Raw genomic sequence first — 52,417 nt, forward strand, 5'->3', positions numbered from 1 at the left:
CTCGACACCAAGCTCGACGGCATCCCGTCGTCGGTGCTCACCGCCGCACTGCAGCAGGCACACGAGGCGCGTCTGACGATCCTCGGCGTGCTGAACGCCGCGATCGACGGTCCCGACGAGATGGCGCCGACCGCTCCGCGCGTGATCAGCGTCCAGATCCCGGTCGACAAGATCGGCGAGCTGATCGGACCCAAGGGCAAGACGATCAACGCCATCCAGGACGAGACCGGCGCGCAGATCTCCATCGAGGAGGACGGCACCGTCTACATCGGCGCGACCGATGGTCCCTCGGCGGAGGCCGCGCGCGCCCAGGTGAACGCGATCGCCAACCCGACGAACCCGGAGGTCGGCGAGCAGTTCCTCGGCACCGTCGTGAAGATCGCGACCTTCGGCGCGTTCGTGTCGCTGCTGCCGGGCAAGGACGGGCTCCTGCACGTGACCGAGGTCCGCAAGCTCGCGGGCGGCAAGCGCGTCGAGAATGTCGACGACGTCCTGTCGGTCGGTCAGAAGCTCCTCGTCAAGATCACCAAGATCGATGACCGCGGCAAGCTGTCTCTCGAGCCGGTGCTCGAAGAGCCCGCCGACCAGGAGGGTCGCGACGCGGCCAACCCGGGTCCGGAGGCTCCCGCAGAGGGCTGAGTCACATCGCGGCCTGATCGCCTGTCCGGATGCCCGTCCTGCTCCCTCGCGGAGTGGGGCGGGCATCCGCCGTCTGGGCAGAGGGCCTGCTGTCGTCCGCCGAACGGAGGACAACCCGCTGCGCGACTCCCTGTCGTGATGAAACCGTTATGTAATGTTTATCGACAGTTCGCCCCGGTGCGCGGCCGGGTGTCCGGACTGCCCTACCCTCGAAGTACGCGCCGGGGGGTGCGGACACAGTGACCACGAAGACTCCCACCGGGCTTCGTGAGGGGGTGGCACATGGCGTACTTCGGCGTTGACTCGACGCTCCCGCCGACGAGCCCGGATGCCATCGGCCCGGCCGCACCCGGGGTGCACCCCTCGGCACCCATCCCCGTGCAGGGTCCGTCCGTCGGCAGCAATGTGCGCGTGCCGCTCGGCGAGAGCGGCGTCGAGGTCTTCCCGCTGATCCTCGGCGGAGCGGAATTCGGCTGGAACGTCGACCTCGAGTCGAGCCATGCGATCCTCGACGCGTACGCCGAGCTGGGCGGGAACGCCGTCCACACCTCCGACAGCTTCTCGGGCGGCCGCAGCGAGCACATCATCGGTCAATGGCTGCACTCACGTGGCCTGCGTGACGATGTGGTGCTCGCGGTGCGGGTCGGCGGGCATGCCGACAACCCCGGACTCGGCCCGGTCAACCTGATCCGCTCGGTCGAGGCCTCGCTCGCACGGCTGCGCACCGATCGCATCGACGTCCTGTCGCTGGACGCGTCGACCGACTCGACGACCGCGCTCGAGGACACCCTGGCGACCGCGGAGTGGCTGGTCGAGTCGGGAAAGGTCGCCGCCATCGGCGCAATGGGCTACACGGCCGCGCAGCTGGTCGAGGCCCGCATCCTCGCCTCCGCGGGGTATCCGCGCATCACGGTCCTGGATGTCCCGTTCAACGTGCTGCGGCGTCACGAGTTCGACGCTGACCTGCGCCTGGTCGCCGGAGCGCAGGGCATGGCAGTGACGCCCTCTCACGCGCTCGAGCACGGATTCCTCGCCGGCAGGCAGCGCACGCGCCTCCGCGGATCGCTGTCGGTGCGGGGTGCCCAGCTGGCCGCGAATCTCAACCGTCGCGGCAGCCGGACGCTGCGCGCTCTCGACACCGTGGGCACCGAGCTGGGTGTGCCCGACGCAGCCGTCGCCGTCGCGTGGCTGCTGTCGCAGAAGCTCGTGACGGCCCCGATCGTCAACGCCTATGCCCCCCAGCACGTCGAGGAGCTCGTGCAGGGGGTGGGGGTCCGGCTCAGCCGCGCCCAGCTGTCGGACATCGCCCGCGCGTCGGAATAGGCTGCGACGCGCCGACCTCTCCACAAGCCCCGGGAGCGGCATCCGTCGGTGACGTAGGGTGGAAAGCGGTGCCCCGTCCGGGCACGCGACCCCGACGGAGTGAGCTGCGTGACGCACTACATCTACCTCGTGCGACATGGCGAGCATCAGAACGCCGAGCATGGACTGGTCGACGGACCACTCTCGCCGCGTGGCCGTCGTCAGGCCGCACTCCTGGCGGACCGACTGTCCGGGGTGCCGTTCGATGCGGTGTGGCACTCTCCCCTCGAGAGGGCGAGCGAGACGGCGCGAGCGGTGTCGGAGCGGATGCCGTCGCTTGCGCCGGAACCGTCAGCCCTGCTGTTCGACTGCGTGCCGACGGGGATGACCGACGAGACTCCGTCGGTGTTCGAGCCGTTCTTCGGGTCAGTGACCGAGGCCGAGGTCGAGGCCGGGCGGGCGCAGATGTCCGATGCGGTGAGCGAGTTCCTGGTGCGCAAGCGCGGCGAGGTGCACGAGCTGGTCATCACGCACAACTTCGTGATCGCATGGTTCGTGCGCGAGGTGCTGCAGGCCCCCGAATGGCGCTGGATGACCCTCAACCAGGCGCACTGCGGCCTGACGGTGATCGCGCAGAAGCAAGGACGCCCGTGGACGATGCTGTCCCACAACGACATGTCTCACCTGCCCGTCGAGATGCGCACCGGGCTTCCCGAGGTCTATCCCGTCTGACGCGGCCCGCCGGCCGGATGTAACGGTTGTGCAACGGTCGCCTCGGGCGCTGTCAGGACGTCGGGAGGTTCCGACATAAACGAGTGACGGGGCTGCGCCGCCGCACCCCACTCAGCAGCTCGACCTCCCCCTATGGAGCCGCCATGCGCACACGCACGCCCCTCGCCCTCGTCCTCGCCACCGGCCTGGTGGTGACGCTAGCCGCCTGTTCCGGCCCGTCGGGCTCCGGCGCCCCGAAGCCCGAGGACTCGCCGCTGAACGAGTACATGTCGGCGGTGTGGGGCGGTGATCTCTCCGAGGACGAGCAGCGCGAGCGCTTCGAGAAGGAGAACGCGGAGCGCGAGGAGCTCGTGGCGGAGTGCATGTCGGACGAGGGCTTCGAGTACATCCCCAACACCGGGGGCTCGTCGATGTCGTTCGGTACCGACGACGCGTGGAAGCCCGACGACCGCGAGTGGGTGGCCCAGTACGGCTACGGGATGATCAATTCGCCGATGAGCGAGGAGCCGCCGACCGACCAGGAGGAGTGGGTGGATCCCAACCAGGACTACGTCATGAGCCTTCCTGAGTCCGAGCAGACGGCGTTCTACGAGACTCTCCACGGCCCGCCCATGCCCGAGGACCAGATGAACGAGGACGGCTCGTACGAATACGACTGGGAGCAGGCCGGATGCTACGGCTGGGCCCAGCACGAGGTCGAGCAGAAGAATCCCGCCATGGCCGACGAGTTCGAGCCCCTCATGAAGGCGATGGAGGAGTTCTGGACCAAGACCCAGGAATCCAACGCGTTCGACGAGATCAACGCCGCGTGGAGCTCCTGCATGGCCGATGCCGGCCATCCCGGCTATGACGCGCAGGTGGATGCGCAGATGGAGTTCAACGAGGAGCTGAACGCCTATTACGAGAACCAGACCGAGTGGGTCGAGGACGATCCGGAGCTCGCCGAGATCGGGGAGCGCGAGATCGAGGTCGCGCTCGCCGATCTCGACTGCCGCGAGGAGACGGACTACCGCAAGGTGCAGCTCGACATCCAGTTCGCGCTCGAGGAGGAGTTCATCGCCGACCACAAGGCCGACCTCGACGCCCTGAAAGCCGCGGCGGAGCAGGGCCGCTAGCGTGGCGGGATCGCAAGAGCAGCACGACGCGAGCTTCGACGAGATCCTCGGGACGGCGACGACCACTGCTGAGGGCGAGGCCGGCGGCGAAGCCGCCCCTGCGCCGCCGCGTGCAGGCCTGCTCACGCGCTGGCGTCGCGTGTTCGACGGGAACCGCGCACTGTGGATCGTGGCGACGGTGGCCGTGGCCAGCCTCGTGGTCGGGCTTCTGGTCGGACGCTTCGTGGTCTCGCCCGCCGAGGCATCGGCGCGGGCGGAGCCGCCCGAGCCCGGCCTGATCACGGTGCCGGTCGAGTTCGGCGAGCTGAGCAACGACGTCACCATCCGCGGTGAGGTGGGCTACGCCGACGCCGCCGAGATCACCCTCGACACCTCCTCGCTCACGGGGCCGGCGATCGTGACCGGCCGGGTTCCCGAGGCCGGCGCCGAGTTCGGCCCTCTGGCGGTGGCCCTCGAGATCGCCGGCAGGCCGGTCATCGTTCTGCCGGGAGACCTTCCCGCGTACCGCACGCTGCGGTTCGGGATGTCGGGGCCGGACGTGGTGCAGTTCAAGCAGGCGATGGCCGCGGTCGGCATCAACGCCGGGGATCCGGCATCCGACGTCTTCGACGCCGCGGCCGCCGCCGCGGTGCCCGCGCTCTACGACCTCGTGGGGTACGCCCCGCCGCCTCCGCCAGAGGGCGGCGAGGAGGCTGTCCGGGCAGCCTCGGAAGGAGTCACCGCCGCGCAGCAGTCCCTGGCCGCGGCCAATGACGAGCTGAACCGTGCGGGCAGCGGCGCGTCTGCGGTGGCCCTGCGCGAGGCCGACAACCAGGTGGCCAGCGCGCAGCGGCAGCTCGACGCCGCACGGATGGCGGTGCCGCTGGACCCGCTCGTGGTCGCGGATCTCGAGGACGCCCTCGCTCTGGCGAAGCTCCGCCGGGACGAAGTCGCCGCCGCGCCGGACACGCGGGCACAGCGTGCCGCCGTCGATGCCGCGCGCTCGCAGGTAGCTCAGGCGCAGGAGGCGCTCACGCGTGCGCGTGAAGAGGCGCTGCCCTTCCTGCCCTCGAGCGAGGTGCTCTACCTCGCTGCGTTGCCGCGACGCGTGGATGCGGTGACCGCGGCCCGTGGCTCGGTCCTGCAGGGCGTCGCGATGACGGTGTCGGGTGCCACCCTCGAGTTGACCGGCTCGGCCGCCGAAGCGGACGCGACGCTGCTGCAGGTCGGCGGCGAGGCGTCGTTCGAGCTGCCGGACGGCTCGAGCCACCGCGCCGTGGTCGCCGAGGTGACCCCGGGCGAGGAGTCCAGCGGGCGCTGGACGATCGGCTTCACCCCTGACCCGCTCACACCCGAGCAGATCCAGCAGCTGCAGGGCGCGAACGTGCGGGTGTCGATCCCTGTCGGCGCGACCGAGGGCGATGTGCTGTTCGTGCCCCTCGCCGCGGTCACCGCCGGCCCCGGCGGAGAGAGCCGAGTCGAAGTGGTCGACGGCGATCCGCGCGACGGAGACCAGGCGGAGACACGACTGGTCGACGTCGAGACCGGGCTCGCCGCGGACGGCTCGGTCGAGGTGCGCCCGGTCGAGTCGGGCGAGCTCGAGGAGGGTGACCTCGTCGTGGTGGGCCGATGACTTCGCCGCTGATCGAACTGCGCGACGTCACACGGTCGTTTCCCGGACCGCCCGAGGTGCAGGCGCTCAAGGGCGCGTCTCTGCGTGTGGACGCCGGGGAATACGTCTCGATCGTGGGGCCGAGCGGATCGGGCAAATCCACGATGTTGAACATCCTCGGGCTGCTCGACCGGCCGAGTGTCGGCGAGTACCGGATCGAGGGGCATCTGACCGGCGCGCTCGGAGAGGACGAGCGCGCCGCCGTCCGTGCTCGCAGGATCGGATTCGTGTTCCAGTCCTTCCACCTGCTGGCGCGCCGGAGCGTGCTGGACAACGTGATGATGCCGATGCTCTACAGCGGCGTGGCGCGCGCCGAGCGCGAGCCCCGCGCGCGCGAGGTGCTCGAGCGCGTGGGCCTCGGGCACCGGATCGACTTCCTTCCCGGCACGCTGTCGGGCGGTGAGCGGCAGCGTGTCGCGGTCGCCCGTGCGGTGGTGAGCCGTCCGAGCCTGGTGCTCGCAGACGAGCCGACCGGCAACCTCGACGGTGACACGACGGGAGGAGTCCTCGACCTGTTCGAGGAGCTGAACGCCAATGGACTGACGCTCGTCGTGATCACGCACGACCCTGCCGTCGCCGCCCGCGCGGGCCGCAGCATCCGGATCGCCGACGGCCGTCTGCAGGAGGTCGCATGACCACCGCGATCGGCGAGGAGAACGCGACCGTCCCCACGGACTCCCCGGATGCCGCAGACCCTGTGCCCGGCGAAGCTGCCCCGGGGTCACCGCTGGTGACGAAGGTGCCGCGCGCCGATCGCTTCACGATGGGCGATCTCCTGGCAGAGGCGACCGCCGATATCGGGACGCGACCGGCGCGACTGGTGATGACGGTGCTCGGAACTGTCCTGGGCATCGGCGCGCTCGTGGCGACCCTCGGATTCGCCCAGACGACGGCCGGACAGATCGCCCGCCAGTTCGACGCGGTCGCCGCGACGCAGGTCGTGATCGAGCCGTCGTCTGCGCAGACGGCGAGCGGCGCGAGCGTCGCGACCTCGCGCCTGCCGTGGGACGCGGCAGACCGTGTGGCGCTCCTGGTCGGTGTCGAGTCGGCCGCGCTGATCGGCGAGGCCGACCTCGGCACCGAGACGATCACCGCCGTCCCGGTCAACGACCCGTCGGCGCCGGCGGTGGCGCCGCCGCCGCTGTTCGGATCGACGGCCGACCTGCTGGAGGTCACCGGTGCGCGGCTGGCGACCGGCCGCATGTTCGACACTGGGCACGACGCGCGCGCCGACCGGGTGGCCGTGCTCGGCGAGCGAGCGGCCGAACGGCTCGGCATCAACCGCGTCGACAGTCAGCCCTCGATCTTCATCGCGGGGCTGGCGTATGCCGTCATCGGAATCTTCGATGAGGCCGAGCGACGGGCCGAACTGCTGGACGCCGTGGTCGTGCCGATGTCGACCGCCCGCGCGGACATCGCGCTGGGTGCGGCCGAAGAGCTGCTCATCCGGATCACCCCGGGCGCCGGGCAGCAGGTGGCAGAGCAGGCCGTCGTGGCCCTCGCTCCCGACGCGCCGGACTCATTCGACGTGTCGGCCCCGTCGTCGCGTTCGGAACTCGGCGACAGCGTGCAGGCCGACGTGAACGTCGTGTTCCTGATCCTCGGGGGCATCGTCCTGCTCGCCGGCGGTCTGGGCATCGCGAACGTCACGATGCTCACCGTGATGGAGCGCACGCCCGAGATCGGCCTGCGCCGCGCCCTGGGCTCGACCGGTCGCCAGATCGCCGGGCAGTTCGTCGTCGAATCCGTCGTGATCGGACTCCTCGGCGGACTGATCGGGGCATCCATCGGCGTCATCGCCGTGGTGGGCGTCTCGCTCGCGCAGCAATGGACGCCGATCGTCGATCCGCTGGTCGCGATCGGCGGCGCGCTCCTGGGCGCCGTCGTCGGCCTGGTCGCCGGTGGGATCCCGGCGCGGCGGGCAGCCCGCATCGAGCCGGTCAGCGCCCTTCGGGCCGGCTGACCACGGTTACGGCAGAGCCGGCTCCACTCCGCCCTCGCCGAGCACCTTGCTGTACCAGCGCGACGCGTTGGGGTTGTCGTTGTAGCGGGGGATCGTCACGAACCCCGTTCGGGCGTACAGGGCGGCGGCCGCCTCGAGGGAGTGGTGTGTGTCGAGCACGAGTTCGCGCGCGCCGAGCTCCCGCGCGCGGGACTCGAGTTCGTCCATGACCAGCCGTCCCCAGCCCCGCCCGCGTGTCTGCGGGCGCAGATAGAGGTGCTTGACCTCATAGCGCGTTCCGTGCGGTCCGGGTGGCAGTCGACGGATGCCTCCGCAGCCGACCGCCGTGCCTTCGTCGTCGTCCAGCACGATGAACACGCCGCGCGGCGGCTCGAACGCGCTGGGATCGGGGAACGTCGTCGTGTATGAGACGTCGATCTCGGCGAAGCCCTGGGTCCTCGAGCGGAAGTACTCCGCGAGGAGCTCGTGGGCATCGGCGGCGTCGACGGGGGAGGGGCGCAGGGTCACCACACGACCAGCGTAGACGCGGCCGCCCTCCGGGCCGGTCGTCGGTGCCCGCCTAGGATGGAGGCCATGACGACGCGCGTGGCCATCGTGGGCGGCACCGGCAAGCTCGGCGGTATCATCCGCGACGTGGTGGAGGCCGAGCCAGGGTACGAGATCGGGGCCGTGCTGTCGTCCCGTTCCGAGCTGTCCGAGCTGGCGGGGGCGGACCTGGTGGTCGACGCTTCGACTCCGGCGGTCTCGATCGACGTCGTGCGCGCCGCCATCGAGCGGGGGATCAATGTGCTGGTGGGCACTTCCGGTTGGTCCTCCGAGCGCATCGCGCTCATCCGGCCGCTCGTCGAGGCCGCCGGCACCGGCGCCGTCTTCATCCCGAACTTCTCGCTGGGCTCGGTGCTCGGCTCGGCGCTCGCGGCCGCGGCCGCGCCCTTCTTCCCGTCGATCGAGATCGTCGAAGCGCATCGCGAGACGAAGATCGACTCGCCCAGCGGCACGGCCGTCCGCACCGCGGAGCTGATCGCCGCGGCGCGCGAAGCCGTCGGTCCGGTCGAGTCTCCCCACGTGGATCAGCGTGCCCGGGGCCAGCAGGTGGCCAGTGTGCCCGTCCACTCGCTGCGCAGACCGGGTGTCGTGGCGCGGCAGGAGACGATCCTGTCCGGTGCGGGGGAGTCGCTCACGATCGTCCACGACACCGTGGAGCCCGCACTCGCCTATGCCCCCGGCATCCGTCTCGCCCTCGGCGCCGCCCGCGGTGCGCGCGGGGTCGTCGTCGGCCTCGACAGCCTGATCGACATCGGCATCGGCCGCGGTGCGCGGACGCCGGCCCCTCAGCCGCCGGTCGATGAGGGAGGCGTGCCGGGTCAGGTCGCCCGGACCACGAGCGCATGAGCGCACGCATCGGCGTCGCCGTCATGGCGGTGCTGCTCGCGCTGTACATCGCACTGGTCGGTCAGCGGGCGTGGCTGCTGCTGGTGAGCGGCGATCCGGTGGGCGTCGGCCTCGGTATCGCGCTGGTGGTGCTGCCGGTCATCGCCGTGTGGGCACTGGGGCGCGAACTGTGGTTCGGCGTGAGGGCGCAGCAGCTGGGCCGCCGGCTGGAGGCGGACGGTGCGCTGCCGCAGGACGAGGTGACGCTGCTGCCGAGCGGCCGTGTCGCGCGCGCCGACGGGGATGCGGTGTTCCCGGCATACCGGGCCGATGTCGAATCGCATCCGGACGACTGGCGTGCCTGGTATCGACTGGGTCTCGCGTACGACGCGGCAGGCGACCGGCGACGTGCCCGCGAGGCCGTGCGCACCGCGATCCGGCTCGAACGCGCCGACCCCGAACGCTGACGCGGGCGAGGATCAGGATGCCGCGGGCACCGCGGCGGCGACGGCAGCCTCGATCGTGGCATGGTGGAAGGCGAAGCCGCTGCCTTCGAGCACGTCGGGCGCGACGTGCATGTCGGCGGTGAGGATCGCCTCGGTCGCGTCGCGGCCGAGCACCAGCCTCATGCCCCACTCCGGCGCCCTCACGAGGAACGGCCGGTTCATCCGCACCGCGAGAGCGAACCCGAGGTCGTTCGCCGTGGCGCGCGTGGGTCCGCTGAGATTGACCGGGCCGTCCAGCCCTGCGTCGATGACGTGGCGGATCGCACGCACCTCGTCCTCGAGCGAGATCCATGGCCACGCCTGCGTGCCTCGGCCGATGGGGCCGCTGAGCCCCGTCTTCGTCAGGAGGAGCAGGGGAGCCAGCACGCCGTCGCGATGGACCACCGGCGCCGTGCGCAGCAGTGCGACGCGCGCGTGATCGCCGGCGGCTCGCGCCGCCCCTTCCCACTCACCGCACAGATCGGCGAGGAAGGTCTCGCCGCGCTCCGACCGTTCGGTGAGCCGTATGCCCGGCGCCGACCCGTAGTAGCCCACAGCCGACGCGGACAGGAAGGCCGGGGCATCCGTCGCCATCTGCCGGACGGCGCGCGCGAGAGCCTGCGTCGGTGTGATGCGCGACCACAGCAGGGTGTTCTTGTAGGCGGGCGTCCACGGGAAGCGCCCGATGCTCGCCCCGCTCAGCCCCACGACGGCCTCGGCCCCGGCGAGAACGCCCGGGTCCAGCGGACGGTCGTCGGTGAGCCACTCGACCTCGTCCGGGGATTCCGCGGGACGGCGCACGAGCCTCGTGACCTGCACGCCGTCCGCGCGGAGGCTGTCGACCAGGGCGCGCCCGATCAGACCGGATGCCCCCGCCACGACGATGCGGCGGACGGCATCCGCTCCGGGTTCAGGCAAGCGTCGCCTCGAGCGTGATCTCGATGCCCGCGAGGGCCTGCGAGACGGGGCATCCGGTCTTGGCGCCCTGGGCGATGCGCTCGAAGTCCTCGGGCTCGAGTCCCGGCACGACGGCGTTGACGTTGAGGTGGCTGCCGGTGATGCCGGTGCCGGGCTTGAAGGTCACCGACGCGGTCGTGTCGATGGACTCCGGGGGCGTGCCGTTCTCGGCGAGCGCGAGCGAAAGCGCCATGCTGAAGCACGACGAGTGCGCGGCGGCGATGAGCTCTTCGGGCGTCGTGACCGTGGTCGACCCCTCGCTGCGAGCCTTCCAGTTGACGTCGAAGGTGCCCAGCCCCGACGACACGAACGTCACCTCGCCCGATCCGTCGACAAGGCCGCCCTTCCAGGCGGTAGTGGCTTCGCTCGTGACGGTCATGGGGGCCTCCTCGATCGTGGTGCGCCCGACCACCGGGCGCTTCGCGGTCAGCCTAACGGCGACGGATGCCGCGGCGCGACGGGTTGACAGTGCTCGAGACGTCGATCACGCCGAGCGCGGGCGCGCCCGGCCGACGGTGCCGGCTCGCTGCAGGAGCAGATAGAGCTGGCACCCCAGGCACAATCCGAAGACGGCGTTGAGGAAGGCCGCCACGAACGCGGCGGCCGCGGCGATGGTCAGCGCCCAGGGGACCCCTGCCAGGTGGAGGACAAGGCCCACGACGGCGACGAAGAGGCCCACGCCCTGGGCGAAGCGGGGCGGACGCGGATCCTCGAGCTCGGTCGGAGGAGCCAGGCGTGGTGCGACGGCCTTGCGGTACAGCACGCCCCACGGCGCGGTGCGCGGGGAGAGGACGCCCCACAGGAACAGCAGCGCAGCCACGAGCAGGAGCAGGAATGCGGGGTCGAGGAAGCGCTGGAGCGGGCTGGCGAACGTGATCAGCCAGGGCGTCCCGCCCGCGACGAACGCGAAATCGACCTCACCGAACCACCCGAATGGCACGGTGTAGAGGTGCGCCGTCGAGAGCCCGGTGAGTCCGAGGAACACCACGATCAGCAGCAGCACCGACGTGATGGCCGCGGCGAAGCGGGGTCCGCGCGGGTCGATGCCGCGCCGCGCGGATCCGGCGGAGTCAGACATTCGCGTTCTCGGCGGTGAGGCGATTGAGCTCCAGCTCCAGCACATCGCGGCTCGGGATCCCCCCGAATCGGGTCTGGACGACACCGTGGCGATCGAGCACGAGGGTGGTCGGCGTCTGCAGCACATGGAAGTGCTTCGCGATGTCGGGGCGGTGCGTCAGGTCGATGTCGAGGTGGCGCACACCCGGGTGGTCGTCGGCGATCGCCGACAGCGTGCGGTGCACCCCCGGGCAGCGGGCGCACATCTCGGTGCTGAACTGCAGGAGCGTCGCGGACTCGCCCAGTGCGTCCGCACCGAGCCGGTGCGGTTCGACCACTTCGTGCGCGATGTCGCGGCGCGGCCGGGACTGGCTCCAGTTGAGCAGGACGCCGAGGGCCACCGTCGCCGCGAGCAGCGCGGCGAGGGCGATCAGAGCACCGACCAGGGTCACAGCAGATCAGGCTAACCCCTTTCGGACGCGAGCTGGGCGCAATGGCGGAAGATGACATCCCGTCACGGCTGACCCGCACCTGCTCCGGCGCGGGTATCGTGGCAGCCGTGACGACGCCGATCCCGACCCCGTACGAGGACCTTTTGCGCGATGTGCTCGAGCACGGCACGCACAAATCGGACCGCACGGGAACCGGCACCACGAGCTCGTTCGGGCGTCAGATCCGCTTCGACCTGTCACAGGGCTTCCCCCTCATCACGACCAAGCGCGTGCACTTCAAGTCGATCGCCTACGAGCTGCTGTGGTTCCTCCGCGGCGAGTCGAACGTCCGGTGGCTGCAGGAGAACGGCGTCACCATCTGGGACGAGTGGGCGGATGCCGAGGGAGAGCTGGGGCCCGTCTACGGAGTGCAGTGGCGCTCGTGGCCGACCCCGTCGGGCGAGCAGATCGACCAGATCTCGCAGGTGCTCGACCAGATCCGCTCGAACCCCGACTCCCGCCGCCTGATCGTGTCGGCGTGGAACCCCGCCGACATCCCCGATATGGCGCTGGCACCCTGCCATGCGCTGTTCCAGTTCTACGTCGCCGACGGCAAGCTCTCGTGCCAGCTGTATCAGCGCAGCGCCGACCTCTTCCTCGGGGTGCCCTTCAACATCGCCTCGTACGCGCTGCTCACGCTCATGATCGCGCAGCAGGCAGGTCTCGAGCCCGGTGACTTCGTGTGGACGGGCGGCGACTGCCACATCTACGACAACCACCTCGACCAGGTTCGCGAGCAGCTCACCCGCGAGCCGTACCCGTATCCTGCACTGCGCATCACCCGCAAGCCCGAGTCGATCTTCGACTACACGTACGAGGACTTCGTCCTCGAGGACTATCAGCACCATCCCGCGATCCGCGGCGCCGTCGCGGTATGACCGCACCGGTCGGGATGATCTGGGCCGAGGCGGCCGACGGCGTGATCGGCGCCGACGGCGGCATGCCGTGGCACGTGCCCGAAGACATGGCCCACTTCAAGGCCGTCACGATGGGCGCCCCCGTCGTGATGGGACGCCGCACGTGGGAGTCGTTCCCGGACCGCTTCCGTCCGCTGCCCGGGCGACGCAACATCGTCGTGACCCGCCAGGAGGACTGGACGGATGCCGGAGCCGAGCGCGCCGGCTCGCTCGAGGCGGCGCTCGCCGCTGCCGGCTCCGACGATCCGGAGCGCATCTGGATCATCGGCGGAGGGCAGCTCTACCGCGAGGCGATCTCGGCGGCGGATCGCCTGGAGGTGACCGAACTCGACGTCGAGGTGGACGGCGACACCCGTGCGCCGGACCGCGCCGGATGGCAGGCGGTGCGAGAGGACCCGGCGAAGGGCTGGCACACCTCGCGCTCCGGCATCCGGTATCGCTTCCTGACCCTGGAACGCCCCGCCTAGGCTGACGCTCATGGCGAAGACGGCACTCATCACCGGCGCGAGTTCGGGACTCGGAGCCGAGTACGCGCGGCAGCTCGCGGCCAAGGGCGCCCATCTCGTGCTGGTCGCACGCGACCGGGATGCGTTGGACCGCCTGGCCAAGGGGCTGCGGGCGACCTACGGCGTCGAGGTCGAGGTGCTGGCGGCCGACCTGCTCAACGCGCGGCAGCGGGTGCGGGTCGAGGAGCGCCTTGCGGATGGGGCGCGACCGATCGAGGTGCTGGTCAACAACGCCGGCTTCGGCCTGCCCCTGTCGTTCGAGGCCAACGACATCGACGACGAGGTGGCCCACCTTCGCCTGCACGTCGAGGTGCCGATGCGGCTGACGCATGCGGCACTCGGTGCGATGCTCGCCCGCGGGCACGGCCGCATCCTCAACGTCGCCTCGGTCGCGGCGTTCATCCCACGCTCGACATACGGCGCAAGCAAGGGCTGGCTCGTGAGCTTCAGCCGCTGGGCGCACGGCCGCTACGCCCCGCGAGGGGTCACCGTGACCGCTGTCTGTCCCGGCTATACCCACACCCGCTTCCACGAGCGGATGGGCCTGCCGCCCGGCAAGGAGGGCATCCCCGACTCGCTCTGGCTCGACGCGCGAGACGTCGTCGCCGCCTCCCTGCGCGACGCCGCTCGTGGCGTCGCGGTGTCGGTCCCGTCGCTGCGCTACAAGATCCTCGTCGCCCTCGCGCGGTTCGCGCCGCCGTCGGTCGCCGCCCGCGTGGGCGAGCGCGGCCGCTGAGCAGCGGGCGGCGAGGGGCGCGGCATCCCGATACCCTGAAGGCATGACGCACACGGGCAATCCCTTCGGACAGGTGCTCGTCGCCCTCATCACCCCGATGACGGCCGACGGCGAGGTCGACTGGCCCGCCGTCGAGAAGCACATCGACGATGTCGTGACCGCGGGCGCGGACGGCATCGTCGTCACCGGCACCACCGGCGAGACCTCGACCCTGACGGATGCCGAGAAGATCCGCCTCGTGGAAGTCGGCAAGGACGCCGCCGCCGGCCGCGCGAAGATCATCACGGGGGGCGGCTCGAACGAGACCGCGCACGCGATCGAGCTTTACAAGGCCAGTGAGAAGGTCGGCGCCGACGGCATCATGATCGTCACGCCGTACTACAACAAGCCGACGCAGGCCGGCATCCTCACCCACTTCCGTCTCGTGGCGGACGCCACGGATCTGCCGGTGATCCTCTACGACATCCCCGGCCGCACCGGCGTGCCGATCCAATACGAGACGATCCTGCGCCTGGCCAAGCACCCCAACATCCTCGCGATCAAGGACGCCAAGGGCGACTTCAGCGAGGTGAGCCGCGTGCTCAATCAGACCGATCTGATGTACTTCTCCGGCGACGACGCCAACGTCCTGCCGCACCTCGCGATCGGCGCCACCGGCCTCATCGGCGTCACGGCGAACATCGCCGCGCAGCCGTACCGGGTGATCATCGACGCCGTCAACCGCGGCGACCTGAAGGCGGCCACGGCCGCGCACATGCAGCTCGAGCCGCTCGTGCGCGCCGTGATGACCCACGTGCCCGGCACGGTGTCGGCGAAGTACATCCTGCACGGCCTGGGGCGGATCTCCAGTCCTCGCGTGCGCCTGCCGCTGGTCGGGCCGGAGGAGTGGGAAGCCGCCAAGATCGAGGACGAGATCGCCCTGGTCAGCGATGTGCCGGGGGCAGACTTCTCGAACTTCCGCCCCGACCGCAACGCCGCCGCCGGCGGAGCGCTGCCGAAGGTGTCGGGCACCACCAGATGACACAGCGCGTCGCCCTCCCCGACCGGGAGGACGGCGCGGATGAATGAAGACGGATGCTTCGGCGTCCGAGGGAGGCTGACAATGCCCACGACCCCATACGACCCGCCCGAGCTCGAAGCGGGGACCCTTCGGGTCGTCCCGCTCGGCGGCCTCGGCGAAGTCGGTCGCAACATGACCGTGTTCGAGTACGGAGGCAAGCTGCTGGTCGTCGACTGCGGCGTGCTGTTCCCCGAGGAGCACCAGCCCGGCGTCGACCTCATCCTGCCCGACTTCGAGCCCATCAAGGGCCGCCTCGACGACATCGTCGGGGTGGTGCTGACCCACGGCCACGAAGACCACATCGGCGCCGTGCCCTACCTGCTCAAGCTCAAGAGCGACATCCCGATCATCGGCTCCGGGCTGACGCTCGCGCTCACCGAGGCCAAGCTCAAAGAGCACCGCATCAAGCCGTACAGCCTGACCGTGGCCGAAGGCCAGCGCGAGAACCTCGGCCCGTTCGAGCTCGAGTTCGTCGCCGTCAACCACTCGATCCCCGACGCGCTCGCCGTCGCGATCCGCACGCCCGCGGGCCTCGTGCTCGCCACCGGCGACTTCAAGATGGACCAGCTGCCCCTCGACGGCCGGCTGACGGATCTGCGCGCCTTCTCCCGCCTCGGCGAGGAGGGCGTGGACCTGTTCCTCGTCGACTCGACGAACGCTGACGTGCCCGGCTTCACGCCGCTCGAGCGCTCGATCGGACCGGTGCTCGACCAGGTGATCGGCAAGGCTCCGCGCCGCGTGATCGTCGCGAGCTTCTCGAGCCACGTGCACCGCGTCCAGCAGGTGCTGGACGCCGCGGCCGCGCACGGCCGCCGCGTCGCCCTTCTCGGTCGCAGCATGCTGCGCAACATGACCATCGCGGAGGATCTGGGGTATCTGCACGTGCCCGAGGGCGTGCTGATCGACTACAAGAAGGCGCGAGACCTGCCCGACGACCGGATCGTCTACATGTCGACCGGTTCCCAGGGTGAGCCGATGGCCGTGCTCAGCCGCATGGCAAACCTCGACCACGCCATCGAACCTGGTCCCGGCGACACCGTGATCCTCGCCTCGAGCCTCATCCCGGGCAACGAGAACGCGGTGTACCGCGTGATCGACGGGCTCACCAAGCTCGGTGCGAACGTCGTGCACAAGGGCAACGCGAAGGTGCACGTGTCGGGTCACGCGGCCGCCGGCGAACTGCTGTACTGCTACAACATCCTGAAACCTCGCAACGTCCTGCCGGTGCACGGCGAGTACCGCCACCTCATGGCGAACGCGCGCCTCGCGCAGGACACGGGCATCGACGCGGAACGCACCATCCTCGCCGACAACGGCACCGTCATCGACCTGCGTGACGGCGATGCGCGTGTGGTGGGTCAGCTCGACCTGGGATTCGTGTACGTGGACGGCTCGACCGTCGGAGAGATCACGGATGCCGACCTCAAGGACCGCCGGATCCTCGGCGAGGAGGGCTTCATCTCGGTCATCGTGGTGGTCGATGCCTCGACCGGCAAGATCATCTCGGGACCCGAGATCCACGCGCGCGGATTCGCCGAGGACGATGCGGTGTTCGAAGCCGTCAAGCCCAAGATCGCCGCGGCCCTCACGGAAGCCGCCCAGTCCGGCGTGCGCGACGCGCACGCTCTCTCACAGGTCGTGCGCCGCACGATCGGCCGCTGGGTGAACCAGTCGCTGAGGCGCCGGCCGATGATCGTCCCGCTCGTGATCGAGGCGTAGCCGAGATCCATCGGCGGAGTATCGAGGCGTAGCGCCCGAAGCGCCGCGCGCTTGCGGGCGAATGTCGCCTCCGCGGCATAACGTGGAGGAATGGCCAGGAGCACCAGCCCGACCAAGGGATCGCGCGCGTCTTCGGGCGCGTCCTCCGCCGCGTCGAAAACTCCGTCGTCGCGGGCCCGCAAGCCCGCCCCCGCGCCCAAGCGCTACGTCGGCGATACCGACAAGCCGCCCGTCGCCGCACGGGCATGGCTCGGGCTTGCGCACGCGACCGGCGGGCTCTTCCGCGCCTTCGGCCCCGAGACGCTCGAGAAGGAGCAGCGTCGCGACGGCTTCCCGTTCCTCCTGGTCCTGCTCGCGATCGCGGGTGCCGTCAACGAGTGGTTCTTCATCGGCAACGAGGTCGCGAAGACGATCAGCGCGTATTCGGTCGGGATGCTGCTGGGCCGCGAGGCGTTCGTGCTTCCGGTGCTGCTGCTCCTTCTCGCCGGGTGGATGTTCCGTCATCCGTCATCGGTGCACGACAACGGGCGGGTCGGCATCGGCTTCGGCCTGCTGATCATCACGATCGCGGGCTTCTGCCATGTGGCGGGCGGGCGGCCCCAGCCGAACGACGGGTTGCCGGCGCTGAGCGAGGCGGGCGGACTGTTCGGCTGGATGCTGGGCGAGCCGCTCGCGATGCTGCTCACCGATGTGGGCGCATACATCGTGCTCTCGCTGCTGGCCGTGCTCAGCATCCTGATCCTCACCAAGACTCCGCCCAACCGCATCGGCAGCCGTCTCGGCGACCTGTATGCCTGGATGTTCGACGCCGAGCCGCGCGACGAGAAGTCGACGGCCGACAAGGCGGATGCCTCCGGCTCTGACGACGACGAGGACTCCGATCCGTCGCTGCCGTGGTGGCGTCGCAACAAGACCGGGCGTGAGAAGGACCCCGAGGACGGCATCGGGTCCCAGGACCTGACCACTCTGCTTCCTCCCGGCCCGCCGCAGGGCGGCTTCGATCAGGCGATCGCACCGGTCGTGCCGCCGCCGGCCGATGCGATGACCGAGGTCATCGATCCGTCCGTCCTGTCCGCGGCGAAGGCGGCGACCTCCTCGTCCCGCACGTCGCTGCGCGACGACTCCGACACCGGGCCGGTCGACGACGGCGTCCTGCCCGGGCTCGACGGCATCGGGTCGCAGGAGTCGTACGACTCGCCGTCCGCCCCGTACCGCCTCCCCTCCGTGAACGCGCTGGCAGCCGGCACGCCTCACGTCGCGCGCTCCCAGGCGAACGACGACACCGTCCGCGCCATCACGAGCGTGCTCGACCAGTTCTCGGTCGACGCGCGTGTCACCGGCTTCTCGCGTGGTCCGACTGTGACGCAGTACGAGATCTCTCTCGGGCCCGGGGTGAAGGTCGAGCGCATCACCGCGCTGACCAACAACATCGCCTACGCCGTCGCGTCGAACGAAGTGCGCATCCTCGCGCCCATCCCCGGCAAGAGCGCGATCGGTGTCGAGATCCCCAACGCCGACCGCGAGATCGTGACGCTCGGCGACGTGCTGCGTTCGGCGAACGCGACGAACTCCACGCACCCGATGACGATCGGCGTCGGCAAGGACGTCGGCGGCGGATATGTCGTGGCCAACCTCGCGAAGATGCCCCACCTTCTCGTGGCCGGCTCGACCGGCTCCGGAAAGTCCAGCTTCGTCAATTCGATGATCACGAGCCTGCTGATGAAGGCGAAGCCGGCCGACGTGCGCATGGTGCTCATCGACCCCAAGCGCGTCGAGCTGACGTCGTACGCGGGCGTGCCGCACCTGATCACCCCCATCATCACGAATCCCAAGAAGGCGGCAGAGGCGCTGCAGTGGGTCGTGAAGGAGATGGACATGAGGTACGACGACCTCGCGTCCTTCGGCTTCCGCCACATCGATGACTTCAACAAGGCGGTCGTCGCCGGCGAGATCACCCTTCCGCCCGGCAGTGAGCGGGTGCTCAAGCCGTATCCGTATCTCCTCGTCGTCGTCGACGAGCTCGCCGACCTCATGATGGTCGCCCCGCGCGACGTCGAGGACTCGATCGTGCGCATCACGCAGCTCGCCCGGGCCAGTGGCATCCATCTGGTCCTTGCGACGCAGCGTCCGTCTGTCGACGTGGTCACGGGCCTCATCAAGGCGAATGTGCCGTCGCGGCTCGCGTTCGCCGTGACCAGCGTCACCGATTCCCGCGTCATCCTGGATCAGCCCGGCGCCGACCGCCTGATCGGGCAGGGTGACGGACTGTTCCTGCCGATGGGCGCGTCCAAGGCGATCCGCGTGCAGGGCGCATGGGTGAGCGAGCAGGAGATCGAGACCGTCGTCAAGCACGTCACCGCGCAGGCGCGGCCGGAGTACCGCTCCGACGTGCAGGCGGCCGTGGAGAAGAAGGAGGTCGACGCCGACATCGGAGACGACCTCGAACTGCTCCTGGCCGCGGCGGAGCAGATCGTCTCGACGCAGTTCGGCTCGACCTCGATGCTCCAGCGCAAGCTGCGTGTCGGGTTCGCCAAGGCGGGCCGCCTCATGGATCTGCTCGAGTCGCGCGAGATCGTCGGACCGTCCGAGGGCTCTAAGGCCCGTGACGTGATGGTGCGCCCCGATCAGCTTCCCGAGGTGCTGGCACGGCTGCGCGGCGAGGACCCGCCTGCCGCTGCCCCGGCGGCCGCAGGCGCCGACGGGGATCGGTACGGGGCCGATGCCGTCGCGTCGCAGTTCGACGGCATCCCGACGGTCGAGGGCGACGAGGGCTCGGAGGATGCGTGGGGCCTGACCGGCCGGGACTGACTCCGCTGCGCCGGTAGGGTCGACGCATGGCGATTCCGCGGCAGCTCCCGAACGCGATCACGATCGTGCGCATCCTGTGCGCGCCGGTCTTCCTGTGGATGCTGCTGGCGGACGGCGGCGCAGACGGCGCGCTGCGCTGGTGGGCGGCGGTGCTTTTCATCGTCGCGATCGCCACGGACGGGCTGGACGGCTACCTGGCCCGCCGCCACGACATCGTCACGGATCTCGGCAAGCTCCTCGATCCGATCGCCGACAAGGTGCTGACGGGGTTCGCATTCGTCGGGCTGTCGATCCTCGCCGAACTGCCCTGGTGGGTCACGATCATCGTGCTCGTGCGCGAGATCGGGATCACGGTCTACCGCTTCGCCGTGGTCAGTGACCATGTTCTCGCGGCCGCGTGGATGGGCAAGCTCAAGACGGTCGCGCAGGCCGTCGCGCTCTCACTCGCTCTTCTGCCGCTGTGGACGATCGTCGGCGAGTGGATCTGGTGGCTCAACGGCGTGACCATGACGATCGCAGTCGTGCTGACCGTGGCGAGCGGCATCGACTACATCGTCAGCGAGGTGCGCGGCGCCCGGAGGAAGGCCTCGGAGTGACGGCCGACGCGGGGGAGCGGCATCCGTCTGCGACATATGAGGTGGCCGCCCAGGTCCTCGGTGCGCTCGCTCGCCGGGACTGGACGATCGCCGTGGCGGAGTCGCTCACCGGAGGACTGGCGACGTCCGCGCTCGTGGATGTGCCCGGCGCATCCGCGGTGGTGCGCGGGGGAGTCGTGGCGTACTCGACCGAGATCAAGCGCGACGTGCTCGGCGTGGATGCGGGGCTGCTCGATGCGGTGGGTGCCGTCGACGCGGCCGTGGCACGGCAGATGGCCGGCGGCGTGCGCCGCGTGCTCGGAGCCGATGTCGGCGTGTCGACGACCGGCGTCGCGGGCCCGGAGGCGCAGGACGGCCAGCCGGTGGGCACCGTCTGGATCGCGGTCGTGACGCCCTTGGGCGAGTCGACGACGCGGCACGCCTTCGCGGGTGATCGCCCCGCGATCCGCCGTCAGGCTGTGGCCGCAGCTCTGGCCGAGACGATCCGGCAGTTGTGACCGACACATTCGCTCGGGCGGAATACGCCGTGTTGCGTGTCGGTTACATTCGGCGATTCCCACCCATCGCACAGCCGGCAGGGTTAGATTGGCTTCATCCGGTGCGGTACTGTTGTCCACCCGGACAGCGGCGGAATCAGAAGTGAGGAGGGGGCCCCGATGATCCTGGTACGTCAAGAGATCGGCGAAGTTCTTCGTGATTTCCGCCAGCAGAAGGGTCGTACCCTCCGCCAGGTGGCGAGCCGCGCGAGTGTCGCGCTGGGCTACCTGAGCGAGGTGGAACGCGGTCAGAAAGAAGCCTCGAGCGAGATTCTCGCGTCGGTGGCCGAGGCACTGGACGTGCCCATCTCGACGATCATGCGAGAGGTCGGCGACCGCATCTCCGTCATGGAGGGTCTGCAGCCGTTCCCCGACGTCGTTCCCGACGATCTGGTCGCGTCGGTCGACGCCGAGCTGTCGCTGCGCTGAGCACACGAGCACCCTTCGGCAGAAGTCAGGAGACGGGCACCGCATTGCGTCGCAGTGAGTTCGACCGAGCCGTCGCAGATGAGTTCCACGGCCGCGCGACCGCGGTCGTGACGGACCTCGTGCTCACGCAGGTCGGCGGCCGCACCGCCGCCGAGGCGATCGACGCCGGCGTCCCCCCGCGCGAAGTCTGGCTTGCCCTGTGCGACGAGCTGGACGTGCCGGCCGAACGCCGATACGGCGTCGGTCGGATCGAACCGCGCCGTCGCTGACACGCATCCCCCGACGTGCCGCTTCGCGGCGTGTCGAGTCGAACGGGTGTTCGAGTTCCGCATAGGCTCCTCCACAGCAGGAGTCGAGGACGTGTCTGTCCACGGATGGAGAGGAACACCGCCGGATGTCGGAGCCCTTCCCTAACGTGAACAGCGTCGAACGACACCTCACGCCTTGTCGCAGCATCCGTCCCGTCCGGGGTGGAGCGCGACAGCCTACAGGCGACGGAACACGAGTAGAAGGAGCACGTCATGCCCTCAGCAGTTGACCGCGAGAAGGCCCTCGAATCGGCCCTCGCCCAGATCGACCGGCAGTTCGGAAAGGGCTCGGTCATGCGGCTGGGCAGCGACGACCGCGCTCCGGTCGAGGTCGTCCCGACCGGGTCCATCGCCCTCGACGTCGCCCTCGGCATCGGCGGGCTGCCCCGCGGACGCATCATCGAGATCTACGGTCCGGAATCGTCGGGTAAGACCACACTCACGCTGCACGCGATCGCGAACGCGCAGCGCGCCGGCGGCATCGCCGCCTTCATCGATGCCGAGCATGCTCTCGACCCCGACTACGCGCAGAAGCTCGGCGTCGACATCGACGCTCTGCTGGTCTCGCAGCCCGACACCGGTGAGCAGGCGCTCGAGATCGCCGACATGCTCGTGCGGTCCGGGGCGATCGACCTCGTCGTGATCGACTCCGTCGCCGCCCTCGTGCCGAAGGCTGAGATCGAGGGAGAGATGGGCGACTCGCACGTGGGTCTGCAGGCGCGCCTGATGTCGCAGGCGCTGCGCAAGCTCACGGGTGGGCTCAACCAGACCAACACCACCATGATCTTCATCAACCAGCTGCGCGAGAAGATCGGCGTGTTCTTCGGATCGCCCGAGACCACCGCGGGCGGCAAGGCGCTCAAGTTCTACGCGTCGGTCCGCCTCGACATCCGTCGTATCGAGACGCTCAAGGACGGCACCGACGCGGTCGGCAACCGGACGCGCGTCAAGGTTGTCAAGAACAAGATGGCCCCGCCGTTCAAGCAGGCCGAGTTCGACATCCTCTACGGCGTCGGCATCTCCCGCGAGGGCAGTCTCATCGACTTCGGTGTCGAGCACGGCATCGTGAAGAAGTCGGGCGCGTGGTACACCTACGACGGCGAGCAGCTCGGTCAGGGCAAGGAGAACGCGCGCAACTTCCTGATCAAGAACACGGATGTCGCGGCCGACATCGAGTCGAAGATCAAGGTGAAGCTGGGCATCGGCGTGCCGAAGGGCGAGGTCGCGGCTCCCGTCGACGACGAGCTCGCAGCGCGTCGCCCGGCGTGACGACGCGACTGACCCGGACATTGTGGACAGCATGAACGGGGGCGGGTCTGACGACGGACTCGCCCCCGTCATCCCGCTCTTCGGCGACCGCACGGCGACTGCCGCGGCCGCGCCCGATCGGCGCGACGAGAACACCGGACCTGAGGGGAGTCGTCGGGTCGACCCCGCGCCCACCGGATCCGAAGCCTCGCCCGTCTGGCACCCCAGCTGGATCGGTGGCGACGACGCGGCGGGCGCGGCGGATGAGAAGGACGCGTACGACGAGGGCGCCGTGATCGAACGCGACATCGCCGAGAAGAACCTGCTGAAAAAGCTCCGCGTCCGATCGCTGTCGGTGCGCGAAGCGCGCGCGGTCGTCGCGGAGCGCGACCTCGACGACGAAGCGGTCGAGACGGTGCTCGACGGCTTCCTCCGTCGGGGCTATCTCGACGATGCGGCGCTGGCCGAGCAGCTCATCCACGCGGGCGTCGACCGCAAGGGGCAAGGGCGGCAGGTGATCGCGCGGACGCTCGCCAAGCGCGGCATCCCGCGAGACGTCGCGGATGCCGCCCTCGCGGCGCTCCCCGACGACGATCTCGACCGGGCCCTCGAATTCGCGCGCGCCAAGGCCCGCTCACTGCGTGACGTCGACCGTGACACCGCGCTGCGCCGGCTCACCGGTCAGCTCGCCCGCCGCGGCTATCCCGGTTCGGTGGCGATGACCGCCGCCCGTCAGGCTCTGGACGAGCAGGGCGGCTCGGGCCGCAGTGGCGTGCGATTCCGCTGACCACCGACCGCAGGCACAGCGCCGGCCCGGCTCGACCGGCTCGTACAATGGCTGACATCATGACTTCGCCCTCTGCCACCCCGACTCTCATCGCACCATCCGCGGCTGCACTCGGAGTCGACGGCCGCGCGCGCACCTACGAAGTGCGCACGTTCGGCTGCCAGATGAATGTGCACGACTCCGAGCGGCTGTCCGGCTCTCTCGAGAGCGCCGGCTACCTGCGCGCCGAGGCCGGCGAAGAGGCCGACGTCGTCGTGATCAACACGTGTGCGGTGCGCGACAACGCCGCGGGCAAGCTCTATGGCACGCTCGGGCACCTCAAGTCGCGCAAAGACAAGCGCGAAGGCATGCAGATCGCCGTCGGCGGCTGTCTCGCCCAGATGGACAAGCAGGCCGTGCTCGAGAAGGCGCCGTGGGTGGATGTCGTGTTCGGCACGCACAACATGGGGTCGCTTCCGAGCCTGCTCGAGCGGGCACGGCACAACGGCGAGGCCGAGCTCGAGATCCTCGAGTCACTCGAGATCTTCCCCTCGACGCTGCCGACCAAGCGCGACAGCATCTACAGCGGCTGGGTTTCGATCTCGGTCGGCTGTAACAACACGTGCACCTTCTGCATCGTGCCGAGCCTGCGGGGCAAGGAGAAGGACCGCCGTCCCGGCGACATCCTGAACGAGATCCGCCTGCTCGTCGACGACGGCGCGATGGAGGTCACGCTGCTCGGTCAGAACGTGAACTCGTACGGCGTCGAGTTCGGCGACGGGCAGGCCTTCGGCAAGCTCTTGCGCGCAGCCGGCGAGATACCCGGCCTCGAGCGGATCCGCTTCACCAGCCCTCACCCCGCGGCCTTCACCGACGACGTGATCGACGCGATGGCCGAGACGCCCGCCGTCATGCCCCAGCTGCACATGCCGCTGCAGTCGGGAAGCGACCGCATCCTCAAGGCGATGCGCCGTTCGTACCGCAGTGAGAAGTTCCTCGGCATCCTGGACCGCGTCCGTGCGAAGATGCCGAACGCCGCGATCTCGACCGACATCATCGTCGGATTCCCCGGAGAGACCGACGAGGACTTCGAAGACACCATGCGTGTGGTGGAGCAGGCTCGCTTCGCGACGGCCTTCACGTTCCAGTACTCGATCCGTGAAGGCACGCCGGCGGCCACGATGCCCGACCAGGTGCCGAAAGAAGTCGTGCAGCGTCGCTACGAGCGGCTGATCGCCCTTCAGGAGCGCATCTCACTCGAAGAGAACCAGAAGCAGGTGGGTCGCGAGCTCCAGGTGCTGGTCTCGACGGGCGAGGGAAAGAAGGATGCCGCGACGCATCGCCTCACCGGACGCGCCGAAGACAACCGGCTCGTGCATTTCGAGGTGCCGGAGGGATCGCCCATCCCGCGCCCAGGTGATGTCGTGTCGGTCGTCGTCACTCACGCCGCTCCCTTCCACCTCCTCGCCGACGCTCCCGATGCGGCGCCACTGCGCATCCGTCGCACCCGCTCGGGCGACGCCTGGGATCGCTCGCAGGCGGAGTCGTGCGCGGTGCCGGCACCGCCGGAGCCGGGCGCGCCCCGCGCGGTCTCGCTGGGACTGCCCACGCTGCGCGTCGGCGTGTGAAGGCAATCGGTCGTTGAGCGAGGAGCACAGCGACGAGACGGGACGGCTCGAGCCGCGCGAGGAGCCGCCCCTCGTCTCACCTCACCCGGGCAGCAGCCTGGGAGGATCCGGCACGCAGTCGCGGCTGTGGGCCATCGTCGGTGCCACCGGCACAGGCAAGACCGGATTGTCGCTCGATCTCGCCGAAGCCCTCGCTCGGCGCGGCCGTGCCGCCGAGATCGTCAACGCCGATGCGATGCAGCTGTACCGCGGCATGGACATCGGCACGGCCAAGCTTCCCGAGGCCGAGCGCCGCGGCATCCGTCATCATCTTCTCGACGTGCTCGAGGTCACCGAAGAGGCGGCGGTTGCGTGGTACCAGAGTGCCGCGCGCACCGCGATCGCACAGATCCATGCTCGCGGCGCCGACGCGATCCTCGTGGGAGGCTCGGGCCTGTACATCTCGAGCGTGCTGTTCGATTTCCGCTTCCCGCCGCGCGACGAAGAAGTGCGTGCGCGCCTGGAGGCCGAGCTGGACGGCGACGGGCCGGGCGCTTTGTTCGCCCGGCTGCGGGAACTCGATCCGGCGACGGCGAGCAGGATCGATCCGCGCAACGGGCGGCGGATCGTGCGCGCGCTCGAGGTGCTGGAGCTGGGGGAAGCCACGCACGGGGCGACTCTGCCCGCGCAGCCGACCCTGTGGCGAGAGCCGACGACGATCGTGGGCGTCGGAGTTCCTCGTGACCAGCTCGTCGTCCGGCTGGACCAGCGTGTCGAGAGGATGTGGCGCGAAGGGCTCGTCGATGAGGTCCGAGCGCTGCGCGAGCGAGGTCTCGAACGCGGTGTGACGGCTCGCCGGGCGATCGGCTATGCGCAGGCGCTGGCTCAGCTGGACGGCGATCTGACCGAGGCCGACGCGATCGCCGAGACGCAGGCCCTGACTCGCCGCTATGCCCGGCGGCAGGTGTCGTGGTTCAAGCGGTATGACGCTGTCCACTGGATCGAGCCGGGAGAGGACGCGGCGACCCTGGCAGACTCGAGGGCATGACCGTCGACATCCGTTCCTTCGCCGTGTCCGACACCGACGCCGTCGTCTCGCTCTGGCAGGAGACCGGCCTGACCCGTCCGTGGAACAACCCGTACCAGGACATCAACCGCAAGCTGTCCGTGCAGCCCGAGCTGTTCCTCGTCGCCGTCGCCGGCGAGACCGTGGTCGGCTCCGTGATGGCGGGCTACGACGGTCACCGGGGGTGGCTCTACTATCTCGCGAGTGACCCCGCCCGCCGCGGCGAGGGGATCGGGCGCCGGCTCGTCGAGGCCGCGGAGGAGCGACTGCTGGCGATGGGATGCCCCAAGGTCCAGCTCATGGTGCGACCCGAGAACAACGTGGCACAGGGGTTCTACGACGCGCTGGGCTACGACACGTTCGAGACCTGGGCCACCGGCAAGCGCCTGATCGCGGACTGATCGGCTCCTCCGTCGCGGCATCACGGCGCCGTCAGCCGACGTCTCCCTGCGGGTCGGGCACCGCGCGTGCCTCGACCTCGTCCGTCAGGCCGAGCTCCAGAAGGAGCGCGCGCAGGACCAGCGTGGTCTCGTCGACCGCTGCCCGTCCCGCACGGGCGATCAGCGCATCGAGAAGCTGACGACGGGCGTTGCGCGCGGTGGCGATCGCGGCGTGCGCGCGATGGGTGAGCGCCAGCGTGCGACGGCGCCCGTCGTCCGCGTCGGCGGTGATGTCGAGGTATCCGTTCCCTGTAAGCTCGGCCACCGTCTTCGACATCGCCTGCTGACTGACGCCGAGCGAGCGTGCCAGCGCGGTCACGCTCTGTGGCGAGGTGAGGAGGCGCTGGAAGACGTAGCCGTGGCGGGTCGTCAGCCCCTCGAAGCCGGACGCGCGCAGTGCTGCAAGAACGTGCTGATCGAGGGCGCCGCCGGTGATCGAGAGGAGGTCGATGATGGTCGGCGCGGGGAGGGACTCGTTCACACAACCATGGTTGTGTAATATCTCGCGCATGGCAACCATCACCCGTGACGACACGGAACGACTCGTCCGTCGCTACTTCGGCATCGTGGCCGACCTGGGCTCGTCTGTCGCCGATCTCGATTCCGTGGTCGCGCTGGACGCCGTGTTCCAGGAGCTGCCCAACCCGATCACGCCCGGCGGGGCCACACGCGACGTCGAGGCGACGCGTGCCGGGTTCGCCGCCGGAAAGAAGCGGCTGACGGCACAGCGGATCGACATCGAAGAGATCCTCGTGATGGATGATCGCGCAGTGGTGCGATCGCGGTGGGAGGGGGAGATCGGAACCACTCGCATCGTGGCTCACATGGCCGGCTTCGTGCGCGTGCGCGACGGCCTCATCGTCGAGCACATCACGTACGACTGCTACGAGCCCTTCTCGCTCTGAGGCCCACGTGCCGTCGGCGCCGTGACCGCGCGAGCGGCACCCCCCGCCACTCCCGGATGCGTCCTCGCGATCCCGCGAGCGCGGCGAGGAGTCCGGTCAGGCAACGCCAGACGGGCCCGCTGCGTCTCGTCGAGCGGCTGGTGGACCTCGACGTACTCGCCGCCGGGAAGGCGGACGATGCGGCCGGTCTCGAAGCCGTGCTCGAGCAGGTCGCGGTCTTTGCGCTGGAGCCCCAGGCACACCCGCTGGGCGATCGTGAATCCGATCAGCGGGCCGATGGCGAGCGCCGCCTGCAGCGTTCCGATGACGCCCTCGATGCTGAGCGAGAAGGCGGTGGCGATGACGTCGGCCCCGCCCGCGGCCCACAGCACGCCGGCGAAGGTCAGACCAGCCACGCCGATGCCGGTGCGCGTCGCCGCGGTGCGTGGCCGGTCGAGAAGGTGGTGGTCCCGGCGGTCACCGGTCGCCCATTCCTCGAGGAACGGGTAGGTCGCCACGACGGCGAAGAACAGTCCGATCACCGCCAAGGGCGCCAGGATCGCCAGCGTCCACGTGCGACCGAGCCACTCGATCTCCCATCCCGGCGGCACGAGGCGCAGCGCGCCGTCGAGGAATCCGGTGTACCAGTCCGGCTGGCTGCCCGCGCCGGCGTTGCCGGGATCGCCGGGTCCGTACAGCCACACCGGACTGACCACGACGGTCGCCGAGATGAGCACGAGCAGCGCGGTGACGAGGAGGAACAGCCCGCCGCCGCGGACCGCTGCGGTCGGCAGGAGCGGGATCCCCACGATGTTCTGCTCCGTGCGTCCGCGCCCCGGGAACTGTGGCGGCCCGTGGCGCCACGCCATGGCGGCCCGCACGGCGACGAGGACGAGCAGCGCGCCCGTGAAGACCACGATATGCAGGGGGTACAGGTTCTCGATGATCCGTCCGGGGAACGAGCCTCCGAAGAGCAGAGAGGCCATCCACGTTCCGACGACGGGGATGCCGAGCACGATGCCCTCGACGATGCGCAGCCCCGTTCCCGAGAGCATGTCGTCGGGGAGCGCGTAGCCGCTCCACCCGCCGGCGAGGGCCGCGAAGAACACCAGGACCAGAAGCATCCACATCCCGCGCCGCGGACGGCGGAACGCTCCCGTGAAGAACGTCGTCACCAGTTGCAGGACGATCGCGGCGGGAAGGAGCAATGCCGCCCAGTGGTGCGCCTGACGGATGAGCCGGCCGCCCGGGACGTCGAACGTGATCAGCATCGTCGAGGCGTACGCCTTGGAGACCGTGGCGCCGTGGAGCGGCACATAGGATCCGGTGTAGGTCGTGGGCTCGCTCGACGGTACGTAGAAGACCATGAGCCAGATCCCGGTCACCACGATCACCGCGATGCAGGCGACGGTGACGACGCCGAACAGGTTGGTCCAGTGACTCGGCACCCGCCGCTGCCGCAGTCGGTCCCAGGCGTCGGCGACCCGATGACCGAAGAACCGCGCATTGCCGATCCGTTCGGCAAGGCGATCGGTGATCGAGCGGCGACGTTCGTCAGCCGTCGGTCTGGCGGGGTGTGCGATGCTGCGCATGACAGCCTCCTCGTGAGGGTTCACACATACGACACCGCTACCAGGCCGAATGTGACAGACGTCGCATCGCGGGCGCGCTTCGCGGCCCGCCTCTAGACTGGAGGCATGCCGCAGACCGTCTCGTTCACGAAAGGTCACGGCACGGGCAACGACTTCGTGATCGTGCCCGACCCCGACGGCTCGCTCGAGCTCTCCGACGATCAGGTCGCCGTGCTGTGCGACCGTCGATTCGGCATCGGGGCGGACGGCATCCTGCGCGTGGTGCGCACGAACGCGATCGACGAAGGCGTCGAGCTGACGGCATCCGAGTCTTCATCAGGCCCCGCGGAATGGTTCATGGACTATCGCAACGCCGACGGTTCGGCGGCCGAGATGTGCGGCAACGGGATCCGCGTGTTCGCGCGCTATCTCGCCGAGGTCGGCTGGGCTTCGCTCGACGACGGGCCGCTCGCGATCGGCACCCGCGCGGGAGTGAAGACGGTCACCCGCAGCGAGCTCGGACTCGAGGTCGACCTCGGACCGTGGCGCGTGGAAGACGCCGACGTGCTCGTGCGGGCGCGGGGGATCGGTGCGCCGCGTCCGGGCCTGGGGATCGACGTCGGCAATCCGCACGTCGTCGTCGCGCTGCCCGACACGCGAGAGCTCGACGGCCTCGACCTGACGGCGCAGCCGCAGCTGCATCCTGAGCCGGCGCAGGGCGCCAACGTGGAGTTCGTCGTACCTGCCGATCCGCTGGTGCGAGACGGCGTCGGCGCGATCCGCATGCGGGTCTTCGAGCGGGGCGTCGGCGAGACGCTCAGCTGTGGCACCGGTGTCGCCGCGGCCGCGCTGGCGGTGCGGCACTGGGCCGGCCCGGCCGCTCCCGATCACTGGACGGTCGACGTTCCCGGCGGGACGCTGGGCGTGCGGATGCCGGAGGTCGACGGTGAGCGCCACGTGCTGCTGTCGGGACCAGCGACGCTGGTCTACTCGGGCGAGGTCACGCTCGCCTGAGCGCATCGGCGCGAAGGCGGCGCCGATCTGAAGCGGCGCGAGCCGGTCAGACCTCGGGCAGAGCGATCGGCTCGCTCGGAGGAGACCCGTGACGCCGCACCCGCAGCACCCGGAACCCCCTGCCGGTCGCGGCACGATGCACGCTGTACCCCCGGTCGAACGTCGCCGCCAGCCAGCGCTGCAGCGAGTCGGAGCCGAGATTGCGCTGCACCACGAGCCACGCGTCCGAGCGCTCGTCGAGGCGGGGAATCCAGCGCTCCAGCAGGCCGTGCAGTTCGTGCTTGCCGACGCGGATCGGCGGGTTCGAGCGGATCGTGCGGAACCGCACGCCCTCGGGAACATCGTCGGGCAGCGACGCGTTGACATTGTGGAGTCCGAGTGCCTCGGCGTTGCGACGCACGAGGTCGAGGGCACGCTCGTTGACATCGACCGCCCAGACCGTGGCGTGCGGGGAATCGAGCGCGAGGCTGAGGGCGATCGGGCCCCAGCCGCAACCCAGATCGAGCAGATCGCCGCCCGGCGGAGGCGGGGGTGTGTTCGAGAGCAGCACCTGGGTGCCCGTGTCGAGGTGGTCTGGACTGAACACCCCGCCGGCAGTCGTCAGTTCGAGTTCGCGACCGGCGAGCGTGACCCGGATGCGTCGCAGATTCTCGGGACTGGCGGGGGAAGCACTGAAGTAGTGTTCGCTCCCCATGGCTGACGAGCCTAGCGGAGGACGTTGCCGAGGGGGAGCGTGTCTCTCCGCTCTGAGGCCGGCTCCACCCAGCAGGACTAGAATTCACGGATGCTCCACCGGCCGATCGGGCGGACGGAGCATCCCGGAAGGAACACATGACGGATACGACGACACCTCGAAGCACGGAAGAGACGCTGGAGGACCCGGTGGATCGAGTGCTGGCGCGTGCTGAGGCGCGCTCGGGGGTCCATGTCTTCGGCGCCGCGCAGGCGCTGCAGGACGAGGAGACCATCGGTCGCACCGACACGGACGGTGAGCAGTGGGACCGCGAGGAGCGGGCCGCGCTGCGCCGGGTGCCTGGGCTGTCGACCGAACTCGAGGACGTCACCGAGGTCGAGTACCGGCAGCTGCGGCTCGAAAACGTCGTGCTCGTCGGCGTGCACGCCCAGGGCGAGACCGAGGACGCCGAGAACTCCCTTCGTGAGCTCGCGGCACTCGCAGAGACGGCAGGCGCCGTCGTGCTGGACGGCGTGCTGCAGCGGCGTCCGCACCCGGATCCGGCGACGTACGTCGGGCGCGGCAAGGCCGAAGAGCTGCGCGACATCGTCGCCGCCGTCGGCGCCGACACCGTGATCGCCGACACCGAGCTCGCGCCCAGTCAGCGGCGCGCGCTCGAGGACGTCGTGAAGGTGAAGGTCATCGACCGCACCACCGTCATCCTCGACATCTTCAGCCAGCACGCCAAGAGCCGCGAGGGCAAGGCCCAGGTCGAGCTCGCGCAGCTCGAGTACCTCCTCCCTCGCCTGCGCGGCTGGGGCGAGTCGATGAGCCGCCAGGCCGGTGGCCAGGTCGGCGCGGGCGGCGCCGGTATGGGCTCGCGTGGTCCCGGTGAGACCAAGATCGAGCTCGATCGTCGCCGGATCCGCACGAAGATGGCGCAGCTGCGTCGTCAGATCCGTGACTATGCACCCGCGCGCGAGGCCAAGCGGGCCGAGCGCAAGCGCAACACGATCCCCTCGGTCGCGATCGCCGGATATACCAACGCGGGTAAGTCCAGTCTGCTCAACCGGCTCACCAGTGCCGGCGTGCTCGTCGAGAACGCGCTGTTCGCGACGCTGGATGCCACGGTACGGCGCTCTGAGACGACCGACGGTCGCGTGTACACGCTGACCGACACGGTGGGATTCGTGCGCAACCTTCCTCACCAGCTCGTCGAGGCATTCCGCTCGACGCTCGAGGAAGTTGCCGACTCGGACGTCATCCTGCACGTCGTGGACGCCTCGCACCCGGATCCGGCCGCCCAGCTGGCGACGGTGCGCGACGTGATCGGCGACGTGGGCGCGCGCGACATCCCCGAGCTGGTGGTCTTCAACAAGGCCGATCTCGTCGACGACGACACGCGGATGGTGCTGCGGGGACTCGAGCCCAAGGCCGTCTTCGCCTCGTCGCGCTCCGGTGAGGGCATCGACGAGCTGCGTGCGGCCGTCGAGGCGGCGCTGCCGCTGCCGGCTGTCGAGATCGAAGCGCTCGTGCCCTACGACCGCGGCGACCTCGTGTCGGCGATCCATGAGCAGGGCATCATCCTGTCTCAGCAGCACGAGGAGGGCGGCACCGCGGTCCATGCGCGCGTGGGGGAGCACCTCGCGTCGCGTCTGGCCCCGTTCGTTCGCTGACGCGCCGCTATTTGAGCTCGAGCGCCGGAACCCCCGGCGTCTCGAACCCGAAGATCTGGCCCAGGAACGCCAGTTCCGCCTCGAGCGTGCGGATCACGGTCTCGGCACGCCGGAAGCCGTGCCCCTCGCCTTCGAACGCGAGGTAGGCGTGGGGCACGCCGTTGGCGGCGAGGGCGTCGCGCACGGCCTCGGACTGCGAAGGCGGGACGACGCGGTCGTCGAGCCCCTGCTCGATGAGCAGCGGCGTGCGCAGCCGATCCAGGTGTGACAGCGGCGACCGCTCGATGTACACCGCTTCGGCCTCGGGCAGCGGTCCGACCAGACGGTCGAGGTAGTTCGCCTCGAAGTCGTGGGTGTCGGCTGCCAGGCGCCGCAGGTCGGCGACGCCGTAGCGGCTGATGCCCGCCGCGAAGGCTCCCGGCCGGGTGACCGCGCACAGCACTGTCCAGCCGCCTGCGGACCCCCCGGCGATCGCGAGCCGCGAGGCGTCGGCGAGCCCGGCGTCGGCCAGCCCGTCGGCTGCGGCGATCACGTCGTCGACGTCGACGATGCCCCACTGCGCGAGGAGGCGCTCGCGGTAGGCACGGCCGTAACCGCTGGAACCGCCGTAGTTCACATCGAGCACACCGATCCCTCGGCTCGTGAAGTAGGCGATGCGCCCGGATGCCGCGCCCCCGACATGGTCGGTGGGCCCGCCGTGCACGAACACCACATACGGAGGCCGTTCGCCCTCCGGCGGCTGCGTGAGCGGATTGGTCGGCGGGTAGTCGAATGCGTGCACGGGACCGTGCGGCCCTGTGACCGTGATGGGCCGGGCACGCGGCATCCATTCCACACCCCATGGGAACGAGCCGCCCACGTGCATCCGCGCGTCGCCGGGGGAATCGACGTCGACTTCCCACAGACCGGCGCCGGTGCGGCCGGCCCCCGAGAGCAGGATCCGCGAACCCCGCACATCCTCGATCGACATGCGCGTCACCGGATCGACCGCGACGATCCGCTCGGAGCCGTCCGGATCGATCACGACCAGTTCGTCGGCACCGTCGGTGCGGACGGCGACGATGCGTCCGTCATCGAGAACGCCGAACCATCGCGTGCCGAGCACCCACAACGGCCCGCCGGTGTCGGCATCGGCGCGGGCTATCGGCTGCGCATGCCCGCTCGAAGTCCGGCGCCACAGGTTCCAGCGGCCGGTGGGGTCGTCGCTGTAGAGGAGTTCGTCATCGTCGAGCCACTCCGGCTGCAGGGGAGAGCTCGCGCCGCCTGCCACCGTCGACCACTCGGTGACGATGCCGTCGGCAAGCTGCCCGACGCGCAGCTCGGCGCGGTCCCACGCCATATCGGGGTGATCCCACGCGATCCACGCCAGCCGCGTGCCGTCCGGTGAGAGCGCGGGGTGGGCGACGAAGTCGCTGCCGGACACGACCGAGCGCAGGGCTGCGGCATCCGTCGACCCTCGTCCGTCCGTGGGGATCTCGACGATGTCCCGGCTCGGGGCGCCGGCGAGCGGGTGGGCTTCGCGCACGGCGAGCAGGCGCCCCCGCTGCCACGTCAGCCCGCCGAATCGTACGTCGCCGTCCGCAGCCGTCAGCGGCTGCGGACGACCGGATGGATCGAGCCGCCAGACCCGCTGGTCGGTCTTCTCCACGAAGAACAGCACGCCCTCCGCCGTCGCGGTCCACGAGCCGCCGCCGTATTCGTGGACGCGGGAACGGGCACTCCACGGTGCATCGATGACGTCTTCGACGATTCCGGATGCCGTCCTCCGGCGCACCGCGGTGCGCCCTGCGTCTTCGGGCACCGTCTCGCCCCACCACACCTCATCGCCCACGAAGCGCGCGCCCTCGAGACGCGGCGAGGCGGCTGCGACGTCGGCGGCGGTGATCGGAGACGGCCAGGAGCCGTACGGGAGCGGATGGCCGGAAGGCGTCGTCATGCCTCCACGCTACGGCGGAATGCCGGCGCCATCGAGCAGTCGTGGTGCCCCGTCGCGCACGACGTCGCGAAACAGTACGACACAGGAGCGGAGCCGGCGGTGGCGCGCCGCTACCGTGGACCAATCGTCGCCCGGCCGTCCGCAAGGACGCCCCGTTCATCGGGAACCGGGCAGGAGCGACAGCCGAGCCCGGCACCCGCCCGTGTGACACCGATCCGCCGATCCGCCGACCCGACGGATGCCCGGTGCCACGGCCGCCCGGCCGCCGTCCGCCCCCGATCCCGAGAAGCACGATATGCCGATCGATCTGCGCACTCCGCCCGTGCCGGTCTCGTTCGAGGTGTACCCGCCCCGATCCGAGGCCGGCTTCCCCGCACTGCACGAGACCATCCGCCATCTGGCGGCCGTGGACCCCCGGTTCATCTCGGTGACGTACGGCGCCGGCGGTTCGACCGGCGGGCGATCGCTCGCCCTGCTCACGCACATCCTTCGCGAGACCCACGTCGAGCCGCTCGCCCACCTGACCTGCGTCGGCAACACCTACGCCGGCGCCGGAGCGCTGATCAGGGAGTTCCTGGATGCCGGCATCACGAGCTTCCTCGCGCTCCGAGGCGATCCGCCGGCCGGCCTCTCGGAAGACGACGCGTTCCTAGGGGATCTCGAGAGCGCGGCGCAGCTGGTGCAGCTCATCGACCGGGTACAGGCCGAGCGCGCGCCGTACACCGAGGCGCCCATCCCCGGCGTCCCCGGCGCGGCACGCGTCGAGCGGCGCCGCCGCGTCGACATCGCCGTCGCCGCCTTCCCCAACGGGCATCCTCGTTCGCGCCACGCGTCCGAGCACCTCGACGCCCTCCTCGCGAAACAGGCCGCCGGAGCGACGCTGGCCGTCTCGCAGCTCTTCTTCCACGCCGACGACTACCTGTCGTTCGTGCAGCGTGCGCGCGACGCGGGCGTGACCATCCCGATCCTGCCCGGCATCATGCCGGTCACCGCGCCGGGCCGGCTGCGCAGAGTGCTCGAGCTCACCGGCGAGCCGTTCCCCGCGCAGCTCGCGATCGGGCTCGAGGTCGAGCCGACGGCCGAGGGTCAGCGCGAGGTCGGCATCTCCTATGCCGCACAGCTCGCCCGCGAGGTCGTCGCCGGCGGCGCGCCCGGCGTGCACCTCTACGCCTTCAACAACCACGACACGGTGCTCGCGGTGCTGCGCGACGCCGGGATCCTCTCCCACCCCCGCCAGAAGGAGGCTGCACGATGACCGACACCCGCCCGAACCCCGAGCCCCGACCCTCGTTCCCGCAGGGCACCATCCTCGGCTACCCGCGCATCGGCCGGCGTCGCGAGCTCAAGCGCGCCCTCGAAGCGCACTGGTCGGGAGCGCTCGAGGCGGACTCCCTCGAGCAGGCCGCGGCCGCGCTGCGCCAAGCCACCCGGGCGCGCCTGGGGGAGCTCGGGCTCGGGCGACGCGACTCGTCGATCCCCGAGTCGTTCTCGTTCTACGACCAGGTGCTCGACGCCGCTGTCACGGTCGGGGCTCTCCCGGAGCGCTTCGCCGGATTGCGCGCCGCGGACGGCACGATCGGGCTGGAGGCGTACTTCGCGGCGGCGCGCGGCACCGGCGCGCACGCTCCGCTCGAGATGACGAAGTGGTTCGACACGAACTACCACTACCTCGTCCCCGAGATCGGACCCGAGACACGGTTCGCGCTGTCGAGCGACCGTCTCGTCCGTCAGGTCGTCGAAGCACGTGCCGACGGCTACACGGTCCGTCCTGTCGTGGTCGGCCCCGTCACGCTGCTCGCCCTCGCGAAGCCCACGGATGCTGCCGGTGAGCGCTTCGATCCGCTCGCCCGCCTCGATGACGTGCTGCCGGTATACGCCGAGCTGCTCGCGTCGCTGCGGGCAGCGGGGGCGGACTGGGTCCAGCTCGACGAGCCTGCATTGGTCAGTGAGAGTTTGCCCGCGACCCCGAGCGCGCTGGCCGCGGCCGCGGAGCGCGCGTACGCGGTGCTGGGCGCGGCAGTGGACCGCCCGTCCATCCTCGTGGCCGCGCCCTACGCTCAGCTGTCAGAGCAGGCGTGGGCGGCGCTCGCCGCGGCCCCCGTCGAAGCGCTCGCGCTCGACCTCGTGCGCGGGCCGGTTCCCGTGGCCGCAGCCGGCCTGCAGTCCAAGACGCTCGTCGGAGGCGTGATCGACGGACGCAACGTGTGGCGCGGCGACCTGGCATCCGCGTGGGACGCGCTGGCATCATTGCAGACGCTCGGTGCCGCGGCGGTCGCGGCGGGCACGTCGGCATCGCTCCAGCACGTCCCGCACGACGTCGACGACGAGCCCGACCTGGATCCGAGGCTGGCGTCGTGGCTCGCGTTCGCCGACCAGAAGACCGCCCAGATCGCAACGCTCGCCACGGGCCTGACCGAGGGTCGCCCGGCCATCGAGCAGCCGCTGGCGGAGGCATCCGCCGCCCTCGCCGACCGGCGGAGCGCGCCGGGGGTGCGTGACGGGCTCGTTCGGGGACGGATCGAGCGCCTGACGCCGGCCGACGCGCAACGGGGCGACCACGAGGCGCGCGTCGCGGCGCAGGAGTCGGCACTCGGGCTGCCCGTCCTGCCGACGACGACGATCGGGTCGTTCCCGCAGACCGACGAGATCCGCCGTGCGCGGGCGCGTCACGTCGCGGGTCAGTCCTCGACCGAGGACTACGAGCAGTTCCTGCGGGACGAGATCGCCCGCGTCGTGGCGCTGCAGGAGGACCTCGGCCTCGACGTGCTCGTGCACGGCGAACCGGAGCGCAACGACATGGTGCAGTACTTCGCGGAGCATCTCGAGGGGTTCGCCGTCACGCGCAACGGCTGGGTGCAGTCGTACGGCTCACGCGCGACGCGACCGTCGATCCTGTGGGGCGACGTCTCCCGGCCCGCGCCGATCACCGTCGGCTGGTCGACGTTCGCGCAGTCGCTCACCGACAAGCCGATGAAGGGGATGCTCACCGGACCGGTGACGATCCTGGCCTGGTCGTACGTGCGCGACGACCAGCCCCTGGGCGAGACGGCTGACCAGGTCGCCCTCGCCCTGCGTGACGAGATCTCCGATCTGGAGGGCGCCGGCATCCGCGTGATCCAGGTCGATGAGCCCGCGCTGCGCGAGCTGCTGCCGCTCAAGCGCGGCGATCAGGCCGGCTACCTGGAGTGGTCGGTGCGTTCCTTCCGTCTCGCGACGGCCGGAGCGGCGACGGCCACGCAGGTGCACACGCACCTGTGCTACTCCGAGTTCGACGTCGTCATCGACGCGATCGCCGCCCTCGACGCCGACGTCACCTCGATCGAGGCCGCCCGCAGTCGTGGCGAGGTCATCGACGACATCGCGGCGTCCCGCTTCGCGCTGGCCGTCGGACCCGGCGTGTGGGACATCCACTCGCCGCGCGTGCCGTCCGTCCAAGAGGTGACCGAGCTGCTCGAACGCGCCGTCGCCGAACTGCCCGTTCGTCGCGTGTGGGTCAACCCGGACTGCGGTCTGAAGACTCGCGACTACCCCGAGACGGTCGCGTCGCTGCGGCACCTCGTCGAGGCGACGCAGGCCGCGCGCGTCGCGGTCGCGGCGCGCGCCTAGGCCTGCGCTCCGGGCGACGGAGCGGGGGAGGATGCCGCGGCCACATCGGCCACGGCATCCTCCGCCCGTGAGTCGGCGGTCTGCGGGGCGACCTGCTCGCCGTCGCGGCGCTGGAGGAGCTCCAGGAGCCAGGCCACCAGGAAGGCGACGACGAGCACCAGGACGATGTCGCCGACCGACAGTGGCCGCAGAGCGAAGAGCCACAGCACGGCCAGCACGGCGATGAGGGTGCGTACGAGGATCTTCTGGCGGGCGAGCCAGCTTCCGAAGCCGCCGGTGTCGAGGCCCCGGGCGGCGAGTTGCCGGCGCGCCGACGAGTTGAGCCCGCTGACGGCGCGGCGCAGGCCGCGCGCGGCGCCCCAGCCTCCCATCACCCAGCCCAGCACGGCGACGAAGACTCCCAACAGCGCCAGGACCAGCGCGGTCTGCGTCATCCCGTCCACGAGGCGCCCATAGATCACGTCGAGCGCGGACGGCGACAGGCCGAGATCGCCGGCGACGATCCCCATCGTCGTCGACCCGATCCCGAGGCTCGCCGCCAGGGCGCCGCCGCCGATCGCCAGTCCCAGGCCTGTGCCGAGGATCGCGGTGCTGCGGCGTCGCGCGATGAGGATGCCGAGCGCGAACAGCCCGAGGGTGAGGAAGGGGAGCCACCAGCCGAGGGTCGCCGCGATCGCATAGCCGGCGCGGACCATCGCGAGGTTGTTCCCTTCGCCGATGATCACGACACGGTCGATCTCGGGGATGAGCTGGGCCACCCCGAGCCCTCGGTCCACGAGGTTCTGCTTGACGCGCTCGACGATCGCGCCGAGCTGGATGCCCACGCCGTCGTCCGTGCGCACGACCAGGCCGCCGCCGTCGGATGTGGCAGCGAGGGTCAGCGCGCGATGCGCGGCGCGTGTCGTGGTGGCCCACACGTCGGCGAAGGCCTCTGATTCCACGACCCGGGTGACCGTCGTGGCGACGAGGCTCTCGAGACCGCTCGCGGCCGGAGCCTGCAGCAGCTCGAGTGCGTCGGCCGCACGCGGCGGCAGACCGAGCTCGGCGATGCCGTCGAAGACGCGGGCGGTGACCTCGTCGAAGTCGACCTGGGCGCTGATCGCCTCCATCGCCTCGTCGATGATCATCGCCTGAACGGCCGGGTCGTCGACGAGCGGCGCGAGGGTCGCGACGAACGCCTCTTCTTCGACCAGCTGCACCCGTGCCCACGCTCCGACGATGGACACCGGAACCAGGATCGCCGCGACGACGATGCAGATCGCCGACACCACGGATCGCCACCGGCCACCGGCCGGCCGCTCACGGGCAGCGGATGCCGTCGCCAAGCGGGCGTTCTCGGCTTCGAGCGCGCGTACGCGCTCGGCGAGGATCTGCGTGGCTGACGTGGCGGTGCCGCTGTCGGTCATGGCGTCATTCTGTCGGAAAGGCGCCTCCCACGACATCACCCGACATAGATGACCGCGATCAGCGGCCCGTGTCAGACGGCGCGCAGGACCGCGACGACCTTGCCCAGCACGGTGGCCTGATCGCCGAGGATCGGCTCGAACGCCGAGTTGCGCGGGAGCAGCCACGTGTGGCCGTCGCGCTGGCGGAACGTCTTCACCGTGGCTTCGCCGTCGAGCATCGCCGCGACGATGTCGCCGTTCTCGGCGGTGGCCTGGGCACGAGCCACCACCCAGTCACCGTCGCAGATCGCGGCGTCGATCATCGACTCGCCCGACACGCGCAGCATGAACAGGTCGCCCTTGCCGACGAGCTGACGGGGGAGGGGGAAGATCTCCTCGACCTGCTGCTCGGCGGTGATCGGCACGCCCGCGGCGATGCGCCCCACCAGGGGCACCAGCGCTGCGTCGCCGACGGCGGGGCCGCTGTCGGCGGGGTTCTCGGTCGCGGTCCCCGGGAGATCGATGAGGACCTCCATGGCGCGGGTCTTGCCGGCGTCGCGTCGGAGGTAGCCGCTCAGCTCGAGTTGATTCAGCTGGTGCGTGACGCTGGAGAGCGACTTGAGCCCGACCGCATCGCCGATCTCTCGCATGCTCGGCGGGTAGCCGTGCCGCGCGATCGAGCGCTGGATGACCTCGAGGATCGCCATCTGCTTCTCGCTGAGGCTCTTGCGCCGCCGCGTCTGAGGTTTGTCGCGTCCGGTCGCGTCGCTCATGTTCCGGCTCCCGTCTCGCGCTCGCCGCCGAGCGCAGTTTCTTCGAATGTCGGAGGCCCGTGGTGGGGTTCTCGTATCGAAACCGTATCCGCAATCCGCCCGCTGCCGCAGCACCTGTGCCGCGTGTCGCGTTCGAGAGAGCATGGACGATTTCGTCACTTGACATCGTACAACCTCGAAGATAGGTTCGGAAGAGAGCTTCGCATCCGCCGCCCCCGGCCGGGTGGCGGATGCGAATCTCTCGCCACAGGAGGAGCAGACATGACCGCGATCGGCATCTCGTCGCCCGTTCTCCCGTCGCCGGCTCGTGCGGCGGACCAGGCCGTGCGCCACGCCACCCGTATGCGGCTGACCGTGCGCGGACGGCGCGTGCTGGCCGTGCTGGCCGCCCTTCCCGCGGTCGTGGCGCTGAGCTTCGCCGTCATCGGCGGCGGCGCCGCTCTGGCCACCCGTGACTCCGGCGCCCCCGCCGGGTCGTTCACCACGGTGACCGTCGGCTCCGGCGAATCGCTCTGGTCGATCGCCGAGGAAGTCGCGCCCGGCCACGACCCCCGCGACGTCGTGGACGGCATCGTCCGCCTGAACGCGCTGGACGATGTCACGGTCGCCGTGGGGCAGAGTCTGTCGATCCCTGCGGAGTACGCGCCTTCGCGGTAAGTCCGCACCGTCGTCACGCGGGCGCCGTCCTCCAAGCGGCGGCCGTAGGATGGGAGGGGTGAGTGCACGTCTCGAAGACCTCCCTCTGCGCGCCGATCTCGTCGGACAGACGCCCTACGGCGCTCCGCAGGCGCCCCTCCCCGTGGCCCTGAACGTCAACGAGAACACGCATCCGGTGCCGCCGGAAGTCGCAGACGACATCCTCGACTCGATCGCACTCGCGCTTCGTGACGTCAACCGGTATCCCGACCGTGAGTTCACCGCCCTGCGTGAAGGCTTCGCCGACTACCTCGGTCACGGGCTCACTCGTGATCAGATCTGGGCCGCCAACGGTTCGAACGAAGTGCTGCAGCACCTGCTGCAGGCGTTCGCGGGCCCGGGCCGGACCGCTTTCGGATTCGGTCCCACCTACTCGATGTACCCGTTGCTCACCCGCGGCACGGGGGCGAGCTGGGTCGCGGGCACTCGCGCCGCTGACTTCTCTCTCACTCCTGAGGACGCGGCCTCCCAGGTGAACGATGTGGCGCCGGATGTCGTCTTCCTGTGCTCCCCGAACAACCCCACGGGCACGCCGCTCGGACTCGACGTCGTCGAAGCGGTGTACGAGGCCTCGCACGGCATCGTCATCGTCGACGAGGCCTACCACGAGTTCGCTCCGCACGATGAGCGCTCCGCGCTGACGCTGCTGCCGGGGCGAGAGCGCCTGGTCGTCTCGCGCACCATGAGCAAGGCTTTCGCCTTCGCGGGGGCCCGCGTGGGCTACCTCGCCGCGGACCCCGCGCTGATCGACGCCTTGCGCCTCGTGCGACTGCCGTATCACCTGAGCGCCCTCACGCAGGCGGCGGCGACGGCTGCCCTTCGCCACGCACCGATCATGCTGCGGATGGTCGACGAGATCGTGGCGCAACGCGACCGCATCTCGGCGACCATCGAGGCGCTGGGCTACACGCCGCACGAGTCCTGGTCCAACTTCGTCCTGTTCGGCGGGGTCACCGATCCTGCGCAGACGTGGCGTGCGCTGTACGACGCCGGCGTCCTCATCCGGGACGTGGGAATCCCTCACCACCTCCGCGTGACCGCGGGCACCGAGGACGAGACGACAGCGTTCCTCGACGCCCTCGCCTCGGTAGGATCGGCCCCATGAGCGCAGCACACCGGACGGCGTCCCTGCGGCGTGCCACGAGCGAGTCCACGGTCGAGCTCGAACTCGACCTCGACGGCACCGGCCGCAGTCGCATCGACACGACCGTGCCGTTCTTCGACCACATGCTCACGGCGTTCGCGAAGCACTCGCTCACCGATCTGACGGTGCGGGCGTCGGGCGACACCGACATCGACGCGCACCACACGGTCGAAGACATCTCCATCGTGCTCGGGCAGGCCATCCGCGAGGCTCTCGGCGACAAGGCGGGCATCGGGCGCTACGGCGATGCGCTCGTGCCGCTGGACGAGGCGCTCGCTCAGGCGGTCGTCGACATCAGCGGGCGCCCGTACCTGGTGCACGAGGGCGAGCCCGCCGGTTTCGAGCACCACCTCATCGGCGGGCACTTCACTGGATCACTGGTGCGCCACACCTTCGAGGCCATCTCGTTCAACGCCGCACTCACGGTGCACGTCCGCGTGCTGTCCGGTCGCGATCCCCACCACATCGCCGAGGCGGAGTACAAGGCCTTCGCGCGGGCATTCCGCCAGGCCAAGGCACTGGACCCCCTCGTGGAGGGTATTCCGAGCACGAAGGGCGCATTGTGACCGGTGAGGCCGGACGGCCGCTGGTCGCGGTTCTCGACTACGGCTCGGGCAACGTTCATTCCGCGGTCAAGGCGCTCGTTGCGGCGGGCGCCGACGCGCGCCTCACCAGCGATCGGGTTCTCGTCCAGGAGGCCGACGGCCTCGTGGTCCCGGGCGTCGGGGCGTTCCGCGCTGTCGCCGAGGCATTGCGCGCGAGCCGCGGAGGCGAGCTCATCGAGCGGCGCCTGGCAGGCGGTCGCCCCGTCCTCGGCATCTGCGTCGGCATGCAGGTGTTCTTCGAGCGCGGTGTCGAGCGCGGCGTCGACAGCGAGGGGCTCGGTGAGTGGCCGGGCGTCGTGACCGAACTCGATGCACCCGTGCTGCCGCACATGGGCTGGAACACCGTGGAGGCCGGCGAGGGCTCCCGGCTCTTCCGCGGCCTGGAGCAGGAGCGGTTCTACTTCGTGCACTCCTTCGCGGCGCAGAAGTGGCTGCTCGAGGTGCAGCCGCCCTTCCCACAGCCCGTGCTGACGTGGTGCACCTACGGTGCCCCATTCCTCGCCGCCGTCGAGAACGGGCCGTTGTCGGCCACGCAGTTCCACCCCGAGAAATCAGGGGCTGCCGGCATCCGTCTGCTCTCCAATTGGATCGAAGGGCTCGGCGGGGCTACTCTCTGAGATCGTGCCGTCCGCGGGAGCGCATGCTCTCGTGACTGTCCCGCACGAGGAGCCATGAACGATTTCGCGTCCACCCCCAAGCTCGTCCTCCTGCCCGCCGTCGACGTCGCCGACGGCAAGGCAGTACGCCTGACCCAGGGGGAGGCCGGCACCGAGACGAACTACGGCGACCCCGTCGACGCCGCGCTCGACTTCGCGCGCCAGGGTGCCGAGTGGATCCACCTCGTCGACCTCGACGCCGCCTTCGGCCGGGGCAGCAACGCCGGCACGCTCCGCAAGGTGATCAAGCAGGTGCGCGGCGTCCAGGTCGAGCTGTCGGGCGGAATCCGCGACGACCGCACGCTCGAGGCGGCGCTCGAGAGTGGTGCGGCCCGCATCAATCTCGGTACCGCGGCCCTGGAGAACCCGGAGTGGGCTGCCGACGTGATCGGCCGCTACGGCGACGTCATCGCCGTCGGGCTCGATGTGCGGGGGACGACTCTGGCCGCCCGGGGCTGGACTCGCGAAGGCGGAGACCTGTGGACGGTCCTCGACCGCCTCGAAGAGGCCGGCTGCAGCCGGTACGTCGTGACCGACGTCACGAAGGACGGCACGCTCAAGGGTCCGAACCTCGATCTGCTGCGCGAACTGACCACACGCACGCCGAAGCCGATCGTGGCGTCGGGCGGTGTGTCGAACCTCGACGACATCATCGCACTGCGGGACCTCGTGCCGCTGGGCGTGGAGGGGGCGATCGTGGGCAAGGCCCTCTACGCCGGCGCGTTCACGCTCGCCGAGGCGCTGGATGTCGCCGGATACTGACCCCCACGCCGACCATTCCGCCGATTCGGCAGGAGTGCCCTGGGCGGGGCGCAGCTTCCACGCCAACCCGCACACCGCGGACGACGGCTCGGCCGATCCTGCGCTGCTCGCGGCGCTGACGGCGTTCCGGGACGGTGCGGGGAGTCAGCAGCAGGTCGTCGACGCCTACCGCGCAGCGCGCCTGCTCATCCCGCTCATGGCGGCGAAGGGCGACGAGGGCACCGGCGCGCACGGGCTCACGGTCGACAAGACCCAGGAGCTGTCGATCGTCACCGTTGCCGCTCCCGACGGCCGTCGCGTGCTGCCGGTGTTCACCTCCGTCGAGGCGATGGGACGGTGGGATGCCGCCGCCCGGCCGGTCCCCGCGGACGGCGTCCGCACGGCGCTGGCCGCGGCCGCGGACGACACCGACTTGATCGTGGTCGACCCGGGCTCACCCACGGAGTTCGTCATCCGCCGCCCGGCCCTGTGGGCGATCGGCCAGCAGCTGCCGTGGGGGCCCAGCTACGTCTCGGCGGAGGTCGTCGCGGCGCTTCATGAGAGCATCGGGGGCGAGCTGGCCGTCATCGACCTGGCGGTCGAGGCAGGGGACCCCGACGCGCGTCTGCGCGGTCCGGAGCTCGTCGTCCGGCTGCACCTCATGCAGGGGCTCGATCAGTCCGAACTCGACGCAGTCCTCTCGCGGCTGGCCAAGCGCTGGTCTGCCGATGACCGCATCGCCGTGCTGGTGGACTCGCTGACGGTCAAGCTCGTCCGCGCCTGATGCAGCCGCACGGCGGCTGAGCCCCGCGGATCGTTGCAGATGCGGCATCGCTCGGTGTTGCTGGGCGGCAGATGGCACATTTTTGGAAAGGTGCAGTGATGGGCCGGAGCTTCGAGGCGGCGCGCGAAGCAGCCGACATTCCCATCAGCCCTCCGGGACGCTTCGGCGCCTGACGCCACTGAGCACGGCGTAACCCGGCGCGGCGGCCTGGGCACTGACGCCGCCGGTGTGAGCCGGCCTAGGAGATCCTCTTGCGGCGGCAGGGCCCCCGGTGGATGATCGGCACGGCGGAGAGGGGGCCTCATGGACGACGGCTCGACGACAGACCAGTACCGGCGGGCCCTGGAGGTCGCGCATCGACGAGCGATGAGCTGGCTCGATTCGCTCGAGGATCGTCCGATCCGTCCTGACATCGACGTCGACGGCGTGCTCGACCGGCTGGATCGCACGCTCCCCGCGCGGGGGACGGATGCCGCGGCCGTCGTCGAAGAGCTCGCCGAGGCATCCGAGCCGGGACTCATGGCGATGGGGTCGCCGCGCTTCTACGGGTTCGTGATCGGCGCGGCGTATCCGGCCGCCCTGGCTGCGGACTGGCTCGTCTCCGCGTGGGATCAGAACACCGGCTCGCGCCAGCCGACGCCGGCCACCGCGGCCGTGGAGGAAGTCGCCGCCGACTGGCTCGTCGATTTGCTGGGGCTGCCTGCCGGGAGCGGTGTGGGGTTCACGACGGGTGCGACGAGCGCCAATCTGTCATGCCTCGTCGTGGGCCGCGATGCGGTGCTGCGGAGACGTGGCTTCGACCCGGCCGCGGGCTTGTCGCGAGCTTCCGGCGTACGATTCCTCGCGGGCGACTCGGTGCACACCTCCGTGATGCTCGCCGGGCGGATCTGCGGTCTCGGCGTCCCGCGGACGGTCGGAGCCGACGAGGAGGGACGCATCGACGTCGACGGCCTTGCGCGAACGCTCGCGGAGGAAGACGTCCCGACCGTCGTCGCGCTGCAGGCGGGCGATGTGCACTCGGGCACGTTCGATGACTTCGTCGCGGCGATCGACGTGGCGCACACGGCGGGGGCGTGGGTGCATGTCGACGGCGCGTTCGGGCTGTGGGCGACTGTGAGCCCTCGGCTGCAGCACCTCGTCGCCGGGCTCGCCGACGCCGATTCGTGGGCTACCGATGCCCACAAGACGCTCAACGTGCCGTACGACTGCGGTGTCGCGATCGTGCGTGACGAGGCCGCGATGACGGCATCGCTCGCCGCGCACGCCGCCTACCTGCCGACCGTCGCGAGCATCGCCGAGCCGTACGATCACGTGCCCGAGCTGTCACGTCGCGCGCGCGGCGTGACGGTGTGGGCGGCGCTGCGCTCGCTGGGCCGCGAGGGAGTCGTCGCGCTGGTGGACGGTCTGGTGGATGCCGCTGCCGGGCTCGCAGCGGGATTCCGCGAGATCCCTGGGCTCGAGGTGCTCAACGACGTCGTGTTCACGCAGGTGTGTCTCGCCGCTCGGGACGACGCCGAGACCGCGGCGCTGGGGGACTGGCTGCGTCAGGAGGGCACCGTGTGGGCCTCCTCGTCGACGTGGCGGGGGCGCACGGTGGTCCGCTTCGCGGTGAGCAACTTCCGCACCGACGACGATGCGGTGCGGCGCACGGTCGACGCCGTGGCGCGCGGTGCGTCCGCCGTCGGCATCACGTCACGGCGCTGAAGAGTCGACAGCTGATCAGCGGACGCTCGTGATCAGCTGACGGTCCTGATCAGTTGACCGGGCCGGTCCACTTCTCGCCGGGGCCCTTGCCGATCGGGTCGGGGATGACGGATGCCTCGCGGAACGCCAGCTGCACCGACCGCAGGCCGTCGCGCAGCGAGCGGGCGTGCATGTCGCTGATCTCCGGGGCTCCCGCGGCGATGAGCCCGGCGAGGGCGTTGATGAGCTTGCGGGCCTCATCGAGATCCGTCTGCGTCGCGGGGTCGTCGGCGAGGCCGACCTTCACGGCGGCGGCGCTGAGCAGGTGGACGGCGGTGGTCGTGATCACCTCCACGGCGGGCACGTCGGCGATGTCGCGAGAAGCGGATGCCGCAGCCTCCTCCTGCTCCTCCCAACGGGCCTGACGCGCGGCATCCGCACCCGTCGTCGCGCTCGTCCCGGTGCCGTCCTGGTCTCGAATCGTGTCCACGCCGTACTCTCTGCTAAACTTCTCTGGTCTCCGGTGCGTCATGCGCCGGATCGGAAAGTGGATCACATCCCACCCGCGCTTGCCGTTCCAGGCTACCGGGTCATGCACTCCGCCCCGACCGCTTGCGGCCGGGGTAGTCGCCTGAGTCTCGGGCGGGAACCAGGGTGCCAGAAGTCGGGTCTCGAAGCGTCCTGACGGGTGGAGTGGATCTTCCTCCGCCCGCGACGCAAAACGTGTCGCGGTGTCATCACCCGCACGAAGGAGTTCCGCATCAGCGATCCCCGCACCAACGACCGCATCCGGGTGCCCGAGGTACGCCTCGTCGGCCCGAACGGAGAGCAGGTCGGCGTCGTCCGCATCGAGGTGGCGCTGCGCCTGGCTCAGGAAGCCGACCTCGATCTCGTCGAGGTGGCCCCGAACTCGAAGCCCCCCGTGGTCAAGATCATGGACTACGGCAAGTTCAAGTACGAGGCTGCGCAGAAGGCCAAGGAAGCGCGTCGCAATCAGGCGAACACCGTCCTCAAGGAGGTCCGGTTCCGTCTGAAGATCGAAGCCCACGATTACATCACCAAGCTCAAGCGCGCCGAAGGCTTCCTGCAGTCGGGCGACAAGGTCAAGGCGATGATCCTGTTCCGCGGTCGCGAGCAGTCGCGTCCGGAGCAGGGTGTGCGCCTGCTCCGCAAGTTCGCCGAGGACGTCGCAGAGTTCGGCACCGTCGAATCGAATCCCACGATCGATGGCCGCAACATGGTGATGGTCGTCGCCCCGCACAAGAACAAGTCCGAGGTGAAGACCGAGCAGAACGCCCAGCGCGCCGCCAACAAGGAAGCAGCGCGCTCGGCTCGCACCGGCGCACCGGCCAACGAGGCCGAATCGGCTCCGGCCGAATCGGCTCCCGCCGAATCGACTCCCGCCGAATAACGCCCCCACAGACTCCCGCGCCGCGGGATCCGACTCCCGCCCGCGCGGGATGTGAAACGAAGGAATGAACAGATGCCGAAGCAGAAGACCCACTCGGGCGCCAAGAAGCGCTTCAAGGTCACGGGCAGCGGAAAGCTCATGAAGCAGCAGGCGAACCTTCGCCACAACTTCGAGGGCAAGTCGTCGCGCCGCACCCGCCGCCTCTCCCAGGAGCAGGTCCTCGCCCCGGGCGACGCCAAGGTCGCCAAGAAGCTCCTCGGTCGCTGAGCGCCCGACGCACGAATAGGAATCACACGAAATGGCTAGAGTCAAGCGGGCCGTCAACGCCCACAAGAAGCGTCGCGTCATCCTCGAGCGCGCCTCCGGTTACCGGGGTCAGCGTTCGCGCCTCTACCGCAAGGCGAAGGAGCAGGTCACCCACTCGCTCGTCTACGCGTACCGCGACCGTCGCAAGCGCAAGGGCGATTTCCGTCGCCTGTGGATCCAGCGCATCAACGCCGCTGCCCGTCAGAACGGCATCACATACAACCGCTTCATCCAGGGCCTCGGCCTCGCGGGTGTGCAGGTCGACCGCCGCATGCTCGCCGAGCTCGCGGTGAACGAGCCCGCCACGTTCGCGTCGCTGGTCCAGACGGCGAAGAACGCGCTGCCCGAGAACGTCAACGCTCCCAAGAGCGCCTGATCTCGGCATCCGTCATCGAAAGGGCGCCCTCCACACGGAGGGCGCCCTTTCTGTCCCTAGACTGAGTGCCGTGCTCGAGAACCCTCGCTCTCCGCGCGTTCGCGCCGTCGCGAAGCTGACCAAGCGCAGCGCCCGTCAGGAGACGGGGCTGTTCCTGCTGGAAGGTCCGCAGGCCGCACGCGAGGCGCTGGCCTACCGCCCAGACACCCTCGTCGAGCTGTTCGCGACACCCAGTGCCCTCGAGAAGCACGCCGATGTGAGGGACGCGGCGAAGGATGCCGGCATCGAGGTCGTCTTCACGACCGAGGCCGTGCTGGATTCGATGGCCGACACCGTCACCCCGCAGGGCATCGTCGCCGTCGCCCGGCAGTCGCCCACATCGGTGCGCGACGTCTTCGCGGCATCGCCCCGGCTGGTCGCCATCTGCGAAGAGGTCCGCGATCCGGGCAATCTCGGCACGATCATCCGCGCGGCGGACGCCGCAGGGGCCGATGCCGTCGTGCTCACCGGACGCACCGTCGATCCGTACAACCCCAAGGTCGTGCGTGCCACGACGGGGTCGCTGTTCCACCTGCCGATCGCGGTCGGCGTCGAGCTGACCACCGCTGTGGAGCGAGCGCACGCGGCGGGCGTGCGCGTCATCGCGGCCGATGTCGGGGGAGGGGACTTCCTCGCGTCGCGGCCGATTCTCGCCGAGCCGACCGCGTGGCTGTTCGGCAACGAGGCCCGCGGGCTCGACGACGAGGCCCTCGCCATGGCGGACCTGTCGCTGCGCCTGCCCATCTTCGGCGCGGCAGAGTCGCTCAATCTCGCGACGGCGGCGAGCGTCTGCCTGTACGAGACCGCGTTCGCGCAGCGCGCCGCCAGCTGACACGTCGCATTCCGGCGCTGTTACAGATCGGTAAAGGGTCGCGCGCCCACTGGCCCCACGTCGGAGCGCGCCCCTAGGGTGAAGACATGGCGACACCTGAAGCCCCGGCGCCGGCGCCGCGGACCTCGAACATCTCGGTGCGACGGGGCGAACCCCTGGTCATCATCGATCACGTCGACAAGCACTTCGGTGATCTGCACGTGCTGAAAGACATCAACACGGTGGTCAACCGGGGCGAGGTCGTCGTGGTGATCGGCCCCTCCGGCTCCGGCAAATCGACGCTCTGCCGCGCGATCAACCGGCTGGAGACGATCGACTCGGGCACGATCTCGATCGACGGCGCGAAGCTGCCCGAAGAGGGCAAGGCGCTGGCGCACCTCCGCGCCGACGTCGGCATGGTCTTCCAGTCGTTCAACCTCTTCGCCCACAAGACCGTGCTCGAGAACGTCACGCTGGGCCCGATCCAGGTGCGCGGCATGAAGAAGAAGGATGCCGAAGAGAAGGCGATGCAACTGCTCGACCGGGTCGGCGTGGCCAACCAGGCCACCAAGATGCCCAACCAACTGTCAGGCGGTCAGCAGCAGCGCGTCGCGATCGCGCGCTCCCTCGCGATGAACCCGAAGCTGATCCTGATGGACGAGCCGACCAGCGCGCTCGACCCGGAGATGATCAACGAGGTGCTCGACGTCATGATCGGGCTCGCCGCCGACGGCATGACGATGATCGTCGTCACCCACGAGATGGGGTTCGCGCGCAAGGCCGCTGACCGTGTGCTCTTCATGGCAGACGGCGCGATCGTCGAAGAGGCGACCCCCGACCAGTTCTTCACCAACCCGCAGAGCGACAGGGCGAAGGACTTCCTGTCCAAGATCCTCGAGCACTGAACCGCTCCGGCCGCCTTCCAGCGGCCGGGAACCGAGAGGACCGTCACGAACGGTCCGACACAGCAAAGGACGAAGACAATGAAGCGAATGCGACTTCCGTTGATCGCGCTGGCCGCAGCCGGCGCGCTCGCGCTGTCGGCGTGCGCCTCCGGCGGCACGCCGGGTGGCGAGGAGACGACCGCCCCCGAGCCCGAAGAGGTGACCTTCGAAGAGGGCACCACCATGGCCGCGCTGAACGAGGCCGGATCCATCACGATCGGCACGAAGTTCGACCAGCCGCTGTTCGGCCTGAACGGACCGAACGGCCCTGAGGGCTTCGATGTCGAGATCGGCAAGATCATCGCGTCCGAGCTCGGCATCGCCGAAGAAGACATCGAGTGGAAGGAAGCGGTCTCGGCCAACCGCGAGCCGTTCATCCAGAACGGCGAGGTCGACATCGTGATCGCCACGTACACGATCAACGACAAGCGCAAAGAGGTCGTCTCCTTCGCGGGCCCGTACTACATGGCAGGTCAGTCGATCCTGACGCTCGCCGACAACGACGACATCGAGAGCGAAGACGACCTCGTCGGGCAGCCGGTCTGCTCGGTCACCGGCTCCACGCCCGCCGCCAAGCTGGCGGAGATCGGCGCCGAGCCGGTTCTCACCGACACGTACTCCAACTGCCTCGAGCCGCTGCGCAGCGGCGCGGTGGTGGCTGTGTCGACCGACAACGTCATCCTCGCCGGCCTCGCGGCGCAAAACGAGGGCGAGTTCAAGGTGGTCGGCGAGCCGTTCACTGAGGAGCCGTACGGCATCGGCCTCGCGCTCGAAGACACCGAGTTCCGCATGTGGATCAACGACGTGCTCGAGAAGGCGTACGAGGACGGTCGCTACGAGGAGGCATGGAACGCCACCGCGGGCACCGTGCTCCCGTTCGTCGAGCCGCCGACTCCCGACCGCTACTGATCGACACGGATGCCCCGGGTCCGCCTGATTCGGCGGCCCGGGGCATCCGTCCCCACACACTCACGAAAGGAGGCCCATGGAGCAGCTCTGGTCGCTGATGCCGACCTTCTTCGAAGGCTTCCGTGTGACGCTCCTCCTGCTGGTGGTATCCGGCGTGTGCGCGCTGGTGCTCGGCACGCTCATCGCCGCCATGCGGATCTCGCCCGTCGCGGCGCTCCGCGGGTTCGCGGCGTTCTGGACCGAGATCGCACGCAACACCCCGCTGACCCTCGTCTTCATCTTCACGGCCTTCGTCATGCCCATGCTCGGCGTGCGGATGCCGTACATCCTGCTGGCGTTCATCGCGCTGACGTACTACACCTCGCCGTTCGTCGCCGAGGCGCTGCGGTCGGGCATCAACGGCGTGCCGGTCGGTCAGGCCGAGGCAGCACGCAGCATCGGGCTCGGTTTCGGTCAGACCGTCTCGCTCGTCGTGCTGCCGCAGGCGTTCCGCATGACGATCCCGCCCCTCATCAACGTCTTCATCGCCCTCACGAAGAACACGTCGGTCGCCGGCGGATTCTTCGTGGTCGAGCTGTTCGCGACGACGCGACAGCTCGCCAACGACAACGGGAACATCGTGATCCAGATCCTCGTGACCGCGGCGGTGCTGTACCTGGTCATCACCGTGCCGCTCGGCCTGATCGCCGGGCAGCTCGAGAAGCGCTGGGTGGTGCGGCGATGAGCGGCGCGAGCGTCCTGTTCGACGCACCGGGACCCCGGGCCCGCCGCCTCTCGCTCATCCTGTCGATCGTGGCGGCCGCCCTCATCGTCGCCGGCGCGGTCTGGGTGATCCTCACACTCGCTGCTCCTCGCGACTCGGGCGGCATCACCCTGCCGGGCATGTTCGACCTCACTCGGTGGAACATCTTCACGGACCCCGCCGTGTGGGGGTTCATCGGGGAGGGCGTGATCGCCACTCTGCAGGCGGCCGCCGTCGCCGCCGTCGGCGCGATCGCGGTGGGCGTCGTGCTCTCGCTGCTGCGCAGTTCGCTCATCCCATGGGTGCGCGTCCCCACCGCGTGGGTGATCGAGTTCTTCCGTGGCATGCCGGTGCTGCTGATGATGCTGTTCATCCTGCTCGTCGCCTCCACGGGCGCGTTCTGGGCCGTCGTGATCGCGCTCATCGTCTACAACGGCACGCTCATCGGCGAGATTCTGCGGGCGGGCCTGGGGGGGGGGGGGGGGGGGGGGGGGGGGGGGGGGGGGGGGGGGGGGGGGGGGGGGGGGGGGGGGGGGGGGGGGGGGGGG

Annotated in this window: 56 protein-coding genes (1 of these 56 running past the window's edge); 44 read left to right on the forward strand and 12 right to left on the reverse strand. The window is 70.0% G+C overall.

Translation table 11 applies throughout. The features are described 5' to 3' along the window. The 7 genes from ACLKM7_RS15205 to ACLKM7_RS15235 form a co-directional block, all read left to right on the forward strand. A protein-coding gene (locus tag ACLKM7_RS15205; protein ID WP_436447993.1) for a polyribonucleotide nucleotidyltransferase crosses the window boundary here: on the forward strand, positions 1 to 639 show its final stretch. The gene continues 1,653 nt to the left of window position 1, outside the view; only the last 639 of its 2,292 coding nucleotides appear in the window; its start codon lies off the left edge, out of view; it ends in the stop codon at positions 637 to 639. A 282-nt stretch (positions 640 to 921) separates the two neighbouring features. Next, a complete protein-coding gene (locus ACLKM7_RS15210) occupies positions 922 to 1,962 on the forward strand; it encodes an aldo/keto reductase (protein WP_436447994.1) in 1,041 nt (346 codons plus the stop codon). 108 nt (positions 1,963 to 2,070) lie between these two features. Then, entirely contained in the window at positions 2,071 to 2,673 is a 603-nt protein-coding gene (locus tag ACLKM7_RS15215; RefSeq protein ID WP_436447995.1) for a histidine phosphatase family protein, read from the forward strand. A 143-nt stretch (positions 2,674 to 2,816) separates the two neighbouring features. Next, complete coding sequence (locus ACLKM7_RS15220; protein WP_436447996.1) at positions 2,817 to 3,788, forward strand: hypothetical protein; 972 nt, start codon at positions 2,817 to 2,819, stop codon at positions 3,786 to 3,788. Between the two features lies 1 nt (position 3,789). Further along, a complete protein-coding gene (locus ACLKM7_RS15225) occupies positions 3,790 to 5,400 on the forward strand; it encodes a hypothetical protein (RefSeq protein WP_436447997.1) in 1,611 nt (536 codons plus the stop codon). Further along, entirely contained in the window at positions 5,397 to 6,074 is a 678-nt protein-coding gene (locus ACLKM7_RS15230) for an ABC transporter ATP-binding protein (RefSeq protein WP_436447998.1), read from the forward strand. Before ACLKM7_RS15225 ends, ACLKM7_RS15230 begins: the two co-directional genes overlap by 4 nt. Continuing rightward, the gene (locus ACLKM7_RS15235) at positions 6,071 to 7,402 is read left to right on the forward strand and encodes an ABC transporter permease (RefSeq protein WP_436447999.1); all 1,332 of its coding nucleotides are present in this window, start codon (positions 6,071 to 6,073) and stop codon (positions 7,400 to 7,402) included. The genes ACLKM7_RS15230 and ACLKM7_RS15235 overlap by 4 nt, the downstream gene beginning before the upstream one ends. Before the next feature lie 6 nt (positions 7,403 to 7,408). Here the strand turns inward: ACLKM7_RS15235 and ACLKM7_RS15240 are convergent, their stop codons facing one another. Continuing rightward, a complete protein-coding gene (locus ACLKM7_RS15240; RefSeq protein WP_436448000.1) occupies positions 7,409 to 7,912 on the reverse strand; it encodes a GNAT family N-acetyltransferase in 504 nt (167 codons plus the stop codon). 63 nt (positions 7,913 to 7,975) lie between these two features. Here ACLKM7_RS15240 and ACLKM7_RS15245 point away from each other — a divergent pair, with 63 nt between their 5' ends. Next, a complete protein-coding gene (locus ACLKM7_RS15245; RefSeq protein WP_436448001.1) occupies positions 7,976 to 8,794 on the forward strand; it encodes a 4-hydroxy-tetrahydrodipicolinate reductase in 819 nt (272 codons plus the stop codon). Beyond that, positions 8,791 to 9,240, forward strand: a complete 450-nt coding sequence (locus ACLKM7_RS15250) for a hypothetical protein (protein WP_436448002.1) — start codon at positions 8,791 to 8,793, stop codon at positions 9,238 to 9,240. Before ACLKM7_RS15245 ends, ACLKM7_RS15250 begins: the two co-directional genes overlap by 4 nt. A 12-nt stretch (positions 9,241 to 9,252) precedes the next feature. On the opposite strand, the gene ACLKM7_RS15255 is transcribed toward ACLKM7_RS15250, so the two are convergent. The 4 genes from ACLKM7_RS15255 to ACLKM7_RS15270 form a co-directional block, all read right to left on the reverse strand. After that, a complete protein-coding gene (locus ACLKM7_RS15255; protein WP_436448003.1) occupies positions 9,253 to 10,176 on the reverse strand; it encodes a TIGR01777 family oxidoreductase in 924 nt (307 codons plus the stop codon). Beyond that, on the reverse strand, positions 10,169 to 10,594 hold the full coding sequence (locus tag ACLKM7_RS15260) for an OsmC family peroxiredoxin (RefSeq protein ID WP_436448004.1): 426 nt from the start codon (positions 10,592 to 10,594) through the stop codon (positions 10,169 to 10,171). Before ACLKM7_RS15260 ends, ACLKM7_RS15255 begins: the two co-directional genes overlap by 8 nt. Positions 10,595 to 10,699: 105 nt before the next feature. After that, positions 10,700 to 11,293: a DUF4395 domain-containing protein gene (locus ACLKM7_RS15265; protein WP_436448005.1), complete on the reverse strand. Its 594-nt coding sequence runs from the start codon at positions 11,291 to 11,293 to the stop codon at positions 10,700 to 10,702. Continuing rightward, entirely contained in the window at positions 11,286 to 11,723 is a 438-nt protein-coding gene (locus ACLKM7_RS15270) for a TlpA family protein disulfide reductase (RefSeq protein WP_436448006.1), read from the reverse strand. Before ACLKM7_RS15270 ends, ACLKM7_RS15265 begins: the two co-directional genes overlap by 8 nt. 107 nt (positions 11,724 to 11,830) lie before the next feature. Between ACLKM7_RS15270 and ACLKM7_RS15275 the strand changes: the two genes are divergently transcribed. The 15 genes from ACLKM7_RS15275 to ACLKM7_RS15345 all read left to right on the forward strand — a co-directional run bounded on the left by ACLKM7_RS15275 (position 11,831) and on the right by ACLKM7_RS15345 (position 26,465). Beyond that, positions 11,831 to 12,640: a thymidylate synthase gene (locus ACLKM7_RS15275; RefSeq protein ID WP_168912735.1), complete on the forward strand. Its 810-nt coding sequence runs from the start codon at positions 11,831 to 11,833 to the stop codon at positions 12,638 to 12,640. Beyond that, positions 12,637 to 13,146, forward strand: a complete 510-nt coding sequence (locus tag ACLKM7_RS15280) for a dihydrofolate reductase (RefSeq protein ID WP_436448007.1) — start codon at positions 12,637 to 12,639, stop codon at positions 13,144 to 13,146. The genes ACLKM7_RS15275 and ACLKM7_RS15280 overlap by 4 nt, the downstream gene beginning before the upstream one ends. Before the next feature lie 10 nt (positions 13,147 to 13,156). Next, a complete protein-coding gene (locus tag ACLKM7_RS15285; RefSeq protein WP_436448008.1) occupies positions 13,157 to 13,921 on the forward strand; it encodes an SDR family NAD(P)-dependent oxidoreductase in 765 nt (254 codons plus the stop codon). 43 nt (positions 13,922 to 13,964) lie between these two features. Continuing rightward, on the forward strand, positions 13,965 to 14,942 hold the full coding sequence (dapA, locus tag ACLKM7_RS15290; protein ID WP_436448009.1) for a 4-hydroxy-tetrahydrodipicolinate synthase: 978 nt from the start codon (positions 13,965 to 13,967) through the stop codon (positions 14,940 to 14,942). An 81-nt stretch (positions 14,943 to 15,023) separates the two neighbouring features. After that, positions 15,024 to 16,700, forward strand: coding sequence for a ribonuclease J (locus tag ACLKM7_RS15295; RefSeq protein WP_436448010.1), 1,677 nt, complete (start codon positions 15,024 to 15,026; stop codon positions 16,698 to 16,700). Between the two features lie 90 nt (positions 16,701 to 16,790). Further along, positions 16,791 to 19,508 carry a DNA translocase FtsK 4TM domain-containing protein gene (locus tag ACLKM7_RS15300; protein ID WP_436448011.1) on the forward strand — a complete coding sequence of 906 codons (2,718 nt, stop codon included), beginning with the start codon at positions 16,791 to 16,793 and terminating at the stop codon, positions 19,506 to 19,508. A 26-nt stretch (positions 19,509 to 19,534) separates the two neighbouring features. After that, complete coding sequence (gene pgsA / locus ACLKM7_RS15305; protein ID WP_436448012.1) at positions 19,535 to 20,104, forward strand: CDP-diacylglycerol--glycerol-3-phosphate 3-phosphatidyltransferase; 570 nt, start codon at positions 19,535 to 19,537, stop codon at positions 20,102 to 20,104. Next, the gene (locus ACLKM7_RS15310) at positions 20,101 to 20,601 is read left to right on the forward strand and encodes a CinA family protein (RefSeq protein ID WP_436448013.1); all 501 of its coding nucleotides are present in this window, start codon (positions 20,101 to 20,103) and stop codon (positions 20,599 to 20,601) included. Before pgsA ends, ACLKM7_RS15310 begins: the two co-directional genes overlap by 4 nt. A gap of 159 nt (positions 20,602 to 20,760) precedes the next feature. Further along, the gene (locus ACLKM7_RS15315; RefSeq protein ID WP_168912172.1) at positions 20,761 to 21,069 is read left to right on the forward strand and encodes a helix-turn-helix domain-containing protein; all 309 of its coding nucleotides are present in this window, start codon (positions 20,761 to 20,763) and stop codon (positions 21,067 to 21,069) included. Positions 21,070 to 21,113: 44 nt separating this feature from the next. Next, on the forward strand, positions 21,114 to 21,338 hold the full coding sequence (locus ACLKM7_RS15320; protein ID WP_436448014.1) for a DUF3046 domain-containing protein: 225 nt from the start codon (positions 21,114 to 21,116) through the stop codon (positions 21,336 to 21,338). Positions 21,339 to 21,590: 252 nt separating this feature from the next. Then, positions 21,591 to 22,646, forward strand: a complete 1,056-nt coding sequence (gene recA / locus ACLKM7_RS15325; RefSeq protein ID WP_436448015.1) for a recombinase RecA — start codon at positions 21,591 to 21,593, stop codon at positions 22,644 to 22,646. Positions 22,647 to 22,677: 31 nt separating this feature from the next. Then, entirely contained in the window at positions 22,678 to 23,412 is a 735-nt protein-coding gene (locus ACLKM7_RS15330; protein ID WP_436448016.1) for a regulatory protein RecX, read from the forward strand. Between the two features lie 59 nt (positions 23,413 to 23,471). Then, positions 23,472 to 25,019, forward strand: a complete 1,548-nt coding sequence (gene miaB / locus ACLKM7_RS15335; protein WP_436448017.1) for a tRNA (N6-isopentenyl adenosine(37)-C2)-methylthiotransferase MiaB — start codon at positions 23,472 to 23,474, stop codon at positions 25,017 to 25,019. Positions 25,020 to 25,116: 97 nt separating this feature from the next. Further along, positions 25,117 to 26,046: a tRNA (adenosine(37)-N6)-dimethylallyltransferase MiaA gene (miaA, locus tag ACLKM7_RS15340; RefSeq protein WP_436448057.1), complete on the forward strand. Its 930-nt coding sequence runs from the start codon at positions 25,117 to 25,119 to the stop codon at positions 26,044 to 26,046. Next, on the forward strand, positions 26,043 to 26,465 hold the full coding sequence (locus ACLKM7_RS15345; RefSeq protein WP_168912165.1) for a GNAT family acetyltransferase: 423 nt from the start codon (positions 26,043 to 26,045) through the stop codon (positions 26,463 to 26,465). Before miaA ends, ACLKM7_RS15345 begins: the two co-directional genes overlap by 4 nt. Positions 26,466 to 26,496: 31 nt before the next feature. On the opposite strand, the gene ACLKM7_RS15350 is transcribed toward ACLKM7_RS15345, so the two are convergent. After that, the gene (locus ACLKM7_RS15350) at positions 26,497 to 26,985 is read right to left on the reverse strand and encodes a MarR family winged helix-turn-helix transcriptional regulator (protein WP_436448018.1); all 489 of its coding nucleotides are present in this window, start codon (positions 26,983 to 26,985) and stop codon (positions 26,497 to 26,499) included. 28 nt (positions 26,986 to 27,013) lie between these two features. On the opposite strand from ACLKM7_RS15350, the gene ACLKM7_RS15355 reads away from it, so the two are divergent. Further along, positions 27,014 to 27,409 carry a nuclear transport factor 2 family protein gene (locus ACLKM7_RS15355; protein WP_436448019.1) on the forward strand — a complete coding sequence of 132 codons (396 nt, stop codon included), beginning with the start codon at positions 27,014 to 27,016 and terminating at the stop codon, positions 27,407 to 27,409. Here ACLKM7_RS15355 and qcrB read toward each other — a convergent pair. Further along, positions 27,388 to 28,980: a cytochrome bc1 complex cytochrome b subunit gene (gene qcrB / locus ACLKM7_RS15360; protein WP_436448020.1), complete on the reverse strand. Its 1,593-nt coding sequence runs from the start codon at positions 28,978 to 28,980 to the stop codon at positions 27,388 to 27,390. The genes ACLKM7_RS15355 and qcrB overlap by 22 nt on opposite strands. Positions 28,981 to 29,085: 105 nt before the next feature. On the opposite strand from qcrB, the gene dapF reads away from it, so the two are divergent. Next, a complete protein-coding gene (dapF, locus tag ACLKM7_RS15365) occupies positions 29,086 to 29,973 on the forward strand; it encodes a diaminopimelate epimerase (RefSeq protein WP_436448021.1) in 888 nt (295 codons plus the stop codon). Between the two features lie 46 nt (positions 29,974 to 30,019). Here dapF and ACLKM7_RS15370 read toward each other — a convergent pair whose 3' ends face one another. After that, complete coding sequence (locus ACLKM7_RS15370; RefSeq protein ID WP_436448022.1) at positions 30,020 to 30,667, reverse strand: class I SAM-dependent methyltransferase; 648 nt, start codon at positions 30,665 to 30,667, stop codon at positions 30,020 to 30,022. Between the two features lie 137 nt (positions 30,668 to 30,804). On the opposite strand from ACLKM7_RS15370, the gene hflX reads away from it, so the two are divergent. Further along, the gene (gene hflX / locus ACLKM7_RS15375) at positions 30,805 to 32,322 is read left to right on the forward strand and encodes a GTPase HflX (RefSeq protein WP_436448023.1); all 1,518 of its coding nucleotides are present in this window, start codon (positions 30,805 to 30,807) and stop codon (positions 32,320 to 32,322) included. A gap of 7 nt (positions 32,323 to 32,329) precedes the next feature. On the opposite strand, the gene ACLKM7_RS15380 is transcribed toward hflX, so the two are convergent. Next, positions 32,330 to 34,258, reverse strand: a complete 1,929-nt coding sequence (locus tag ACLKM7_RS15380) for a prolyl oligopeptidase family serine peptidase (RefSeq protein ID WP_436448024.1) — start codon at positions 34,256 to 34,258, stop codon at positions 32,330 to 32,332. 295 nt (positions 34,259 to 34,553) lie between these two features. Between ACLKM7_RS15380 and ACLKM7_RS15385 the strand changes: the two genes are divergently transcribed. After that, positions 34,554 to 35,513, forward strand: a complete 960-nt coding sequence (locus tag ACLKM7_RS15385) for a methylenetetrahydrofolate reductase (protein WP_436448025.1) — start codon at positions 34,554 to 34,556, stop codon at positions 35,511 to 35,513. Then, positions 35,510 to 37,864, forward strand: coding sequence for a 5-methyltetrahydropteroyltriglutamate--homocysteine S-methyltransferase (metE, locus tag ACLKM7_RS15390; protein WP_436448026.1), 2,355 nt, complete (start codon positions 35,510 to 35,512; stop codon positions 37,862 to 37,864). Before ACLKM7_RS15385 ends, metE begins: the two co-directional genes overlap by 4 nt. On the opposite strand, the gene ACLKM7_RS15395 is transcribed toward metE, so the two are convergent. Then, on the reverse strand, positions 37,861 to 39,270 hold the full coding sequence (locus ACLKM7_RS15395; protein WP_436448027.1) for a hypothetical protein: 1,410 nt from the start codon (positions 39,268 to 39,270) through the stop codon (positions 37,861 to 37,863). The two genes, metE and ACLKM7_RS15395, sit on opposite strands and share 4 nt — an antisense overlap. A gap of 71 nt (positions 39,271 to 39,341) precedes the next feature. Continuing rightward, on the reverse strand, positions 39,342 to 40,022 hold the full coding sequence (lexA, locus tag ACLKM7_RS15400) for a transcriptional repressor LexA (protein WP_436448028.1): 681 nt from the start codon (positions 40,020 to 40,022) through the stop codon (positions 39,342 to 39,344). Positions 40,023 to 40,283: 261 nt separating this feature from the next. Here lexA and ACLKM7_RS15405 point away from each other — a divergent pair, with 261 nt between their 5' ends. The 7 genes from ACLKM7_RS15405 (at position 40,284) to ACLKM7_RS15435 (ending at position 46,352) form a co-directional block, all read left to right on the forward strand. Continuing rightward, complete coding sequence (locus tag ACLKM7_RS15405) at positions 40,284 to 40,679, forward strand: LysM peptidoglycan-binding domain-containing protein (protein WP_436448029.1); 396 nt, start codon at positions 40,284 to 40,286, stop codon at positions 40,677 to 40,679. 49 nt (positions 40,680 to 40,728) lie between these two features. Beyond that, on the forward strand, positions 40,729 to 41,823 hold the full coding sequence (locus ACLKM7_RS15410) for a histidinol-phosphate transaminase (protein ID WP_436448030.1): 1,095 nt from the start codon (positions 40,729 to 40,731) through the stop codon (positions 41,821 to 41,823). Further along, positions 41,820 to 42,428: an imidazoleglycerol-phosphate dehydratase HisB gene (hisB, locus tag ACLKM7_RS15415; RefSeq protein WP_436448031.1), complete on the forward strand. Its 609-nt coding sequence runs from the start codon at positions 41,820 to 41,822 to the stop codon at positions 42,426 to 42,428. Before ACLKM7_RS15410 ends, hisB begins: the two co-directional genes overlap by 4 nt. Next, a complete protein-coding gene (gene hisH, locus ACLKM7_RS15420) occupies positions 42,425 to 43,084 on the forward strand; it encodes an imidazole glycerol phosphate synthase subunit HisH (protein ID WP_436448032.1) in 660 nt (219 codons plus the stop codon). Before hisB ends, hisH begins: the two co-directional genes overlap by 4 nt. Before the next feature lie 54 nt (positions 43,085 to 43,138). Then, positions 43,139 to 43,885, forward strand: coding sequence for a bifunctional 1-(5-phosphoribosyl)-5-((5-phosphoribosylamino)methylideneamino)imidazole-4-carboxamide isomerase/phosphoribosylanthranilate isomerase PriA (gene priA, locus ACLKM7_RS15425; protein WP_168912149.1), 747 nt, complete (start codon positions 43,139 to 43,141; stop codon positions 43,883 to 43,885). Then, on the forward strand, positions 43,869 to 44,648 hold the full coding sequence (locus tag ACLKM7_RS15430; protein ID WP_436448033.1) for an SseB family protein: 780 nt from the start codon (positions 43,869 to 43,871) through the stop codon (positions 44,646 to 44,648). Before priA ends, ACLKM7_RS15430 begins: the two co-directional genes overlap by 17 nt. Positions 44,649 to 44,951: 303 nt before the next feature. Next, positions 44,952 to 46,352, forward strand: a complete 1,401-nt coding sequence (locus ACLKM7_RS15435; RefSeq protein WP_436448034.1) for a pyridoxal phosphate-dependent decarboxylase family protein — start codon at positions 44,952 to 44,954, stop codon at positions 46,350 to 46,352. 49 nt (positions 46,353 to 46,401) lie between these two features. Here ACLKM7_RS15435 and ACLKM7_RS15440 read toward each other — a convergent pair whose 3' ends face one another. Then, positions 46,402 to 46,821: a DUF1844 domain-containing protein gene (locus tag ACLKM7_RS15440; RefSeq protein ID WP_436448035.1), complete on the reverse strand. Its 420-nt coding sequence runs from the start codon at positions 46,819 to 46,821 to the stop codon at positions 46,402 to 46,404. Between the two features lie 198 nt (positions 46,822 to 47,019). On the opposite strand from ACLKM7_RS15440, the gene infC reads away from it, so the two are divergent. From infC to ACLKM7_RS15480, 8 genes are all read left to right on the forward strand, one after another. After that, positions 47,020 to 47,742 carry a translation initiation factor IF-3 gene (infC, locus tag ACLKM7_RS15445; RefSeq protein ID WP_436448036.1) on the forward strand — a complete coding sequence of 241 codons (723 nt, stop codon included), beginning with the start codon at positions 47,020 to 47,022 and terminating at the stop codon, positions 47,740 to 47,742. 72 nt (positions 47,743 to 47,814) lie between these two features. After that, positions 47,815 to 48,009, forward strand: a complete 195-nt coding sequence (rpmI, locus tag ACLKM7_RS15450) for a 50S ribosomal protein L35 (RefSeq protein WP_018172232.1) — start codon at positions 47,815 to 47,817, stop codon at positions 48,007 to 48,009. A gap of 31 nt (positions 48,010 to 48,040) precedes the next feature. After that, on the forward strand, positions 48,041 to 48,424 hold the full coding sequence (rplT, locus tag ACLKM7_RS15455; RefSeq protein ID WP_436448037.1) for a 50S ribosomal protein L20: 384 nt from the start codon (positions 48,041 to 48,043) through the stop codon (positions 48,422 to 48,424). Between the two features lie 70 nt (positions 48,425 to 48,494). Further along, entirely contained in the window at positions 48,495 to 49,295 is an 801-nt protein-coding gene (locus tag ACLKM7_RS15460; protein ID WP_436448038.1) for a TrmH family RNA methyltransferase, read from the forward strand. 86 nt (positions 49,296 to 49,381) lie between these two features. After that, positions 49,382 to 50,179 (forward strand): amino acid ABC transporter ATP-binding protein, encoded by a 798-nt coding sequence (locus ACLKM7_RS15465; RefSeq protein WP_436448039.1) that lies wholly within the window; start codon positions 49,382 to 49,384, stop codon positions 50,177 to 50,179. Between the two features lie 78 nt (positions 50,180 to 50,257). After that, positions 50,258 to 51,127 (forward strand): glutamate ABC transporter substrate-binding protein, encoded by an 870-nt coding sequence (locus ACLKM7_RS15470; protein WP_436448040.1) that lies wholly within the window; start codon positions 50,258 to 50,260, stop codon positions 51,125 to 51,127. Positions 51,128 to 51,203: 76 nt separating this feature from the next. Continuing rightward, the gene (locus tag ACLKM7_RS15475; protein ID WP_436448041.1) at positions 51,204 to 51,851 is read left to right on the forward strand and encodes an amino acid ABC transporter permease; all 648 of its coding nucleotides are present in this window, start codon (positions 51,204 to 51,206) and stop codon (positions 51,849 to 51,851) included. Further along, positions 51,848 to 52,417: ABC transporter permease subunit (locus ACLKM7_RS15480; RefSeq protein ID WP_436448042.1), on the forward strand; the 570-nt coding region annotated here is incomplete at its 3' end. The genes ACLKM7_RS15475 and ACLKM7_RS15480, both read left to right, overlap by 4 nt.

Source organism: Microbacterium sp. I2 (assembly GCF_051364985.1).
In the GTDB taxonomy this organism is placed as follows: Bacteria; Actinomycetota; Actinomycetes; order Actinomycetales; family Microbacteriaceae; genus Microbacterium.

Coding starts and splice junctions, on each gene's coding strand:
- ACLKM7_RS15385 (WP_436448025.1), top strand. CDS start 34,554: ATGCCGATCGATCTGCGCACTCCGCCCGTGCCGGTCTCGTTCGAGGTG.
- dapF (WP_436448021.1), top strand. CDS start 29,086: ATGCCGCAGACCGTCTCGTTCACGAAAGGTCACGGCACGGGCAACGAC.
- ACLKM7_RS15405 (WP_436448029.1), top strand. CDS start 40,284: ATGACCGCGATCGGCATCTCGTCGCCCGTTCTCCCGTCGCCGGCTCGT.
- rpmI (WP_018172232.1), top strand. CDS start 47,815: ATGCCGAAGCAGAAGACCCACTCGGGCGCCAAGAAGCGCTTCAAGGTC.
- metE (WP_436448026.1), top strand. CDS start 35,510: ATGACCGACACCCGCCCGAACCCCGAGCCCCGACCCTCGTTCCCGCAG.
- ACLKM7_RS15370 (WP_436448022.1), bottom strand. CDS start 30,667: ATGGGGAGCGAACACTACTTCAGTGCTTCCCCCGCCAGTCCCGAGAAT.
- ACLKM7_RS15280 (WP_436448007.1), top strand. CDS start 12,637: ATGACCGCACCGGTCGGGATGATCTGGGCCGAGGCGGCCGACGGCGTG.
- lexA (WP_436448028.1), bottom strand. CDS start 40,022: ATGAGCGACGCGACCGGACGCGACAAACCTCAGACGCGGCGGCGCAAG.
- ACLKM7_RS15345 (WP_168912165.1), top strand. CDS start 26,043: ATGACCGTCGACATCCGTTCCTTCGCCGTGTCCGACACCGACGCCGTC.
- ACLKM7_RS15380 (WP_436448024.1), bottom strand. CDS start 34,258: ATGACGACGCCTTCCGGCCATCCGCTCCCGTACGGCTCCTGGCCGTCT.
- ACLKM7_RS15430 (WP_436448033.1), top strand. CDS start 43,869: ATGTCGCCGGATACTGACCCCCACGCCGACCATTCCGCCGATTCGGCA.
- ACLKM7_RS15210 (WP_436447994.1), top strand. CDS start 922: ATGGCGTACTTCGGCGTTGACTCGACGCTCCCGCCGACGAGCCCGGAT.
- ACLKM7_RS15410 (WP_436448030.1), top strand. CDS start 40,729: ATGGGAGGGGTGAGTGCACGTCTCGAAGACCTCCCTCTGCGCGCCGAT.
- ACLKM7_RS15475 (WP_436448041.1), top strand. CDS start 51,204: ATGGAGCAGCTCTGGTCGCTGATGCCGACCTTCTTCGAAGGCTTCCGT.
- ACLKM7_RS15470 (WP_436448040.1), top strand. CDS start 50,258: ATGAAGCGAATGCGACTTCCGTTGATCGCGCTGGCCGCAGCCGGCGCG.
- recA (WP_436448015.1), top strand. CDS start 21,591: ATGCCCTCAGCAGTTGACCGCGAGAAGGCCCTCGAATCGGCCCTCGCC.
- ACLKM7_RS15260 (WP_436448004.1), bottom strand. CDS start 10,594: ATGACCGTCACGAGCGAAGCCACTACCGCCTGGAAGGGCGGCCTTGTC.
- ACLKM7_RS15300 (WP_436448011.1), top strand. CDS start 16,791: ATGGCCAGGAGCACCAGCCCGACCAAGGGATCGCGCGCGTCTTCGGGC.
- ACLKM7_RS15315 (WP_168912172.1), top strand. CDS start 20,761: ATGATCCTGGTACGTCAAGAGATCGGCGAAGTTCTTCGTGATTTCCGC.
- ACLKM7_RS15250 (WP_436448002.1), top strand. CDS start 8,791: ATGAGCGCACGCATCGGCGTCGCCGTCATGGCGGTGCTGCTCGCGCTG.
- ACLKM7_RS15330 (WP_436448016.1), top strand. CDS start 22,678: ATGAACGGGGGCGGGTCTGACGACGGACTCGCCCCCGTCATCCCGCTC.
- ACLKM7_RS15235 (WP_436447999.1), top strand. CDS start 6,071: ATGACCACCGCGATCGGCGAGGAGAACGCGACCGTCCCCACGGACTCC.
- pgsA (WP_436448012.1), top strand. CDS start 19,535: ATGGCGATTCCGCGGCAGCTCCCGAACGCGATCACGATCGTGCGCATC.
- ACLKM7_RS15435 (WP_436448034.1), top strand. CDS start 44,952: ATGGACGACGGCTCGACGACAGACCAGTACCGGCGGGCCCTGGAGGTC.
- ACLKM7_RS15395 (WP_436448027.1), bottom strand. CDS start 39,270: ATGACCGACAGCGGCACCGCCACGTCAGCCACGCAGATCCTCGCCGAG.
- hflX (WP_436448023.1), top strand. CDS start 30,805: ATGACGGATACGACGACACCTCGAAGCACGGAAGAGACGCTGGAGGAC.
- priA (WP_168912149.1), top strand. CDS start 43,139: ATGAACGATTTCGCGTCCACCCCCAAGCTCGTCCTCCTGCCCGCCGTC.
- ACLKM7_RS15355 (WP_436448019.1), top strand. CDS start 27,014: ATGGCAACCATCACCCGTGACGACACGGAACGACTCGTCCGTCGCTAC.
- ACLKM7_RS15295 (WP_436448010.1), top strand. CDS start 15,024: ATGCCCACGACCCCATACGACCCGCCCGAGCTCGAAGCGGGGACCCTT.
- ACLKM7_RS15220 (WP_436447996.1), top strand. CDS start 2,817: ATGCGCACACGCACGCCCCTCGCCCTCGTCCTCGCCACCGGCCTGGTG.
- rplT (WP_436448037.1), top strand. CDS start 48,041: ATGGCTAGAGTCAAGCGGGCCGTCAACGCCCACAAGAAGCGTCGCGTC.
- ACLKM7_RS15230 (WP_436447998.1), top strand. CDS start 5,397: ATGACTTCGCCGCTGATCGAACTGCGCGACGTCACACGGTCGTTTCCC.
- dapA (WP_436448009.1), top strand. CDS start 13,965: ATGACGCACACGGGCAATCCCTTCGGACAGGTGCTCGTCGCCCTCATC.
- miaB (WP_436448017.1), top strand. CDS start 23,472: ATGACTTCGCCCTCTGCCACCCCGACTCTCATCGCACCATCCGCGGCT.
- ACLKM7_RS15245 (WP_436448001.1), top strand. CDS start 7,976: ATGACGACGCGCGTGGCCATCGTGGGCGGCACCGGCAAGCTCGGCGGT.
- ACLKM7_RS15465 (WP_436448039.1), top strand. CDS start 49,382: ATGGCGACACCTGAAGCCCCGGCGCCGGCGCCGCGGACCTCGAACATC.
- ACLKM7_RS15265 (WP_436448005.1), bottom strand. CDS start 11,293: ATGTCTGACTCCGCCGGATCCGCGCGGCGCGGCATCGACCCGCGCGGA.
- qcrB (WP_436448020.1), bottom strand. CDS start 28,980: ATGCGCAGCATCGCACACCCCGCCAGACCGACGGCTGACGAACGTCGC.
- ACLKM7_RS15285 (WP_436448008.1), top strand. CDS start 13,157: ATGGCGAAGACGGCACTCATCACCGGCGCGAGTTCGGGACTCGGAGCC.
- hisB (WP_436448031.1), top strand. CDS start 41,820: ATGAGCGCAGCACACCGGACGGCGTCCCTGCGGCGTGCCACGAGCGAG.